Consider the following 55,934-nt stretch of genomic DNA (forward strand, 5'->3'; position numbering starts at 1 on the left):
GCAGATCGGCGTGCAATTGGTCCAGCGTCGTGGACAGCACCCTTTGGCCTGGGCGCGAAGCGTTTTCGACGATGGTGACAGGGGTTGCGCGGTCAGCACCGTGCATGATCAGACGGCCCTGAATGAAACGGGCGGATTTCTTGCCCATATAGATCGCAGCCACGGAACCGGGACGCGCCAGTGCATTCCAGTCGTGGTCGGCAAAACCCTTCATGTCGTGACCCGTCAGGTACCGCACCGAGGAATTGCGACCGCGGCGCGTCAGGCTTTGACCGATGCCAGCAACAGCCGCAGAGGCGGCAGTGATGCCGGGAATAATCTGCCAGGAAACACCCGCAGCCTCGACCGCTTCGATTTCTTCGTCCAGACGCCCGAATACAGTGGGGTCCCCCGACTTCAGACGGACCACACGCTGACCCTTCAGTGCGTGGTCCACCAACAATTCGTCGATGTCTTCCTGTTTCCATGAGGGTCCGAAGCCGGCCTTGCCAACATCAACCAGTTCAGCGGTCTTGCCGGCCAACGCCAGAATTTCGAGGCTGATCAGGCGGTCATGCAGAACGATATCCGCACGCTCAAACGCGTTCAGCGCCTTAAGCGTCAGCAATTCCGGATCACCCGGACCTGCGCCGACGAAATCGACGTGCCCTGTATCCGTATATGTGTGCGATTGCCGCATCTGAGGATCTCGACCTGTGTTTGACTTGACCCTCAATATAGGAAATATTCCCGGATTAATGCCATATAGGCGAGCAAATAAGAACATACGTTCCAATCAGGCTGAGCTTTGGGACGCGGGTTCCGGAAATGGAAGGAAATTGGAATGTCGGTGCGGATTGATGATACGGATCGGAAAATTCTGGTCGAGCTGCAACGCGACGCCAGCCAGTCACTGGATGAAATCGCTGCAAGGGTTGGCAGTTCCAAGACACCGGTCTGGAACCGAATCCGAAAACTCAAAAGCGCAGGGGTCATTGGTCAACAGACAGTGTTGCTGGATGCCGAGGCACTGGGGTTCGAAGCGACGTTCTTTGTTCTGATCCGGACTTCAGAACATGAGGCCGAGTGGCAGCGAAAGTTCTTAAAGGCGCTGCGGGACCGTCCAGAAGTGCAGGAGGCGCACCGCCTTGCGGGGGACATCGATTACATCCTCAAGGTGCGCGTCAGAAATGCCCGCGCCTATGACGATTTTTATCAGACCCTGATCTCGGAAGTGCGGGTGCACAACGTCACGGCTCTTTTGTCGATGGAAGAGATCAAATCGACGACGATGCTGCCGCTGGGTGCGCTGGTTGTTGGTTAACGAAGTGGGGGGGCGCTGCCCCCGCCGCGCTGGAACGCGTCTCCCCCGGGATATTTGGGGCCAGATGAATAAAGGATCCGATTTCATCTGGCTATAAATATTCCCGCCGGAGGCATAGCGCATTATGCGCTATTCAGTCGGCGTGTGCTGGAACTCAGACGTGAACAAGAAGCCTAGTAAGCCCATGAAAGTGATAGCTGTTCGAATATTCCGGCTGTGCCGACAGTCGTAGTTCTGGCGCCCGCTGAAACAACACCTGCAGTGCGATGCGCATCTCGAGACGGGCCAGCGGGGCGCCGACGCAAAAGTGCAGGCCGCCGCCGAAACTGGTGTTTGTGACAATGGGCCGGGTTGGATCGAAGGTGTTCGGTGCATTCCAGACCGCGGGGTCGCGGTTTGCGGCACCCAGCAACAGCGCAACCTCATCGCCACGGCTGAAGCGGTGATCAAAGATCTCCACATCCTCATAGGCATAACGCGTGAACATGTGCAGTGGGGGATCATATCGCAGAATTTCTTCAACGGCGGCATCGTTATCGTCGGGCGCAAGTGGACGGAATCCGGTTTGCAACAGGGTTTTCACCCCGTTCCCCAGGGAGTGAACCGTGGCCTCGTGCCCGGCGTTCAGCAACAGGATGCAAGTGGCAACCAGTTCGTCGCGGGACAGTTTTTCTCCGTCCTCTTCGGCCGCAATCAGGCGCGTGATCAGATCGTCGCGGGGATCGCTGCGGCGCTGTTCGATATAGCGGGTCAGAAAATCGGTAAATTCCTGTGCGGCCCTGGCCGCGTTGTCCTCGGTCTGGTGATTCCGGCTGGCCTGATACATCGCGACCATGTCATGCGACCATCGCAGCAACTGTGGTGACATGTCCTCGGAGACGCCCAGAAGTCGGCAGATCGTAATGACCGGTACCTGAGTGCAATAGGCGTACAGAAGGTCGAACTCTGTCGCGGGGAACCGGTCCATCAGGGTGTGGCAAAGCTGCTCGATCGAAGGCGCCAGGGACGCGATTGAACGTGTGGTGAAGGCGCGCATGACGAGGGCGCGCAGCCGCGTGTGCCGTGGAGGTTCAGCTTCAAGCAAGGAATGCGCTTCGACATTCAACCACGGCGCCAGATGGGCTGGCCCGGGTTCTTGCAATTCTGCCGGAACCTCTCGGCCAAACCTCCGATCCTTCAGCAGGGCCTGCACAGCGCGATAAGAAACAGCGGCCACTTTGTTGTAGTCGCCCCAATACACAAGGTCGCCGTACTGGCGCGCCTCGTCATAGAATGGGTAGGGGTTCTGCACGAAGCCGGGCTCGACCGGCGATTGAAAAATCGTCTTCATGCGGCGCAGACTTGCCATGAGGCGCGTCGAATGCAAGACCCTATGTCATGTATCGAGTCTGGGTGATCCTTGGATTTCTGTTTGTCGTCGGACTGTTGTCTGCCGGGGTCTGGTCCTACGCCTATCGTCAAGCCCTGTCGCAACTGAGCGAAAAGGCCGAGGCAGATCTTGAACTTGCAGCAGACCGGCTGAGCACGCAGATGCAGGTGTATCAGGAACTCGCGGTCCTGATGGCCGATCATCCAGCCCTGCACGAGTTAGAAACCCCGGCAGACAGGCAGGCGGCCCGGTCCCTGCTGCTGGATGTGTCCGACAAGACTGCTGCATTGAACATGATGTATTTGGATTCCAACGGGCAGGTTCTGGTCGCGGCCCAGCCGGTAAGGCAGCCCGACATGGCCGGATATCCTGCTTTTGAGCGCGCCATGCAGGGGGCCATGGGAAGTGCCCATGGGGCCCTGCCGGAAAGCGGTGATCGGATTTATTCCTATGCGGCTCCGACCTTTGGACCGTCGGGGCAGGTTGAGGGTGCTTTGATGGTTGTCGCGGACGTGCAGGATGTTGAGCAAACCTGGCGCGGCAGCACCGAAGCGGTATTCTTCGTGGATGCGGAAGGCGTTGTCTTCATCTCGAACAGGTCCGATCTTCTGTTCTGGCGGCGCGCAGAGGGACAACAAGGGCTTTCACCGCCGGATGGCGGCACGGTCGATTTCAGCTCGACCCGGGTCGCCGGGCATGAATTGTGGACGCTGAACTGGGGGCGTTATTTGCCCCGTCACGCGCTGCACCTGACGCTTGACCTGCCGGTTATCGATATGACGGCCGAGGTGCTGGTGGACGTAGCACCGGCCCGGCGCTTGGCGGGATTACAGGCCGCCGCAGTTGCCGCAATCTGTCTGGCCTTTGGGGCGTTACTTTTTCTGGCAACTGAGCGCAGGCGCACATTGGCCGAGGCAAACACTGTTCTGGAAAGCAAAGTCGCGCGGCGGACCCGTGATCTGACGGATGCAAACCTGGCCTTGCGGCGCGAAGTGTCCGAGCGGATGGAAGCGGAAGCCGCACTGAAGCGCGCGCAATCTGATCTGGTGCAGGCCGGAAAGCTGAGCGCGTTGGGGCAAATGTCAGCCGGTATCAGCCACGAGTTGAACCAGCCGCTTATGGCCATTCAGCAGTTTGCGGATAATGGCGCCGCGTTCATGGAGCGCGGTCGGAGTGAAAAGGCCCGCGAAAACCTGGGGCGTATTTCAGAAATGGCGGCGCGTATGGCCCGTATCATCAAGAACCTGCGCGCCTTCGCCAGAAATGAAAGCGAACCGATGGGAAAGGTGGATCTTGTTCAAGTCATCAATACAGCCGTCGAACTGACCTCGGCACGGTTGCACGCTGAAGGGGTCACAGTGGATTGGCAGCCCGATGTTGAACCGGTCTTCGCCTGGGGTGGTGAGGTTCGGCTTGTTCAGGTTTTCGTCAACCTCATCAACAACGCCGCAGATGCCATGATCGAACAGGACGATCGATATATTCGCATATGGATCGACACCGATGCGCGAGTATCCGTCACCGTGCGCGACAACGGTCCGGGAATCGAGGATCCCGAAAAGCTGTTTGAACCCTTCTATTCGACCAAGGCCGTTGGTTCGTCCGAGGGGATGGGGCTGGGCCTGTCGATTTCTTATGGGCTGGTTCAGAGTTTCGGCGGCGACATTCGGGGTTACAATTCGCAGAGTGGCGCGTGTTTTACTGTCGAGCTGGATTATTACGAGGATGACAAGGCCGCATGATGCACAAAGTCCTACTGGTTGACGACGATGCGGCGGTTCGGGACGCCCTGGCGCAGACGCTGGAACTGGCCGATTACGCTCCGATTCCAGCAGGGTCATTTGTGGCCGCGAAGGACCATATCCAGGCCGAATTTCCCGGTGTCATCATCTCGGACATCCGCATGCCGGGGCGAGACGGGTTTCATCTGCTGAATTACGCGCATGAAATCGACCCCGATCTGCCGGTCATACTTCTGACCGGAGAGGGCGACATTCCGATGGCGGTGCAGGCCATGGGGCAGGGTGCTTTCGATTTCCTTGAAAAACCCTGTGCCGCTACCGACCTTCTGGCGGTTCTTAAGAGGGCCATTGAAGCCCGTGCGCAGGTTCTGGAACAGCGCGCGCTAAAACGCGAATTGGAGCGGGGCGATCCCGCCGCCCGATTGTTGTTCGGACTGTCCCAGCAGGCCGAAGCTCTGCGCGAACGTGTCCGCACCGTAGCCCCGACCAACGCCGAGGTTCTGGTAACCGGGCCGGCTGGAAGTGGAATATCCAAGGTTGCCGAAGTGGTCCATATGATGTCGCCGCAGGCGCAGGGGCCCTTTGTCAAGCGGCCATCCTCGGGTCTGACCGCGGCGGAGCTGGTGCAGGTCTGTCATGACGCCGCTGGTGGCTCGCTGTTTCTGGATGAAGTGTCGGCCATGCCCGAGGCCACGCAGTACGCCGCGCTTGAGATTGTCGAGCAGGGCGCCGGGGTCCGCATTCTGGCGGGCACCACAGCGGACCTGTCGGCATTGTCTTCGCAGGGCAGCTTTCATGCGGATCTGTTCTATCGCCTTGACGTCATGCGGGTGCGCATCCCGTCGCTGGCAGAGCGTCCCGAGGATATTCCGGTGATCTTTCGCCACTATGTCGCGCAGGCCGCTGAGCAGGCGGGGATTGCCGCGCCCGAGATCACCTCGGAACATCTGGCGTCCTTGATGGCCAGCGACTGGCCGGGCAATGCGCGGTCGCTGATGTCCGCTGCGATGCGATTTGTTCTGGGAATGCCCGAAGATGTGGCGCAGGCTGCTGATCTGGGGCTGAGCGAGCAGATGGCGCGTGTCGAACGTTCGCTGCTGATAACCGCCTTGGGTCGGCATAACGGGAAGGCCACGGAAGCGGCGCGTGCACTGAAGCTGCCGCGAAAGACGTTTTACGACAAACTGGCACGCTACGGCATCCGCCCGGAAGACTATCGGCGGTGACGCGGCCGTGCGGCCCAGCTTCACCTAAAAATTCTACGGTTATGCGCGCTTGGCGGAGTATCCCCCCCCAAGGGAGCTGCTACCGGTGCGAATCTCCGGGTGTTTGATTCGGAACTCGTGAGTCGCCGTAGTGCGGAAATCCGCACAGTGCGCCAAACGTCTGTGCGGATTTCCGCACATGGCTTCTTGGAGAACCTGAAGTTTCAGGTATTCAGTTCATATAAGTATCTAATAAAAAACAATAAAATATCAAAAGAACAGCTATGAAACAAAAAGTTGTGAGAAGAGATTTGATTCGGTTCACTTCGCGTCATGGGGCGCTGGAAGAGTGCCCGATGAAGGGTTCTAGGAAGTCTGGGAGGACAATACAGATGAAAATCCTGACAACAGCTGCAACCGCACTTGCGCTGACTGTGACGGCTACTGCCGGGATGGCGGCGTGCGAAGATGGCGAAATTGTCGTTAAGTTTGCACACGTGACCAACACCGACAAGCATCCGAAAGGTATCGCTGCTTCGCTGCTGGAACAACGCGTCAACGACGAGATGCAGGGCGTCATGTGCGTGGAGGTCTATCCGAACTCAACGCTCTACAATGACGACAAGGTTCTTGAGGCGATGTTGCAGGGCGACGTTCAATTGGCCGCGCCGTCGCTATCGAAGTTCGAAAAGTTCACCAAACAGTTCCGCCTGTTCGACCTGCCGTTCATGTTCAAGAATATCGACGCCGTGGATGCCTTCCAGGCCTCGGCGGACGGTCAGGCGATGAAAGACAGTATGCAGCGCCGCGGCCTGCAGGGTCTGGCCTTCTGGCACAATGGCATGAAGCAGATGTCGGCGAACAAACCGCTGGTTGACCCATCTGATGCGGATGGCCTGAAGTTCCGGGTTCAGTCTTCGGACGTTCTGGTTGCGCAGATGGAAGCCATCGGTGGCAGCCCGCAGAAGATGGCATTCTCGGAAGTTTACGGCGCGCTGCAGCAGGGCGTTGTGGACGGACAGGAGAACACCTGGTCGAACATCTACGGCAAGAAGTTCTTCGAGGTGCAGGACGGCATCACCGAAACCAACCACGGTATCATCGATTATCTGGTGGTGACGTCGGTCGACTGGCTGGACAGCCTCGAGCCGGAAGTGCGTGATCAGTTCCTGACCATTCTGAGCGAAGTGACCGAGACCCGGAACAAGGAAGCCTTTGCCGTGAACGAAGCGGCCAAAGCCTCGATCACGGACGCCGGTGGAATTATTCGCGAACTGAACCCTGAACAACGTCAGGCCTGGGTCGATGCAATGAAGCCCGTTTGGGACAAGTTCGCTGATGACGTAGGTCAGGAAAAGATCGACGCCGCTCAGGCAATCAACGCCGGGTTCTGATCCCGGTCAAGGCCGCGCGTCAGGGGACTGGGGAGTTATCGACGCGCAGGCCGGGCGGGCCGAAAAGGCCCGCCCCAATCCTTCTCAACAATAAAAATGTGGGGACAGATAGATGTCTGGTGCGAAATCCGGCCATGGCGGGCTGGTCGACCATATCGAAGAAACCATGATTGCGTTGCTCCTGGGCCTGATGACGGCCGTTACATTTGCAAATGTGATCGCGCGTTTCTTCTTTAATTCGAACATATTGTGGGCGCTTGAACTGACAGTGTTCATGTTTGGCTGGCTGGTGTTGCTTGGCGCATCTTATGCGGTGAAGAAGCACGCGCATCTGGGGGTCGACGCCATCCTGAATATGCTGGCCCCGGCGCCGCGCCGCATACTGGCGCTGATCGCCGTAGCGTGCTGTCTGGTGTTTTCGCTGCTGCTGCTGAAAGGGTCGTATGACTATTGGGCGGTGTTTGCCGACCTGCCACCCACATCCGGACGCTGGTTCCCGACAGGGTTCGATACCGGAGCGCGCAGCCAGAGTTTCTACGAGGTTGACGATATTCCCATGGTCGCGCCGCTGCGCTTTCTTGAGGGCCTCATCAACTATGGCGAGGAATACGAGAAGCTTCCCAAGGTGGTGCCGTATCTGGTGTTGCCAGTTTCCATGCTGCTGCTGGTGATCCGCTTTTCGCAAGTCGCAGTGCAAATCTGGCGCGGTGAAACCGATCGTCTGGTCGCCAGCCACGAAGTCGAGGACGAGATCGAAGAAGTCCGGGCTCAGCAAGGAGAGCATGACTGATGGATGTAGTTCTTCTTTTCTCGATGGTCATTGGCCTGCTGCTGATCGGCGTTCCGATCGCGGTTGCACTTGGCCTCAGCTCTACTCTGTTCCTGCTGATCTATTCCGACAGTTCGCTCGCTTCGGTTGCTGGTACGCTGTTTGAGGCGTTCGAGGGGCACTTCACTCTGCTCGCGATCCCGTTCTTTATCCTGGCGTCGTCCTTCATGACGACAGGGGGCGTGGCACGCCGGATCATTCGCTTTTCGATTGCCTGTGTGGGCCATTTGCCCGGCGGGCTGGCGATTGCGGGCGTTTTTGCCTGTATGTTGTTTGCAGCCTTGTCGGGGTCATCCCCTGCAACGGTGGTCGCCATCGGTTCGATCGTTATCGCTGGAATGCGACAGGTTGGATATTCCAAAGAATTTGCGGCCGGTGTGATCTGCAACGCAGGAACCCTGGGTATCCTGATCCCGCCTTCTATCGTCATGGTGGTTTATGCAGCGGCAGTCGAGGTTTCGGTCGGCCGCATGTTCCTGGCAGGCGTCATTCCGGGCCTGTTGGCCGGTTTGATGCTGATGGTCGCAATCTATGTGATGGCGAAGGTCAAGAACCTGCCTAAGGGCGACTGGAAAGGCTGGGGCGAGATATTCGCATCAGCGCGTGAAGCTGGTTGGGGCCTGTTCCTGATCGTGATCATCCTGGGCGGCATTTACGGCGGCATCTTCACGCCGACCGAAGCTGCAGCGGTGGCCGCGGTTTATGCGTTCCTGATCGCCTGCTTCGTCTACAAGGACATGGGACCGCTAAGCAGCGAGGGTGACGCGCAGAATATCTCACTGTTGAAGAAACCCTATGCACTGGTCACGGCGCTCTTTCACCCGGATACTAAGCACACGCTGTTCGAGGCTGGAAAGCTGACCGTCACACTATTGTTCGTGATTGCCAACGCACTGATCCTGAAACATGTGTTGACCGACGAACAGGTGCCGCAGCATATCGCCAGCGCAATGCTGTCGGCAGGCCTGGGACCGGTTACGTTTTTGATTGTGGTCAACGTGATCCTACTGATCGGTGGTCAATTCATGGAACCCTCGGGCCTGCTCGTCATCGTTGCGCCGCTGGTGTTCCCGATTGCCATCGAACTGGGCATCGATCCGATCCACCTGGGCATCATCATGGTGGTGAACATGGAGATTGGAATGATCACGCCACCGGTCGGCCTGAACCTGTTCGTGACCTCGGGTGTTGCGGGGATGCCGATGATGGGCGTTGTGAAGGCCGCGCTGCCGTTCCTTGCGGTGCTGTTCGTCTTCCTCATCATGGTGACGTACATTCCGTGGTTGTCGACCTTCCTGCCCAATACCTTCATGGGGCCCGAAATCGTGACCAATTAGACAGCGTCTACATGACAACGCAAAAATCGGGCGGCGCGATCCGCCCGGTTTTGTCTTGAAGAACAGAATTGAGTGACTATCTGCCACTCAGAGGACGACCTCCCCAAAATGGGAAATTCTCCGGGACGGCCCGGGCAAAACGAGGTCTCTCATATGCCCTGGATCATTCTGTTAACTGCCGGACTGCTCGAAATCGTCTGGGCCTTTGCCATGAAGCAATCGGCCGGCTTTACCCGGTTTTGGCCCACCGCGATTATGGGCGTGTCGATGTTGGGATCGTTCGCCCTGCTTGCGCTGGCAATGCGCACGCTGCCATTGGGCACAGCTTATGTCGTCTGGACAGGGATTGGCGCCGTTGGCGCGTTTCTGGTCGGTATCCTGTTTCTGGGCGAAGCGGTAACCGCCACGCGCATTTGCGCGGCGGTTTTGATCGTGGCGGGGATGATCGCGATGAAGCTTGCCTGATCAGGCGTTTTCCAGCGCTTCGATGATCCCCGAGAAATCTGCGGCTTTCAGGCTTGCGCCGCCAACCAGCGCACCATCGACATTGGAGACGGCGAAAATATCTGCTGCGTTGCTGGGCTTTACCGAACCGCCATAAAGCAACCGGACCGAGCGCCCCACACCTTCGCCAAAGCGGCGCTCCAGACGCGCGCGGATAAAGTCGTGGACCTCTCCGATCTCGTTGAGCGTGGGAACTTTTCCGGTTCCGATGGCCCAGATCGGCTCGTATGCGACGATGAGGTTCTCACCGGTCGACTGATCCGGAATGGACCCCGACATCTGGCCGCCAATAATATCAAGCGTATTGGCGGCTTCGCGTTGTTCCAGACTTTCACCAACGCAGATAACGGTCTTAAGACCGGCGTCCATCGCGACGCGGGCTTTGGCACGAATGTCATCATTCTGTTCGGAATGATCCTCGCGTCGTTCCGAATGCCCCAGAATGACGGTCGTTGCGCCAGCGTCGACCAGCATGTCGGCGCTGATATCGCCGGTGTGGGCGCCGTTCGGGGCCGCGTGGCAATCTTGGCCGCCGATAGTAATGCCGGTTCCCTGCGTCGCCTGCGCGGCGCGGTGAACCAGTGTGGCCGGAGGGCAGATCAGAATATCGACAGTTGGGGCAGGGTGGGTGCTGGCCAGCACCTCAAGCTCGCCCAGCGCTTCGCTGGTTCCGTTCATTTTCCAGTTTCCAGCCGCCAACTTGCGCCGCATCCCTGCACCTCTTCATTTTGACATCATTTCATTTTCGGATAGCACCCTACGCCCCACCTGACAATTCCGCGCAAGGGGTGCTGGACGGTCAAACGCCGGAAATTCCGTCTGCGCCAATACATACGGCACACCTGTTCAATAGGTGGCCGGAAACCCGGGAACCTTGGGGAGAATGTTGATGCGACGCACAGACGCCTTATCGCTGTTCAGTCAGCGCCTCGTCGAACTTGATCGACTCGCCGCAGCCGCATGCATCAACAACATTTGGATTGCGGAACTTGAAGCCGGACTCCAACAGAGTGACCTCGTAGTCGATCTCGGTCCCGAACAGAAACATTTGCGCCATGGGTGCAATCATGACCCGTGCACCGTCCTGTTCGACAACTTCGTCGTTAGGGTCCGCCTGATCCACATAGTCCATGGTATATTCCATGCCGGCGCATCCGCCTTTTTTCACGCCAATGCGCAGCCCGGCATGTCCGGCCGAGGCCATCAGACGAGCAATCTGCTCGGCCGCCTTGGGCGTCATGGTTACAGCCTGTTTGCCAGGAATGCCAAACATCAGGGGATCTCCGTCGTCGCGTTGACACTAATTTAGGGCTTTCGATCACCGGGCTCAAGTGAGCGCGGCCTATGAATGCGAAGATTTACTTTGAAACAGCCGGTTTGCGGGCACCGGTCGCCTTGCACCAGCGCCGCTGGCCGGATTAGCCTGATCCGGAGGGGCAACAGATATCCGTCCTTTGGTGCAACAACAATCACGAGGTTTGCAAATATGGCAGTGCGGTCAAAATATCTGAAATCAAATGCGCCGCTGGCGCTGTTGGGGCTGAGTTTTGCCGTTTTGGCTGGCACTGCGTGGGCTGCGTCGGACGGGCCCAGACACCCTGTCAATTGCGCAACCGCTGAAGGCGATCTGCGCGCGATTGCCTCAGAAAAGAAGCATGCCGAAGACAAGCAGTTGGAAAGTGTGGCGGCAATTACGCCTGCGGGCGCATTGCTTGGACTGGTTACCGGCACCGAAGGCAAAAGACTGCAAATGCTGTCCGGAGATTACGTCAAGCAATTGGACGATAGGGCAGCAGAGATCAAATCGACCTGCGGCAATCAGTAAATTGCAGTTTACCCTGAACGTTCTGGACCGCCCTCGGGCAAGAGCGGTCCAATATTCGGGCCGGAGATTTCAAGGAGGGCAGGCGATCCAGCAGCCCGTGCGAGCGACAAATGGAATGCACTATTTCGTCGACACACCGATTTGTTGCGCAGGTGTATGAAAGTTTTGCTACAGCCGTGTAACAGTTGGATGACTTTTTGAGGACAACAGATTGTTTTTTGAAGATAATTCTCTGGTCACATAAATCCGAGTTCCAGTCGGGCTTCGTCAGACATCATTTCCATTCCCCAGGGTGGCTCCCAGGTCAGTTCAACGTCGACTTCCTTGATGCCGGCAACAGGCTCAACGGCTTCAACGATCCAGCCCGGCATGTCTCCGGCGACGGGGCAGCCCGGTGCGGTCAGGGTCATGATGACTTTGACTGCATTGTCCTCGGCAATCTCGATTGTGTAGATTAGCCCGAGATCATAGATATTCACTGGAATTTCAGGATCATAAACCGTTCGGCATGCCTCAACCACGGCCTCGTACAAGGGGTGTTCGATGGTCGAAGGGGCAATCAGCGGCGTGCCCTCAAACTGTTCACTGGGATGCGTCATTATTGCCTCGGGTTTGTTACCTGAGAAAATATATAGGGAAAGGCCGGACCAGCGTCCAGTGCGGCAATGGCGCCCGCCTTGGGCGCCACCCCCGTTCAGTCATTGATATCGTGGTTGAACGTTTTGACCTGACCATGAGGCAGCGCGAATATGCGCCGAAGAACCAGCCAGGACACCAGCGACAACACCGCGAAGATCAGCAACAGTATCGGCAGCGAGGGTGTAAGCCCCGGCAAAATCAGCAGGATACCCGTGATTGCGGCACCGATGGCAAAGCCAAGAAAGATGAAACCCGGCAGCACGATTTCAAGGATTCCCAAGGCCAATGCGGCGGCCATCCAGATCCACCAGGTCAGCCAGAAGGGATCTGCCATCATTTTGCTCCTTTCAGCATCTTGAACGCATCACCGAAAGCCTCAAGGGCGTTTGCCGGCACGACGATCGTCTGTTTTCCGGTCCCGTTGCCCAATGCGTTAAGCGATTCGACCTGTTTCAGAGCGACCTGATATTGAGCGGCCTCGATACCGTTGTCCTGAATTGCCTTGGCAACGACACCGGTCGCATAAGCCTCGGCTTCGGCTTGAATACGCCGGGCCTTGGCGGTTTGTTCCGCCGCATAAAGTTCGGCATCTGCCTGCAGTTCAACAGCGCGTTTCATGCCTTCGGCTTCGGTTACCTGAGCCCGGCGCGCGCGTTCGGCATTCAGCTGCTGCAGCATGGCGTCACGGGTCGCTTGGTCCAAATTAACGTCCAGAATTTCGGCGCGGGTCACTTCGATCCCCCAGTCATCGACGGCTGTTTCGACACTTTCCTGGATTTGGGAGATCAACTGGGCGCGGTTCGACTGTACTTCATCCAGATCCATTTTACCGATTTCAGCGCGCACGATACCTGCCACCGTGGTCGCAATCGCACCGTCGACATCACGGATTCGGTAGACTGTCTTTTCAGGCTCAAGAATGCGGTAGAACACCGATGTATCGATCTGGACCAGAACGTTATCCTTGGTGATCGCATCCTGCGTCGCGTTTGGAAGCTGACGTTCAAGAATGGATATCTTGTGGCGCGCAACATCCAGGAAAGGAACGATAAAATTGATTCCGGGCCCCAAAACCGAGTGCAGCCGACCGAAGCGTTCAATCACGAACTTTTCGGATTGCGGGACGATCTTAATGCCCTTCAGGATGACGATTACGATTAGGGCCGCCGCCAGCAGGTAAATGATGTTCGATGAAAGCAATCCGATGATTTGATCTTCGGTCATTTCTGTCCTCTTTATTGTGTACTATGGTATACACTTGGGGGTTGAGTCGCCCGATTTCAACTCTGGTATGGACAGATTGGACTCGGATGCAAACCAGTGAAGGCGTCGAAGTTCGAGGGAAAACAACAGATGTGTCCGCTTTGCATCCCGCCATGATTGCGGTATCGGGCGCATATGAAACTGATTATCGACACTGATCCGGGAATCGACGATGCGATGGCTATTGCCTACGCCGCCGCCGCGCCGGAAATTGACCTGATTGGTCTGACGACCATTTTCGGAAACACGCATGTGCATCAATCCAGCCGTAATGCGCGGTTTTTGCTGCACAAACTCGGCCTTGATGCTGCAGTCGCGGAAGGCGCAGCCTTTCCGCTTGAGACGGACGCACATGTGCCGTCCGAACATGTCCACGGGCCGGAAGGGTTCGGAGACCTGACGGAGATCCCGCAGATCGGTGAAAACCATCCCCTGCCAGCGGCAGAATTTCTGGTCGAAATGGCACGCGAACACAAAGGCGAACTGGTCGTTTGTGCGGTTGGTCCGTTGACCAACATCGCCGATGCGATGCGCTTGGACCCGGAGTTTTCCCAAAATCTGGGTCGGCTGGTGATCATGGGGGGCGCCGTGTATTGCCCCGGAAACATTACCGCCCACGCAGAAGCCAACATTTACCACGATGCCCGAGCAGCGGATTTCGTTTTTGCGGCCCCCCCGAATACGGTTCTGGTTGGATTGGACGTCACGCTGAAGACCTTGTACCGGGGCGCGGACTTCGATGCGCTGGCCGAAAAGTCAACAGATATGGGCGCTTTTTTGCGCGACATTTCAAAGTTCTACCTCAAGTTCTATAAGGAAGTCGGTGGGCTGGAAGGATGCGGGTTGCACGACTCGACCGCCGTAATTGCATGCTCTCACGAACCGATGTTCGACACGGTCCAGACAGGCCTGCGCGTGATCGTCGGTGGGGAGGAAAACGGTGCCACGCGGCCGGATCCCTCGCGTCCCGCAGTTCGCGTTTGCAGGAATGTCGACGGCGAAGGCGTTGTGGCGTTGTTCACGGAGCGCGTTGTCACTTTGCCCTGACGGGTTGCAAAGGGCAGGCGGATCAGGCAAATCCTGCCCGGTTCAGCGACCCCGAGGCGACACAATGACAGACCGTTTTTCCTTTGACCTAAAGGCCACCGACGGCAAGGCCAGAACCGGTGTGATCCATACCCCGAGGGGTGAGGTTCGCACGCCTGCTTTCATGCCGGTCGGGACAGCCGCGACCGTCAAGGCGATGATGCCGGAAAGCGTGCGCGCGACGGGGGCCGATATCCTGTTGGGCAATACATATCACCTGATGTTGCGCCCCACCGCTGAGCGGATCGATCGCCTGGGCGGATTGCATAAATTCATGAACTGGGAGCGGCCAATTCTGACGGACTCGGGTGGATTTCAGGTCATGTCGCTGGCCGGGCTGCGCAAGCTGACGGAAAAAGGCGTGACCTTCAAATCCCATGTCGACGGATCAAAACATGAACTGACGCCCGAGCGGTCAATGGAAATCCAGCGGCTCTTGGGATCGGACATCGTCATGTGTTTCGATGAGTGCCCAGCGTTGCCAGCCGATCGGGACCGCATCGCAGAATCCATGCGCCTGTCGATGCGATGGGCCGGCCGGTCGCGCGAGGCGTTCGGGGACCGTCCGGGCCATGCACTGTTCGGGATCATGCAAGGCGGGCTGGAACGCGACCTGCGCGAGGAAAGCGCCGAGGCATTGAAGAAAATCGGCTTCGAAGGCTATGCCGTCGGCGGTCTGGCCGTGGGCGAGGGGCAGGAAGCCATGTTCGACTGCCTTGAATACGCGCCGGACTATCTTCCCTCGGACAAGCCCCGTTACCTGATGGGTGTTGGCAAGCCTGACGACATCGTGGGTGCCGTCGCACGCGGGATCGACATGATGGATTGCGTGCTGCCGTCGCGGTCTGGGCGAACAGGGCAGGTTTTCACCCGTCGCGGTGTGGTCAACATCAAGAATGCCCGTCACGCGGACGACCCGCGCCCGCTGGATGAAGCCTGCAGTTGCCCGGCCTGTTCAAACTACTCGCGCGCTTACCTTCACCATGTTTTCCGTTCGAACGAGATGATTTCGGGGATGCTGCTGACATGGCACAATCTGCACTATTTTCAAGAGATTATGCAGGGAATGCGAGACGCTATTTACGAAGGTCGGTTTGCGGCTTGGCAAGGTGACTTTCACGCGCAGCGTGCGGAAGGGGATATTGAGCCTGTTTAGGCGGCAAATCCGGTTGGGTTTCAACAAAATTCGTGGATATGTCAGCGCGACGCCTTGCAGTCGGTAAATCATCCGGTCATTCTGATTGCCGACAAACGGCGATGAGGTTGAAAACAGGCGGTCAGCGCCCCACCTTTATCGTCCAAGACAGGAGATGGCCAAAGGTTGCCTTTCTAGGGACCAGTGCCGTCTTGCCAATGATAAGGATTGAGCATGCAAGAGCCTCTGAATTCCTCATACCCCGTACTGCCTTTGCGCGACATCGTGGTTTTTCCGCACATGATCGTGCCGCTGTTCGTGGGGCGGGAAAAATCCGTCCGTGCACTGGAAGAAGTGATGCAGGACGACAAGCAGATATTGCTGTCCAGCCAGATTGATCCGGGTGACGACGATCCCACCATCGAAGGGATTTACCAGTCCGGTGTTCTGGCGAACGTTCTGCAGCTGCTGAAACTGCCCGATGGCACCGTCAAGGTGCTGGTTGAAGGGCAGGCACGCGTGCAGATCACCGAATTCCTCGAAAACGACGATTTCTTCGAAGCTCGTGCGGAGTATCTGACCGAGATACCCGGCGATGTGACCACGACCGAGGCGCTGCTGCGCACCGTTGCGGACGAGTTCGAGCGCTATGCCAAAGTGCGCAAGAACATTCCCGAAGAAGCGCTTGCAGCAGTTGGCGAGACAACTGAGCCCGCCAAGCTGGCTGACCTCGTGTCGGGTCATCTGGGCATTGAAGTCGAGCAAAAGCAGGAGTTGCTGGAAACTCTGTCCGTCAGCGAACGGCTCGAGAAGGTCTACGGCCTGATGCAGGGCGAAATGTCGGTTCTGCAGGTCGAGAAAAAGATCAAGACCCGCGTCAAATCCCAGATGGAGAAGACGCAGCGCGAGTATTATCTGAACGAGCAGATGAAGGCCATTCAGAAGGAACTTGGCGATGGCGAAGACGGCAGCAATGAAGTTGCCGAACTGGAAGCCAAGATCGCCGAGACCAAGCTGTCGAAAGAGGCGCTGGAAAAGGCGGAAGGCGAGCTGAAGAAGCTCAAGAACATGTCGCCGATGTCTGCCGAAGCGACCGTTGTGCGCAACTATCTGGACTGGATCCTGTCGCTGCCATGGGGCACCAAGTCCCGTGTCAAAAAGGATCTGGGCCGGGCGCAGGATATTCTGGATGCCGATCACTATGGGCTTGAGAAGGTCAAGGAACGGATCGTCGAGTATCTCGCGGTGCAGCAGCGTTCGAAGAAGCTGAAAGGTCCGATCCTGTGCCTCGTTGGCCCTCCGGGTGTGGGTAAGACCTCGCTCGGTAAATCCGTTGCTAAAGCCACGGGGCGCGAGTTCATTCGAATCTCGCTGGGTGGCGTGCGCGACGAATCCGAGATCAGGGGCCACCGTCGAACCTATATCGGGTCGATGCCGGGTAAGATTATCCAGGCGCTGAAGAAGGCGAAGACCACGAACCCGCTTATCCTGCTCGATGAAATCGACAAGATGGGGCAGGACTTCCGTGGCGACCCGGCTTCGGCAATGCTGGAAGTGTTGGACCCGGAACAGAACAGCACGTTCATGGACCACTATCTTGAAGTGGAATATGACCTGTCGAACGTGATGTTCCTGACCACGTCGAACAGCTACAACATGCCCGGGCCTTTGCTGGACCGGATGGAGATCATCCCGCTGGCCGGCTACACAGAAGAGGAAAAGAGCGAGATCGCCAAACAGCACCTGATCGGCAAACAGGTCAAGAACCATGGTCTGAAAACCAAGGAGTTTGATCTGACTGACGAGGCGCTCCAGAAGATCATTCGCATCTACACCCGTGAAGCCGGGGTGCGGAACCTGGAACGTGAAATCGCCAAGGTGGCGCGGAAATCGCTGACCAAGATCATCAAGAAAGAGGCTGAATCCGTCACGGTGACGCCGGACAATCTTGATGAATTCCTGGGCGTGCCGAAGTTCCGCTATGGTCTTGCTGAGCAGGACGATCAGGTTGGTGTTGTTACCGGTCTGGCTTGGACCTCGGTAGGGGGTGATCTGCTGCATATCGAGGCGCTGAAACTGCCCGGCAAAGGGCGGATGAAGACCACCGGCAAGCTGGGCGACGTGATGAAGGAATCCATCGACGCGGCCTCGTCTTACGTGCGGTCGATTTCACCTCAGATCGGTGTGAAACCGCCCAAGTTCGACACGTTGGATATTCACGTGCACGTTCCGGATGGGGCAACCCCCAAGGACGGTCCTTCGGCCGGTTTGGCGATGGTAACGTCGATCGTATCGGTCCTGACCGGAATTCCGGTGCGCAAGGACATTGCCATGACGGGCGAGGTGTCGCTTCGCGGGAATGCAATGCCGATTGGCGGTTTGAAAGAAAAGCTGCTAGCTGCCCTGCGGGGAGGCATCAAGACGGTGCTGATCCCGGAAGAGAACGAGAAGGATCTGGCGGACATTCCGGATAACGTTAAGGAAGGCCTTAAGATCATTCCGGTCAAGCATGTCTCGGAAGTTCTGGAACAGGCACTTGTTCGCGCGCCAGATCCCATCGAATGGGACGAAGCGGCCGAGGAAGCAGCGGCAGCCGCCGCCAAGGCACCCGAAAGCACCGGACCGTCGGCGACTGCACATTAAGTTACCGGAAGTCAGGGCCGGGATACTGGCCACCTAAGAGAATATGGAGAAGCCTGCGGCAATTGCGGCGGGCTTTTTCATTTGGGTCACTCGGTTATTCAGAACCCGACAACGGGTTCCTTGGGATCCAGTATTTCTTCTTCGGCGATGTATTCCTGAAACTTTTCAGTGGATAGGGCTGAACGGACGGCAAGACTGAAGATCACGGCGGAAAACAGGATACACAGCAGAATATCCCAACCAAAGGGGATCTGCTTTTGCGCGCCTTCGCCGAATTGCCCAAGGAAAGAGATCAGCCCGATACCGGCAAAATAGGGCGCCAGCCACAAAGCTTCGGTCACGTCCATTTCGTCAAGACGGTTGCGGAACCGCAGCAGCAGAAGAACCATTCCAACGATCAATGCAATGCCAAGTCGCCAGACCGTGTCCCAACCGCTCCAGTAGACGACCAATGTGGCAACGGCAAAGGCCGTGACGGCGACCACCTTGACGGCCGGGATGCGGATCGAACGTGGGTGATCGGGCATGAGGTGGCGCAAGCAGACCACGGCGATTGGGCCGACGGCGAATGACAGGACGATGGCCGCTCCGTTCAACGCGATTACTGTGGCGAAAGGTACGGTCAGCAGGAAGAGCGTTCCGATCAGAAAATTCAGCGCCAGTGCCCAAAGCGGCACGCCGAACGAAGACAGCATTTGCAGGCGTTGCGGCAGGAAGCCGTTTTTGGACAACGCCATGGCAATACGCGCGTTCGAGCCAGTGGCCACCAATCCGTTGCCAAAAGGTCCGATTACCGAGCCGATGTTGAGCAGGCTGAGAAACCAGATGATCCCCACGGACATGATTATTCCGTCCAGCGGACCCTGACCGCCAAAGTTCAATTGTGCCCAACCGTTTTTCAGCATTTCGGGATCAAGCGCGCCGATGAATGCGATCTGAAGTCCCAGATACAGGGCCGCGCACAGAACGATGGATAGAACCAGGGCTGCGGGGATGGCGAATTTGGGGTTTCGAACTTCACCGGCCATGTCGACGACGTGGCGAAATCCGATGAAAGAGAATATCACGCCTCCGGTCGACACCGCTGCCATGATGCCCTGCAATCCATAGGGCGCAAAACCACCTGGCTGAGTGAAGTTTTCGGTGTTGAACCGTGTCGCGATCAGCAGGATCGACAGAACGATAGGGATAGCGATTTTGGCCCACGTCAGCGCAGCGTTGACCTGCGTGAAAAACTTCACCCCCAATGCGTTGACCGCGACGAACAGAAGCATGAAAACCAGCGCAACCGCGATGCCAGCCCCGGTCAGATCGCCGGTATCCGCAGCATGCAGCCAGGGCGCATAGGGCGCGAGGTATTTCAACATCGCCTCAACTTCGATTGGTGCGGTGGTGTTATATCCGATCCAGGCTGTCCACCCCATGGCCATCGAGACTATGTTGCCATGCGAAAACTGAGGCACCCGTGCAATTCCACCGGATATCGGCAGCATGGCCGAGATTTCGGCAAATGTTATGGCCAGAACAAACATGGCAACCGCGCCGATAATCCAGGACAGGATGGCCGCAGGACCAGCATGCTGCACGGCCAGCATAGGCCCGAACAGCCAGCCCGAGCCAATAATGCCACCAACCGAAATGAACGTCAGGCCAACAAGACCAATATCGCGCTTCAATTCAGCCATAAACAATCCTGAAAACAATGCCCGGAATTACCGATCAATTCCGGTCAGGATAGGCGGGGGGATCGCGCTGTGACAAGCTTGCTCTCGAGCAACCCTCAATCAGCTCAACTTGTTGGTATTGAGACAGTTCTGGCGGCACGCGTAAGCCAGCCTAGGTGTCACCGGGCTCCCAGCCAGACTCTAGTAGGCGGTTATTCTACGTCGCCTGATTCCAAACAGCCCAGCTATTGCGCCTATCAGTAGCAGTCCGCTGGCGGGCAGCGGAACGGCTGATACTTTTAGATTGTCCACCCGATAACTGGCACACCAATCGTTACACCAAACCGTGTTGGGTCCGAACGGGTCGTACAAGTCATTCCAATAGGGGCCACTGATCGGGTTGTTCACGGTAAGTATCAACTGATCGATATGAGAGAACCCGCTAGATAACCTAAGCTTCTTTAGTTTCGGTATGACACTGTCCGACGTAAGTTGTGTCTGCGTCGGGCCGATCGACTGCGTAGCCACCGTAGCCCCGTTTCGCACTCCAGTGAAAGTCAGAGTTGCCACCGGCGCAATTCCTGACGTTGCCCACTGGAAGTAGGCTTGGCTGTTATCGTCTGCCGGTCTAGGCCCCGATCCCGACATGAAAATCCGCAATGCGCCCCAAACATCAATAGATTTTGCCGTGAATGTTGTTCCGCTTATGGCTCTGATTGTTGACGTCAGAATGCCACTATCGGAATGCAGGTACAGGTAGTTCCCTCCCAGATAGGTCGTGCTGTAATCGTAGATGAACCCGTTGGACGTCGCAGGTCCACCACCCGCATTGGGATAAACCGGGTTGTGATCGAACGTAACCGTCAAAGCACTGGCTGCATTGGCCAAGCACACGGCTAACGCCGCAAATATATGTTTCATCGCAATACCCTCTATCAATGTCTGCAGATTAGATAGCGAAGTATCACTTTGCAACTGATCGTAGAGGCGGTTCTTTTAGAGAAATGAGGCTTGGACGCCTGGCCGCGTTTTGGCTTCTGGCACCCATTCCTGTCGCCAGATCCGACAAGTCATTGAAAAGATGGTGGGTGATAAGAGATTTGAACTCCTGACATCTTCGATGTGAACGAAGCGCTCTACCACTGAGCTAATCACCCGTGAGGCCGCCTCTTACAGTGTGTCAGTCCGGTTCGCAAGATCAGATGCAGGTGGCGCAGAAACTTTGCTTGCCCTCAGCGCATTTCACGCAGAACCCGGCGCCTGTTCAAAGGGTGGGTTCGGGAAAAAATCAGGATAAGGCAAAAAACTTGAAAACGCCGCTTGACGATGCCGGGGCGTGGCCATAATACACCCCAACGTTCAGAGCGAACGGGCAGCGGGCGGTTGTAGCTCAGTTGGTTAGAGTACCGGCCTGTCACGCCGGGGGTCGCGGGTTCGAGCCCCGTCAACCGCGCCATCGCTGCCAGCCTTTGATCCGGGTCAATGGATCAGACATAGACCCTAAATGCGCGGTTGTAGCTCAGTTGGTTAGAGTACCGGCCTGTCACGCCGGGGGTCGCGGGTTCGAGCCCCGTCAACCGCGCCATTTCCCTGATTTCGTTGAATGACCGAAAACAGTTGCCCATTGGGGCGATCGACATGGGGCTAATGTCAGGAGTTGTCGGCAATAATCCGACTGTTCATACTTTGTTCTAACTTTTGTGTTGGAGACTCAGCCTGGCTCGCCTATTTCTAGGACACTTGTCTGTTGGGGGCCGAAATGGCTGAGCTGAAGAATATCGAGGTGCGCGGAGCGCGCGAGCATAACCTCAAAAGTATTGATGTTGACATTCCACGGGATCAGCTTGTGGTGATTACAGGTCTGTCTGGTTCGGGCAAGTCGTCGCTGGCCTTTGATACCATCTATGCCGAAGGTCAAAGGCGCTATGTCGAAAGCCTGTCCGCTTATGCGCGCCAGTTTCTGGACATGATGGAAAAGCCCGACGTTGACCATATCAGCGGCCTGTCCCCGGCGATTTCCATCGAGCAGAAAACGACGTCGAAGAACCCACGCTCCACCGTTGGTACGGTCACCGAGATCTATGATTATTTGCGACTGTTGTTCGCGCGTGCAGGGACGCCCTACAGCCCTGCCACGGGTCTGCCCATTGAAGCGCAGCAGGTGCAGGACATGGTCGACCGCATCATGGCGATGGAGGAAGGGACGCGCGGATACCTTCTGGCACCCATCGTGCGGGACCGGAAAGGGGAGTACAAAAAAGAATTCCTCGAACTGCGTAAGCAGGGCTTCCAGCGCGTCAAGGTGGACGGGGAGTTCTATGAACTTGATGAGCCGCCCACTCTGGACAAGAAGTTTCGCCATGACATCGACGTCGTAGTCGACCGTCTGGTTGTACGCGAAGGGATGGAAACACGTCTGGCCGACAGCCTGCGGACCGCGCTGGATCTGGCCGATGGAATCGCGATTCTGGAAACCGCGCCACGCGAAGGAGACCCCGAACGTATCACTTTCAGCGAGAATTTTGCCTGTCCGGTCAGTGGCTTCACGATCCCCGAGATCGAGCCGCGCCTGTTCTCGTTCAACGCACCTTTTGGGGCATGCCCGGATTGTGACGGTCTGGGAGTGGAACTGTTCTTCGATGAGCGTCTCGTGGTGCCGGACCAGACACTGAAACTGTATGATGGTGCACTGGCGCCGTGGCGAAAGGGTAAATCGCCGTACTTCCTTCAAACCATCGAAGCCATCGCCCGCCACTTTGAGTTCGACAAGAACACCCCATGGAAAGACCTGCCGGAGAAGGTGCAGCAGGTGTTTCTTCGGGGGTCGGGCGACGAGGAAATACAGTTCCGTTACGACGAAGGTGGACGGGTTTATCAAGTGACTCGCAGTTTCGAGGGCGTAATTCCCAATATGGAACGCCGTTACCGCGAGACCGACAGCGCCTGGATCCGTGAAGAATTCGAGCGCTATCAGAATAACCGCCCCTGCGGGACATGTGATGGCTACCGTCTGCGTCCCGAAGCCCTGGCCGTCAAAATCGCGGGCCTGCATGTTGGGCAGGTGGTTCAGATGTCGATCAAGGAGGCTCTGGCCTGGATCGAGGATGCTCCGAACCATCTGAACACGCAGAAAAACGAGATAGCGCGCGCAATTCTGAAGGAAATCCGCGAACGACTTGGATTCCTGAATAATGTTGGTTTGGAATACCTTACGCTGTCACGTTCAAGTGGAACCCTGTCTGGTGGCGAAAGCCAGCGGATCCGGTTGGCCAGCCAGATCGGTTCGGGTCTGACAGGGGTTCTGTATGTGCTGGACGAGCCGTCAATCGGGTTGCACCAGCGCGACAATGACCGTCTGCTTGGAACGCTCAAGAACCTGCGCGATCAAGGGAATACCGTGATCGTTGTTGAGCATGACGAAGAAGCCATCCGTGAGGCTGATTACGTTTTTGATATTGGTCCCGGCGCCGGTGTGCATGGCGGGCAGGTCGTAAGCCACGGAACACCTGCGGAAATTACGGCGGATGCGGCCTCGATCACGGGGCAATATCTGGCCGGAACGCGCGAGATCGCAGTGCCCGCTGAACGGCGCAAGGGCAACAAGAAGAAGGTGTCGGTGGTCAATGCGACCGGGAACAACCTGAAGAATGTGACGGCTGAGTTTCCTTTGGCCAAGTTTGTCTGTGTGACCGGAGTTTCCGGCGGCGGGAAATCCACTTTGACCATTGAGACGCTGTTCAAAACGGCGTCGATGCGCCTGAATGGCGCGCGCCAGACACCTGCGCCGTGCGAGACGATCAAGGGACTGGAGCATCTGGATAAGGTCATCGACATCGACCAGCGGCCGATCGGGCGGACTCCGCGTTCAAATCCAGCAACTTACACGGGGGCGTTCACCCCGATCCGCGACTGGTTTGCCGGTCTGCCCGAGGCCAAGGCACGAGGGTACAAACCGGGACGGTTCAGCTTCAACGTCAAGGGAGGTCGGTGCGAGGCCTGTCAGGGTGACGGGGTCATCAAGATCGAGATGCACTTCCTTCCGGATGTCTACGTGACCTGTGAAACCTGCAAGGGTGCGCGGTACAACCGCGAGACACTGGAGATCAAATTCAAGGGCAAGTCCATCGCGGATGTTCTTGATATGACGGTGGAAGACGCGCAGGACTTCTTCAAAGCTGTGCCTTCCATTCGCGACAAGATGGACGCACTGGCGCGGGTTGGTCTGGGTTATATCAAGGTCGGACAGCAGGCCACCACGCTTTCGGGTGGTGAGGCGCAGCGGGTCAAGCTTTCAAAGGAACTGTCCAAACGTTCGACCGGGCGGACGCTGTATATTCTGGATGAACCGACCACCGGCCTGCACTTTGAAGATGTCCGTAAGCTTCTGGAAGTACTGCACGAACTGGTAGATCAGGGAAATACGGTCATTGTGATCGAACACAACCTGGATGTGATCAAAACCGCCGATTGGATCATCGATATTGGCCCGGAAGGTGGCGATGGCGGCGGACAGATTGTTGCCGAGGGCACACCCGAGCAAGTTGCGGAGTGTGAGGGCAGCCATACCGGGCACTACCTCAGGCCGATGTTGAATTTGGACCGGGTCGCTGCAGAATAGCGGCCCGTCAGTTTCCTAGTACAGGATATCCGCCACGGCGCCGATCAGGTTGAGAACTTTCCGCGTTTCAGGATCGATTCTGTAGACATAGTCGCCGGCGCGAACGTAATTGCCGCCTCGTTTCAGGCCGTATCGATAGGGATCGTCGATCCAGACATAGTCCCGTTCGATACGGTCGCCCGTCCGATATAGGTTTTTGACCTGTCCTGGTGGCACGCAGGGGACTGCCTTTTTGGCCAGACCGGGCGGGCAGTGCCCGGCCTTTCCCTTTCCGTTGCCAGCTTCGACCGCAGCCGTACTGATCACCAGCAAAGCGATGGATCCAAAAATTCTCAGAGTCTTCATCGGCGGCCCCTGCAATTATTCTGCACTGGTTTTAGCACGTACAGACCGGGACAAAGAAGTGACGACAAACAACTATTTTCGGGTCAGCAAAAAACTGCTTTACGCGCCTCAGCTCCGGCCTCTCTTTTCAAACCGGGGCAGCATGGCGGAAAAGTCTTTCCCCAACCCATCTTCAGCTTCGACAAATTGTTCATACAAGGCCGTTGCAGCCTGGCCCATGGGTGTGTCCGCATCCGACCCTTCCGCGGCCTGCTGGCTAAGGCGTAAATCCTTCAGCATCAGCTCTGCAGCAAAACCTGGTTTGTAGCCGTTGTCGGCGGGACTGGTGGGACCAACGCCGGGGGCAGGGCAATAGGCGTTCATTGTCCAGCTATATCCGGACGATGTACTGACGACATCAAACATCTTTTGGCGATCCAACCCCAACTTGTCGGCCAGTGCAAAAGCCTCACAGGTCGCGATCATGGTGACGCCGAGGATCATGTTGTTGCAGATCTTTGCCGCCTGACCTGCGCCGGAGTCGCCGCAATGAACGGCCTTCTGGCCCATGACGTCGAACAGCGGTTCGGCCGTTGAAAACGCTTCTTTCAAACCACCTGCCATGAAAGTCAGCGTACCAGCTGCGGCGCCCCCAATACCGCCTGAAACCGGAGCGTCAACGGCTCTTAGCCCGGCTGCCAGGGCCTGATCGGCCACAGCGCGCGCGCTGTCGACGTCGACGGTTGAGCAATCAATCCAGGTGGCGCCTTTCTGCATGGCCGGAACAATCTCGTCCGCGACAGATCGCAAGATCTGACCGTTTGGAAGCATCGTAATTGCCACGTCTGCTCCGGCGACGGCCTCGGCCCCGGAAGATGCCATGGTGACCCCTTCGACTGTGACGTCTGCCATGTCAAAGCCAACCACAACATGCCCGGCCTTCGCCAGATTGGCGGCCATCGGTGCGCCCATGTTGCCAAGGCCGATAAACCCGATTTTCATCCTTATTCCTCCTCGAATGTCAGTGCGTCCGCGCCCAGTGGTTGCAGCATTTTCGAAACAACGACTGCGGGTACGGATTGATCCGCAAAGCTCCACCTAGGATTGCGGTCCTTGTCTATGATCTGCGCGCGAATGCCTTCCAGAAAATCCCCGTGTTCCATGGCGCGGAACGTAAACCGGAATTCCAGTTCCAACGCTTTGCGTATTGTCAGCGATGGCCCACGCAATCGATGCAGCATTTCTACGTAACAGGCCATCGACAAAGGTGAATGCCGTCCGAGTGTGGCCAGAGTTTTGGTGGAGAAATCCGGATCAGCGTTACGCAGATTGGTCAGGATGTCGCCCAGCGCCTCGCCCGAGAATATGTCATCGATCACAGGTTGGTCCTGCTCCAATGTACTCTCCGGCGGAGTCTGCGCGTGTTTGGCCAGTATCTCGGCATCACCAGAGGCTTCGAGCAGCTCCATGAGATCGGACCATTGGGACTGCGGGATATAGTGATCGGCAAATCCGGCATAAATCGCATCACCTGGCCCCATGCGTCGTCCGGTTGTTCCCAGATATTCACCTAACCGGCCGGGTGCCAGGGCCAGCATCAGCGTGCTGCCGACGTCCGGAACCAGTCCGATGGAGCATTCAGGCAATGCGATCTGCGCGGTCTCGCCCACGATCCGGTGACTTCCGTGGCACCCGATGCCAACACCGCCGCCCATTGTGAAACCCTGCAGAAAGCTGATCACCGGTTTAGGGTACTCGAAGATCAGGGCATTCAAGCGGTATTCATCGCGCCAGAAGGTTTGACCATAGGCGAAATCGCCTTTCATGCCCGTTTCATAAAGCTCGGCGATGTCACCTCCGGCGCAAAAGGCCTTGTCGCCTTCGGCATCAATAATGATCAGGTCAACCGAGTCATCTTCGCGCCAGTTCCGCAGGGCGCTGTCTATGGCCATGCACATGTCATAACTAAGCGCGTTGAGCGCCTTGGGCCGAGCCAATGTGATGCGCCCGGCGCGGCCTGTCACACGGATGTTGATATCTGGCATTTGATCCTCAGCGTTGGGCAAGCATCTGGCGGGCGACGATCACGCGCATGATCTCGTTGGTGCCTTCCAATATCTGATGCACGCGCAGATCACGCACAAGCTTTTCGATCCCGTAATCGGCCAGATAGCCGTACCCGCCATGCAACTGCAGACATTGATCGACGACTTTTGATCCCGTTTCGGTAACGAACTTTTTGGCCATCGCGCAGAACTTGCTGGCATCGGGCGTGCCTTGATCCAGCTTCCACGCGGCCTGCCGCAAGAAGACGCGCGCGGCCTGCAGTTCAATCTCCATATCGGCCAGGCGGAACTGCAGGGCCTGAAACTGGTCGATGGATTGACCGAATGCTTTACGCTCGGACATGTATTGCAAGGTCATATCCAAGCCGGTTTGCGCCGCACCCAGAGAGCAGGAGGCGATATTCAAACGCCCGCCGTCCAGTCCCATCATGGCGTATTTGAATCCGTCACCTTCGGTGCCGACCAGGTTCCCCGATGGTATCTTGCAGTCATCGAACTGCACCTGCGCCGTCGGCTGGCTTTTCCAACCCATTTTCTGCTCAAGCGCCCCGAAGCTGAGACCGGGTGTACCGTCTTCGACATAAACGGTCGAAATCCCCTTGGGACCATCCTGACCCGTGCGCACCATGCAGACATAAGCATCTGAGTAGCCACCGCCCGAGATAAACGCCTTGGTGCCGTTCAGCGTGTAACCTTCGTTTGTACGCTCGGCGCGGGTTTTGAGCGCTGCAGCGTCCGAGCCCGAGCCCGGTTCGGTCAGGCAGTAGCTGAGGACCGTATCAAGACTGAGAACCTGTGGCATGATACGTGATTTCAGCTCGTCACTGGCGAAACTGTCCAGCATCTTTGCGCACATGTTGTGGATCGACAGGAAGGCTGCAACCGACGGGCAAGCCATGGACAAAGCTTCAAAAACCAGCGTTGCATCCAGCCTGCTCAGACCCGATCCTCCAGCGTCCTCAGAGACATACAAGCCACCGAAGCCCAGTTCGCCGATCCGGGGCCAAAGGTCTTTGGGAATGGTTCCATCCGCCTCCCATTGCCGCGCAAACGGAGCGATGTTTTCCTGCCCAAATGCATAGGCCATGTCGAAGATAGCTGTCTGTTCCTCGGTCAGCGCGAAATCCATGCCAATCCTTCCCGTCGATGCTGAATTGAACGATTGTTTATTTCCCAATCGTTACAGAAATTTTGCACGATCAGCAATCACGGGAAGTAAGGTTATGGTATTGATCGGCCCGGGTGCGCGATATCAGAGATCTTCGTGGAATTCCTCGATCAGGTGCTTCACGACCGCCTGACCGGGATCGTCCCCTTTTGCCACGGCCTCGGCGTGTACACGGCGCTGGCGTGTGGCGGACGTTCCGTTTTCCGCAATTTGCCGCAGGCGGGCCAATTCGGTCATCGTGCCCAACGCCTCGGTATCTTCCGCCAGCATTCCCATCAGTTCACCAATCAGTTCAGGCATTGGCTTGATTGAACGGTCACCAAAATCGATCAGCCCCTCGCCAACGCCGTACCGTTGCGCGCGCCAGCGGTTTTCGCCGATGAGGAACCGGTCATAGTGACGCCAGCGCAGGTTGCGGTCTTTCAAACGACACAGCATCCGGGTCAGCGCCTGGATCATCGCAGCCAGCGAAAGGGCGTGTTCCAGCCGGGGCTGCACATCCATGATACGGGTTTCCAACGTCGGAAACCGATGCGATGGGCGCAGGTCCCACCAGATCTTTGAGGTGTCTTCGATGACGCCGAGTTCCACAAGGATTCCCGTTGTACGCTCGTATTCAGCCCAGCTGGCCGGTACCGGAGGCAATCCGGTTCGGGGCAGGTTGTCGAACACGGTCAGCCGATAGGAGGACAATCCGGTGTCTTCACCGCTCCAGAACGGAGAGGACGTGGAAAGAGCCAACAGGTGCGGCAAAAAGTAGGACAGTTGTGGCATCAGGTCGGCACGCAGCGCCTTGTCTTCGACGCCGACGTGAACATGCATGCCGCAGATCAGCATGCGTCGCGCAACACCGCCAAGGGCATGTTGCAAGGCGTCATAGCGATCCTTGCGTGTATGATGCTGGTCTTTCCACTTTGCAAAGGGATGGCAGGATGCGGCAATCGGAGCCAGATTGTATTCAGCGGCGCGCGTGGCAACGCAAGACCGCAACCGCTTGAGGTCCTCACGGGCCGCGCCAATCGTGGCATGAGGGCGGGTTCCCACCTCGATCTGGCATTGCAGGAATTCAGGGCTGACCTGACCTTCAAAATCGGCCTGGCAAGCATCCATCAAAGCGGCAGGTGCTTCGGACAATTGCAGGCTGTCGCGGTCCACAAGCAGGTATTCCTCTTCAATACCCAGCGTGAATTCCTGCTGCATGGCGGCCCTCCGGTCTTTATGTTCACGCCAGTGAATACGGAATTTGCCCTTTTGCCAAGTGTTTGCCGCGCAGGTGCTTGCGAAGCCTTGGTCGGCACAGGTAAGGAGCGGGGAGTGTTCAACCACGGATCGGAGACGGCGGCGTGAAACCCAGGAAATTCCCGCGGACCAATGCAATTCTGGATCGCTTCGGCGTCAAGCTGATCGACAAAGTCACTGAACGGGATGAGCGCGCCCGGCTGGAAAGCTTTGAACGGGCTGGCGGATTGGAACGCCCTGCATATGCCCTTTCTCCGGGAATGGATGGGTTCGATGTCGGCCCGCTGGTCGAGGAATATCACGAACATGCCGATGCGCTTGCGGCATTGAAGGACCCGTCGCGCAACAAGACCGGCTATCGCATCGGGAACGGATACTATGACAGCCCGGATGCGGACGCGCTTTATCTGATGATCCGTAGATTCAAGCCGAAACATGTGATCGAAGTCGGGTGTGGCAATTCAACCCGCGTCACGCGACAGGCGATCATTGATGGCGGGCTGAACACCCGCATTACGGCAATCGATCCGTATCCGAGGGCGGATATTGCGCATGTCGTGGATGATTTTGAACAAAAACGACTGGAAGAGGTCGATCCGACGCTGTTTGAAAACCTGCAAGAAGGCGACGTTCTTTTCATCGATTCCAGCCATGTGGTCCGCATGAGCAACGACGTCGCGCATCTGTTCTGTCGCATCATTCCGGCCCTGAAACCAGGTGTCGTCATCCACGTGCACGATGTTTTTTTGCCCTACGAATACCCCACTCGTTTCTTCTATGATTGCCCCGGATGGGGCGAACAGTACATGCTGCACGCATTGCTGCAATCGAGTTTATATTCAATGCTTTGGCCGGGATATTACCTTCAGCGGGAACGCCCGGACGCGGTCGAGGCCTTGCCATTCCTGAAGGATGGTCGGGCGCAGAGTATTTGGGTTCAGCTCAGAAAATCTTGACTTCAAAGTGATCCGCCACGCCGGGGCTGCCGTAACCCTTTCCATAACAAGCTGGAGAGGAGATGACAGCCATGTTTCGCCGCACATTCCTGGGCGCCGCCGCCGCGATTGCATTGACTTTGCCAATGCAGGCTCGTGCCGGGTCCGATATTGTTGATACCGCCGTCTCGGCCGGATCATTCACCACTCTTGTCGCCGCAGTTCAGGCTGCAGGGCTGGTTGACACTTTGAAAGGCGACGGACCTTTCACTGTTTTTGCCCCGACCGACGAGGCGTTTGCGGCTTTGCCCGAGGGTACCGTTGAATCGCTTCTGCTGCCTGAAAACAAAGATCAGTTGGTTTCCATCCTGACCTATCACGTGGTTCCGGCCAAAGTTATGTCAGGGGACATCGCAGGTAAGCGCGCGAAGGTGCTTACCGTTCAGGGCGACCGCCTTAGTGTGAACGCCAAGAACGGCGTCAAGGTTAACGGTGCCAAGGTGGTTCAGGCTGATATCGAAGCCAGCAACGGCGTGATCCACGTTGTCGACGCGGTAATCCTGCCTGAATAAGTTTCCCAACAAAAAATGAAAAACCCCGGCTTTGAGGCCGGGGTTTTTTTGTCAGATCAGTCTGACTTGTGTGCCGATCTGCACCAGCGGGTACAATTGTTCGACATGCTGATTGTACAAACCAATGCAGCCGGACGAGCTTTGACGACCGATTTTGCGCGTATCATGCGTTCCATGCACCAGATAGGCAGGCCAGCCCAGATACATTGCGCGGGTTCCCAGCGGATTGCCCGGGTCGCCACCTTCCATTCGCACAGGCAGGTTCGGATCACGCTCGCGCATAGATGCAGTCGGGGTCCAGCTGGGGTTTTCCCGCTTGCGCACAACTTCGGTATACCCGCGTTTGGTCAATTCCTCGCTCATCGGAACCGAGCTGGGATAGAGTTTATAGGTCCCATCCGGGGCCCAGTAGTGAACGGCGCGGCTGGTAATATCGGCCAGCAGGCATCCGACGCCCAATTCATTGAAGTGATCCTGCCAGTTCTGCTGCGAAAACGAGGACACATTGCGGCGCACCGGCAACTGCGTGCTGATGGCTTCTTCTTCCTGCGGAAACGCATCAGAGCTTTGCGCGCGTACCAGGGCAGGCGTCGCCAGAAAGGTCGCTGCGCCCAGCAATGCAGAGCGGCGGGTCATGCGGGGATTTGACAAGTTGGCCTCCGGTTCAGGAACTGCTCGGGTATTTATTTGGCGCTAAAATATTGTCCGCCGGTTCGGTTTTCCAGAGCTTTGCGTCTGAATTTTTCGTGAAATGGTCCCCGTTGGCGACGCTTCGCCGAAAAAAGCCCGGCCTGTGGCAGGCCGGGCATATCGTTTTTCAGGTCCGATGTGCAGATCAGTCCATCGCTTTGAAGTTGAACTCGCCACCTTCCTTGATGCCGGACGGCCAGCGCGACGTTACGGTTTTGGTCCGGGTGTAGAACTTGAAGCTGTCCGGACCGTGCTGGTTCAGGTCGCCGAACATGGATTTCTTCCAGCCGCCAAAAGTGTGGTAGGCCAGCGGAACCGGGATCGGAACGTTGATGCCCACCATGCCGATGTTCACGCGGCTGGCAAAGTCACGCGCGGTGTCACCGTCACGGGTGAAGATCGCGGTCCCGTTTCCGTACTCGTGGTCCATCGCCAGCTTCAGCGCTTCTTCATAGGAGCCGGCACGGACAGTCGAAAGAACCGGGCCAAAGATTTCCTGCTTGTAGATGTCCATCTCTGGCGTCACGTGGTCGAACAGGTGTGGGCCGACAAAGAAGCCGTCCTCATAGCCCTGCAGGCTGAAGTCGCGGTTGTCGACGACAAGTTTCGCGCCTTGCTCCACGCCGGAATTGATCAGGCCGAGAATACGCTCTTTCGCGGCGCCGGTGACAACCGGGCCCATGTCGACATCGTCGCCCGCGGTGTAGGGGCCGACCTTCAGCTTTTCGACACGGGGGATCAGTTTCTCGATCAGCGCGTCGGCTGTTTCCTCACCTACCGGAACGGCGACGGAAATGGCCATGCAGCGTTCGCCCGCCGCGCCAAAGCCTGCGCCAACCAGCGCATCGGCCGCCTGATCCAGATCCGCGTCAGGCATGACGATCATGTGGTTCTTTGCGCCGCCAAAGCACTGCGCGCGCTTGCCGTTCGCGGTGGCACGCGAATAGATGTATTGCGCGATCGGGGTCGATCCAACAAAGGACACGCCCTGAATGACTTCGCTGTCCAGCAGCGTATCCACAGCTTCTTTGTCGCCATTGACGACCTGGAACACGCCTTTCGGCAGACCGGCCTCGACGAACAGTTCGGCCAGCATCAGCGGCACGGACGGGTCACGCTCGGACGGCTTCAGCACCACGGCGTTGCCGCAGGCCAGGGCAGGGCCGACATGCCACAGGGGCATCATTGCCGGGAAGTTGAACGGCATGATCGAGGCGACAACGCCCAGCGGCTGGCGCATGGAGTACATGTCGATGCCGGGACCGGCGCTGTCGGTGAATTCACCCTTCAGCATCTGAGGCGCACCGATGCAGTATTCGATGACTTCCAGACCACGCTGCAGGTCACCCTTGGCGTCGGGAATGGTTTTGCCATGCTCGCGGCTCAGCGCCTCGGCCAGTTTATCCATATCGCGGTTCATCAGGCCGACCATGGCCATCATCACCCGCGCACGCTTCTGCGGGTTGGTCGCGCCCCAGGCCGGTTGTGCGGCGGCGGCGCTGGCAATTGCAGCAGTGGTTTCAGCGGCACTTGCCATCGGGCATTTGTACTGCACTTCGCCCGTTGCAGGGTTGAAGACGTCGTCAAAGCGGCCGGACGATCCCGCCACGTTTTCGCCGTTAATGAAATGGGTCAGTTCAGTCATAGCGAATTCCTCCGAAGTAAGTTGCGCGCACAATAGGCTTGCATAAATCACTTGAACAGAGGCAATGTCTCAAAGAAGTTTTGCAAAAATGCAAAGGCCTTGGATGAACCGGAACTGGGATGATATGCGGGTGTTTCTGGCGGTGGCCCGTGAACAAAGCCTGTCTGCCGCCGGCCGCCTGTTGAAGATCGACGCTGCAACCGTTGGGCGTAGAATCGCCCGGCTGGAAACCGCGCTGGAAACACCGCTATTCTCAAAATCTCAGCAGGGATACATTCTGACCACTGCCGGCGAACGGTTGGTCGAGCATGGATTACAAGCCGAAGAGGCGATGCGGGCAGCAGCCGGAACAGTTACGGGATCCTCCAAAACGCTGAGCGGTCAGATACGGATCGGTGCACCTGATGGCAGCGCCAATTACCTGCTGCCCCAGGTCTGCGCAAAGATCTGTGATGCAAACCCGGATCTGGACATCCAGATTCTGGCCCTGCCGCGGGTCATCAATCTGTCCCGGCGCGAGGCTGACATGGCGGTTACCGTCAGCGCCCCGACGGCAGGGAAATTGCTTGTCCAGAAGATCAGTGATTACCGACTGCATCTGGTTGCCACGCAGGAATACCTGGCACAGCATGACGCCATTCATTCTGTGGACGACCTGCGAGGGCACCGGATGATTGGTTACATTCCTGATATGATCTTTGATCGTGAACTGGATTATCTCGTCGATCTTGGCGTTGACCGTGTCGCGCTTGCATCGAATTCCGTCTCAGTTCAGCTGCGCCAGGTCACGCTTGGCAGCGGCATCTGCGTCGCGCATGATTTCACGCTTCCGTTCCATCCGAACCTGCGGAAAATATTGACGGATCAGGTCAGTCTGACACGCAGTTTCCATCTGGTCCGGCACCTCGGAGATCAGCGCAATGAGCGACTGAATCGCTTTGCCGACGCGTTGACGCAGGGCATCCGCGAAGAGGTCGCGCGGCTTGAGGCTCAAGCTGCACCTTGACAGGTGCAAACATTCGGGCAAGGCTTTGAAAAAACAGTACGTTAGTCCGGAGGTTTTTTGCAAATGCTTGTACAGGCCATTCTCAAATCCAAGGCGACCAGCGGGGTAGTGACCGTTCAACCTTCGGCTACCGTGTCCGAGGCGGCCCAGATCCTTGCGGATAAACGGATCGGTACGGTGGTTGTGTCAGATGATGGCGGAGAAACAGCGGCCGGTATCTTGTCGGAACGCGACATTGTGCGCGAACTTGCCGCAAGCGGCAGCGGATGCCTGACCCAGCCGGTCAGCACGTACATGACCCGCGAGCTTGTGACCGCATCGCGGCAGGATTCCGTGCAGGACATCATGTCGCGCATGACCGAAGGGCGCTTTCGACACATGCCGGTGATAGAAGATGGCAAGCTGGTCGGCATCGTCACTTTGGGCGACGTTGTCAAAGCGCAGCTGTCCGAACTGGCGATGGAGAAAGATGCGCTGGAAGGCATGATCATGGGGCATTGATGCCCTTTGCATGTAACGGGGCCTCTTGCACCTGCGGCAGAGTTGTGTTTGCTTGCGCAGAAATTTTATTGCGCAGGAGGTCTCGATGAGGGTTGGATTATATCCGGGAACCTTTGACCCAATCACCCTGGGACATATCGACATTATCCGCCGCGCCTCGGCCCTGGTTGATAAACTGGTCATCGGCGTTGCAATCAACCGCGACAAGGGGCCGTTGTTTTCGCTGGAAGAACGCGTGGCCATGATCGAGGCCGAATGTGCCCATCTGAGCGATCAGACCGGGACCGAGATCGTCGCCCATCCATTCGAAAATCTGCTGATCGACTGCGCGCGCGATGTTGGCGCCCAGATCATTGTGCGCGGATTGCGCGCTGTGGCGGATTTTGAATATGAATTCCAGATGGTCGGAATGAACCGGGCGCTGGATGATACGGTTGAGACCGTTTTCCTGATGGCCGAGGCTCGACACCAGGCCATTGCCTCGAAACTTGTGAAAGAGATTGCCCGGCTGGACGGGGACGTATCGAAATTCGTTACGCCCCTCGTCAATGACGCCTTGCGCAAGAGGTTAGGCTAGGGCACCCATCGCGGCGGCAGTATCCAGCATCCGGTTCGAAAAGCCCCATTCATTGTCATACCACGCCAGAACCCTGACCAGTGTTCCGTCAGTGACTTTTGTTTCCGGCAGGGACACGGTCGAGCTGTGGGCATCGTGGTTGAAATCCACTGAAATCAGCGGACGGGTCTCGGCAGCCAGAACACCCGGGATCCTGGAAGCAGCACCCGTAAACAGCGCATTTACTTCGGCCTCCGTGGTTGGTCGCGACACCTCGGCGACCAGGTCAACGACCGACACATTCGGTGTGGGAACGCGAATGGCCTGGCCCGTCAGTTTGCCGGCCAGTTGGGGCAGCACGAGGCCGACAGCAGATGCTGCGCCCGTCGTAGTGGGAATCATCGACAACGCGGCGGCCCGTGACAGGTAAGGGTCCTTGCCTGCGGTATCGTGGACCGGCTGACTGGCCGTATAGGCATGCACCGTCGTCATGTTGCCATGCACAATGCCCAGCCCGGAATCCAGTGCCGCGGCAACAGGGGCCAGGCAGTTCGTTGTGCACGACGCGTTTGATACAACAGTGTCAGCGGCCGTCAGGTCTTTGTCGTTCACCCCAAATACGATTGTCTTGACCGCGCCATCACCGCGCGCAGGGGCCGAAATCAGGACCTTCTTTGAACCGTTTTCGAAGTGACGCGATGCAGCTTCGCGCGTGCGAAATACTCCAGTGCATTCAAGAACCACGTCCACATCGGACCAGTTCAGGTTTTCGGGGTCGCGTTCACTGGAAAGTCTGATCGGTCCGGATCCGACATCCAATCCGGCATCTGTCAACCGAACAGGCCGTGTGTAACGCCCATGGACGCTGTCGAATTCGAAAAGATGGGCGTTTATTTCCGGTTTTGCCAGATCGTTGATTGCCACGATCTCGACGTCTGTACGGCCTGTTTCCATGACCGCGCGCAACACACCACGTCCGATCCGCCCAAATCCGTTGATTGCCAGCTTTAGTGTCATTTTCTGCTCCGTCGATTGTGGGCCTGAATAAGGTTAGCGCTAACAAAGCCAGATAACAGGAAATGTCAAGTAAAACCTCTGTCAGCGCCAGAAAGCGAGCCAGTCGAGAAAGCTGTAGAGTTTTTTGGCAAGGAACAACAAATGTTCGGTTCCGAACAATGCAAAGTCGAGGAAGAAACCGCCGAGGATGAACAGGCCGAGCCAGATGGCGATTTGATTGGTCATTTGCGCACCGCAGGAAAAAGCCCGCCCAGATAACCTGAGCGGGCCAAAATGTTCAATAACAGTCGGCTGGTTTAGTTAAGACGACCCATTGCAACAGCGACATCCGCCATGCGGACAGAGAAGCCCCATTCATTGTCGTACCATGCCAGAACGCGGACCATACGTCCGTCGACCACGCGGGTTTGGTCCGGCGCGAAGATCGAGCTTTCCTCGGTGTGGTTGAAGTCGGTCGAGACCAGCGGCGCGGGTTCGTAGCCCAGAACGCGCTGCATCGGGCCTTGCGCCGCTTCCTGCACGATCGCGTTAACCTCTTCGACCGTGACATCGCGCGACGCACGGAAGCTGAGGTCCACGGCGGAAACGTTCGGTGTTGGAACGCGGATGGCTGACCCATCCAGACGCCCTTTCAGGTTGGGCAGAACCTCACCCAGCGCCTTGGCGGCACCGGTGCTGGTCGGGATCATCGACATGGCGGCTGCGCGGGCGCGGTATAGGTCGCTGTGGCGGCGGTCCAGGGTCGGCTGGTCACCGGTATAGGCGTGGATCGTGGTCATGATGCCGTGTTCGATGCCGATGCCTTCGTCCAGTACCTTGGCAAGCGGAGCAAGGCAGTTGGTGGTGCAGGAGCCATTGGAAACCATTTTATCCGCAGCAGTCAGACCGTTGTGGTTCACGCCAAACACGATTGTCTTGTCGACGTTTTTGCCCGGTGCCGACAACAGAACTTTCTGCGCGCCACGGTCCAGGTGGGTCTTTGCTTTAAGACCGTCATTGAACTTGCCGGTGCATTCCAGAACGACGTCACAGCCTTCCCAGTCCAGTTCGCTCATGTCGTAGGTCGAGAACATCTGCATCGGGCCGCGGCCCAGATCCATGGTGTTGCCGTTGATGGAAACGTCACGCGGGAAACGTCCGTGAATGCTGTCATATTTCAGCAGGTGTGCCGAGGTTTCCAGCGGTCCGGTGGCGTTGACCTTGATCACCTCGATGTCGTTACGGCCGGATGCCGCGATATGTGACAGGGTACAGCGGCCAATGCGGCCAAAACCATTGATACCGACCTTGATGGTCATATGACGTCTCCAAATGCGCTTGCTTTGGGGGCCATATAACGGTGAAAGCGAATTCTCAAAAGGGCAAAAATGGCATATTTTTAAGGTGTTAGCGCAAACCTCGCGCGATTGCGCTAACGCTTGCGCTAGCCGTGAGATCGGGTAGGGTCTCGATTGCGGCAGGTGACAGGAAAGGAAGCGCGATGAGTGGTCTGTTGGCCCTGTTGGACGATGTGGCAGGGATTGCCAAGGTAGCAGCAGCTTCGGTGGACGATGTGGTGGCTGCCGCCGGCAAGGCCGGGGCAAAGACCGCAGGGGTCATCATTGATGACGCGGCTGTTACTCCCAAATACGTGCAGGGCTTTGCGCCAGCACGGGAGTTGCCGATCATCTGGCGTATCGCGCGCGGCTCGATTTTCAACAAGATCATTCTGTTGCTGCCGGTGGCTTTGCTGCTGGCCAATTTCGCACCCTGGCTGATCACACCACTTTTGATGCTTGGCGGGTCATACTTGTGTTTCGAAGGGGCCGAAAAGATCTTTCATGTTCTGTTCCCGCACGGAAGCCACGCGATTGAACAGGATATGAGCGTGCGCGATCCGGGCCATCTTGAGGAACAGAAGGTCAGGGGTGCCATCAAAACCGATTTTATCCTGTCTGCTGAAATCATGACCATCGCGCTGGCGGCGATCGAGGCCCCGAACTTATGGATGCAGGCCGCAACACTGGCCGTTGTCGGGATCGGGGTGACGGTAGCGGTCTACGGCTCGGTCGCGTTGATTGTGAAAATGGACGACGTGGGACTTTATCTGGCGAAAAACGCCCCGACACCTATTGGCCGGGGGCTGGGCAGGGGACTTGTGCGGGCCATGCCTGCTGTGATGAAAACCTTGTCGATTGTGGGAACTGCCGCGATGCTGTGGGTCGGAGGTTCAATTGTAATCCACGGGATGGAAGTTCTTGGGTTTGGCTGGCTGGGCCACCACATCCATGATTGGGCCTATGCCATCGGTCATTCCGTGTCCGATCAGTGGGTTGGAGCGGTGGAGTGGATATCCAAGGCCACTATGGACGGCGTGTTCGGTTTGGTCTGGGGTCTGATCCTTATCCCGCTTGCAACCAAAGTGATAATGCCGATCTTTGGAAAGTCCGGATCTCACTGAAACCAAATGGAAAAGGGCGGCCAGAGCCGCCCTTCGCTTGTTTGTTCTGGTTGCGCTTAAAGGCCCAGAAGTTCCTTGACCTTGGCAACAGTAGCCTCGGCAGTAATACCGAAATGCTTGTAAAGCTCACCAGCCGGGGCCGAAGCGCCGAAGCTCGACATGCCGATGAAACCGACCTTGGCCTCGCGACCACGCTCGCCCAGCAGCCAGCGATCCCAGCCACCGGCGCGGACGGCGGCCTCTATGCCAACACGAACGGCACCTGCGGGCAGAACGCGTTTGCGATAGGCTTCGTCCTGTTCGGCGAACAGTTCCATGCAGGGCATTGACACGACACGGGTGCCGATGCCTTCGGCCTCGAGCATCGCCTTGGCTTCCATCGCCAGCGAGACTTCCGAACCGGTGGCGATCAGGATGGCCTGACGCTTGGCTTCCGCGTCGGCCAGAACATATGCGCCTTGTGCGGTCAGGTTTCTGGCCTTGTGGTCCTTGCGTACGGTGGGCACGCCCTGACGGGTCAGGGACAGGACCGAGGGGCTTTCTTTGAACGTCAGTGCCAGTTCCCAGGCTTCGGCTGTCTCAACCGTATCCGCGGGGCGGAACACGTAGGTGTTCGGTGTCGCGCGGGAGATCGCCAGATGCTCGACCGGCTGGTGGGTCGGGCCGTCTTCACCCAGACCGATCGAGTCGTGGGTCATGACGAAGACCGAAGGCACCTTCATCAGTGCGGCTAGGCGCATGGACGGGCGGGCATAGTCGGTGAAGGCCATGAATGTGCCGCCATAAGGGCGGATGCCGCCGTGCAGCGCCATACCATTCATCGCAGCGGCCATACCATGTTCGCGAATGCCGTAGTGAATGTAACGGCCCTTGCGGTTTTCCGGCAGGAACACGGCCATATCGGCGGATTTGGTGTTGTTCGAACCGGTCAGGTCCGCCGAGCCGCCCACGGTCTCGGTCATGATCGGGTTCACGACATTCAAAACCTTCTCGGACGAGGCCCGAGTTGCCAGTTTCGGCTGGTCTTCCGACATCTGTTTCTTGAACGAGCGGATAGCACCGGCCAGTTTTTTGGGTGCTTCAAACGCGTAGGCGCGGTTGAACTCGGCCTGCTTGCGTTCGGACAGTTGTGCAAAACGCTCTTGCCACGCGGCGCGCTCGGTCGCGCCACGGGCGCCGATGACTTCCCAGGCAGACTTCACGTTGGCGGGGATTTCGAATGCGTCATGAGGCCAGCCGTAGCCGTCTTTTGCCGCCTTCAGCTGATCCTGATCGGTTAGTGCGCCGTGCCCCTTGGACGTATCCTGCGCCGCATGACCCAGTGCGATATGGCTTTCACAGGCGATCATGGTCGGTTTGTTGGATTTCTTCGCCTGTACGATGGCGGCGTCGATAGCTTTGGGATCATGGCCATCGATTTCGATCACCTGCCAGCCCGAAGCCGTGAAACGGCGCACCTGGTCGGTGCGGTCGGCCATATCGACGGTGCCGTCGATGGTGATGTTGTTGTTGTCCCAGAACACGATCAGCTTGCTCAGCTCATGACGGCCGGCCAGAGTGATAGCTTCCTGGCTGACGCCTTCCATCAGGCAACCGTCGCCCGCTATCACATAGGTGTAGTGGTCGACGACCTTCTTGCCGTAATGCGCGCGCTGAATTTCCTCGGCCATGGCAAAGCCGACGGCGTTCGAGATGCCCTGACCCAGTGGGCCGGTGGTTGTCTCAACACCTTCGATCAGGAAGTTTTCCGGGTGGCCCGCCGTTTTTGCGCCCAACTGGCGGAAGTTCTTGATCTCATCCAGCGTCACATCTGCATGGCCGGTGAGATACAGCAGCGAATAAACCAGCATCGAGCCGTGACCCGCCGACAGAATGAACCGGTCGCGGTCGGGCCAGTTCGGGGCTGACGCATCAAACTTCAGGTGCTTTTCGAACAGTACGGTCGCAACATCGGCCATGCCCATCGGCATGCCGGAATGGCCGGAATTGGCGGCGGCGACGGCGTCGAGGGTCAGGGTGCGGATGGCCGCAGCTTTGTCCCAGTGTTCGGGGTTGGCATTGCGCAGCGCAGTCAGGTCCACGGGCGTTGTTCCTTTGGGTTACAGGCAGGTTGCGCGCTCAATAACACTCAGCCCCCAAAGTTCAAGTGGAACCGGGCATTTCATGAGGTGGCCGCTTCAAGAAGACGGTCCAAGTCGTTGAAAGCAAACAGTGGGTATTTTCCGGAACAATCCGTTAGACTAGGCACAGAAGTGGTTTGCATTGATTCGGACAAACCCGAGAGATAACGAACCTTGATAATGAGGTGACAGGGGCATGAGCCAGATCGAAGAACTACAGCGCCGCCTGACCGCCGCGATGGAGCGGATTGGCGCGGGTGTAGCGGCCATTCAGGACACAGCACCAGCCAAAGAAGGCGCAGATGACGAATTGCGCGTCGCGCTTGAAGACGAGCGTGTGGCGAATGCGCAGTTGGAAGAGCGGCTGAAATCCCTGAAAGAACGTCACGAACAGGAAGTCGACGCGATGCGCGCCGATATGGAGGCTTTGCGCAACGTTCCTGTTGATGACGCCGAGAAAACGGCACTGCGCCAACAACTTGCCGATTCCAATGACAGGCTGGCCTCGGTTGAAGCTGCGCGGGCAGAGCTTGCCGACGCCAAGGCCGCGCTGGACAACCGTGAGGAACTGGAGGCGCTGAAGGCCGAAAACACTCGGTTAAGCGCATTGAGTGGAAAGCTGCAGGAGATTGAGGCCGAAAATGCCCGGCTGCTGTCAGAGATCGCCGACACCGAGCGTCTGGAAGAACTTAACGCCGAACTGGAAATGCTGAGGGCGGAACGGTCAAGCCATGGGGCCGCGATGTCGCGGTTGGATGACGACCTGCAGCGCATGCGCAAAGCCAACGAACAGTTGCGGCGTTCGGTTGATGAGTTGCGCGCCGCCGTGCAGGACGGTCTGCCGGATGCGGAGATGCTGAACCGCGCCACAGTTGCCGAGTTGGAAGCAACGCGTGCCGCTCAGGCGACGGATGCAGCCGAGGCGCATGCGGTTCTGGCACGGCTGGAACCTTTGTTGTCACAGGCAAAGCTGGCAGAAGGTGAGGTGGAGTGATGCCCGAAGTAACCATTCATATCGGTGGTCGTGGTTTTGACGTCTCGTGCCAGGAGGGTGAAGAGCAATTTCTGCAGGCAGCGGCCCAAATGCTGGACGACGAGGCTCAGGTTCTGTCGGACCAGATCGGGCGCATGCCGGAATCACGAATGCTGCTGATGGCTGGCCTGATGCTGGCGGACAAAACCGCCGGAACCGAAGAAAAGGTCAAATCCCTTGAGGCAAAGCTCGCCGAGTTCCAAGCGGAGCTAGAGACGCTGCGAAATGCACCACCGCCGGAACCCGAGCGTGTTGAAGTGGCAGTCGTGCCGCCATCGGTGACCGACACCTTGGGAGAACTGGCTGCGCGGGCCGAAGCGCTGGCGTCAATGTTGGAAGAGAAGTCCGCGGGATGAGAATGCTGCGCAATCTGGCATGCTTTGGACTGCTGATGTCAGGATCGGCCGCTTTGGCTGAGATCGACATATTATCAGTGACTTTCACCTGCGAAAACGAAGTGCCGCTGCATGTGAGCTACTTTAATTCGACCGATGGATCAGGTGCTGCGGCGGTCATGGTCGACAACACTCTGGTCGCCATGCGCCAAGTCGAAAGCGGATCTGGGATTCGCTACGAGTCTTTGGGCACAGAGGGAACGTATATTCTGCGTTCCAAGGGCTGGAACGCTTCGATCAGCTATCTGGCGGCAGGAAGCGCCGCCAGTGAGCAGGTCATTTATCAGGAATGCAGCAGCCGGTAAGCGCCGATCAGGCGTTTGCTTCGCGGATTTTGTCGGCTGCTTCCTTGTTGTAGCCGACGCCGTTTTCGTCAAACAGCGTGTCCAGTTCACCCGACAGGGTCATTTCTGTAACGATGTCACAGCCGCCTACGAACTCGCCTTTGACGAAAAGCTGCGGCACGGTCGGCCAGTCGGAATAGTCCTTGATGCCCTGACGCACTTCTTCGTCGGCCAGAACGTTCACGTCGGTGTAGTCAACACCCATATAGTTCAGAACACCGGCCACACGAGACGAGAAACCACATTGCGGCATTTCCTTGGTGCCCTTCATGTACAGCACCACATCATTGGCTTTGACGGTTTCGTCGATCTGGGTCTTAACGTCGCTCATCTTGCTTGTCCTCTTCACCCGCATCCGGGGCGGTTGTTTCGTTTTGTGGGGCCTCTGGACCCCATCCTTCCGCTTCGAGCCGCCGATGCTCGGCCTGCGCCAAAGACAACGGATCCAGCCCGTATCTCTCTATTCCGCCCACCTGGCTGATTTCGTCCGGATCAGGACGGATATCGGCCAGCGAGCGTTTCTTGTTGCGCTTCAAATAGGCTTCAATAAGCGCTGCGGCAACAATCAATCCAACTACAATGCAAACGCCAAGCATCAGATCACTCATGTTCAGGCCTCCACTGGGGTTTGCGAGTGATGACGCCGGGTCTGATCATTCCGGAATTTTTGTAGTCAACGCCAGCGCGTGCAGCTCACCATCCGGGCCATCCATTTTGCCTTTCAACGCGGCGTAAACTGCGCGCTGTTGCTGCACTCTGTTCTTTCCGCGAAAGCTTTCGTCAACGACCATGGCAGACATATGAACACCATCATGCCCGCCAACCTGAATCTCCGCATCCGGAAAGGCTTCGCGCAGCAGGTGTTCGATTTCGTGGGCGCTCATTGGCATAAAGGTTACTCCTGAAGGTCTTTCCCAAGATGTAGAGCGATGCGCAGGGGCGTGCAAGGTGCCTCGGGGGTACCCCGTTTACAAATCCCGCGCCCGGTCGCGCGCGCAGGATTTCTGAATTTAGGATGTATGCAGGGTGGGCTTCAGGCCACCGCAGCGGCAAAGCTGCCACGGAAGATATCCGCCAGTTCCGACAGCGGCGCTTCCGAACTTCCGATCCTGACAGCATCGCCCGTGAACCTGCCAACCGAGACCAGAGGGACTCCGGCTTGACCGGCGGCGATCATCAGCGCCTCGGCCTGATCGAAGTTGCAGGCGACCAGATAACGGGCCTGATCTTCACCGAACAGGAACTCGGTCGACGCCTCGTCCAACTGAACGCCGACGCCAGACGCTTCGGCCAGTTCGAAAGCGGCCAGAGCAAGGCCGCCGTCGGCCAGATCGGTACACGCCTTGATCATGTTGCGGTTGGCGCGGATGAAATCACCGTTGCGGGCCTCAGCCGCCAGATCGACATGGGGCGCATCACCGTCTTCACGGTTGAACACCTCGGCCAGCAGGGCGGACTGACCCAGATGGCCTTTGGTTTCGCCGATGATCAGTGCCACATGCCCTTCGCGGACTTCGTTGCCGATGATCTCGTCAGAATTCAGCAGCAGACCCACGGCGCCAATTGTCGGGGTCGGCAGGATCGCTTGACCGTCGGTTTCATTGTAAAGCGACACGTTGCCGGACACGATGGGCATGTCCAGCGCGCCAACGGCTTCGCCGATGCCCTGAATGGCGCCGACAAACTGGCCCATGATCTCGGGCTTTTCCGGGTTGCCGAAATTCAGGTTGTCGGTCGTGGCCAGCGGCTTGGCCCCAACGGCTGTCAGGTTGCGATAGGCTTCGGCCACGGCCTGCTTGCCGCCTTCAACCGGGTTGGCGCGCACATAGCGCGGGGTAACGTCCGAGGTGAAGGCCAATACCTTGTCAGTGCCATGAACGCGAACCATGCCAGCGCCCAATCCCGGTGTGCGGGTGGAATCCGCCATCACCATGGTGTCGTACTGTTCATAAACCCATTGCTTGCCCGCGTAGTTGGGAGAGGACAGCAGGGCCTTCAATCCGTCGATCGGATCGATCTGTGGCACGTCGGCCAGTTCCTCGGCCTCCGGCGTCGGCTCCCACGGGCGGTCATATTCCGGTGCGGTCGAGGACAGTTTCGACAGGACAAGGTCAGCTTTGACTTCGCCATTGTGCATAATCAGGAAGCGGTCTTCGGCAATCGTTTCACCAACGATCGCGAAATCCAGATCCCATTTTTCGAATACTGCACGGGCTTGGGCCTCAAGTTCCGGCTTGAGGACCATCAGCATCCGTTCCTGGGATTCCGACAGCATCATTTCATACGCGGTCATGTCTTCTTCGCGCTGAGGCACGTTTTCCAGATCCAGACGCACACCAAGGCCGCCCTTGTCGCCCATTTCAACAGCCGAACAGGTCAGACCGGCCGCGCCCATGTCCTGGATCGAAATCACCGCGCCGGTCTGCATCAATTCCAGCGTTGCTTCCATCAGACGCTTTTCGGTGAAAGGGTCACCAACCTGCACGGTGGGGCGTTTTTCTTCGATGGTGTCATCGAATTCAGCCGAAGCCATTGTCGCACCGCCAACGCCATCGCGGCCGGTTTTGGCTCCCAGATAAACGACAGGCATACCGATGCCCGATGCGGCAGAATAGAAGATCTTGTCGCTGTCAGCGAGGCCGGCGGCGAACGCGTTCACAAGGCAGTTGCCGTTATAGGCAGGGTGAAAACGGACTTCGCCGCCCACACAGGGCACACCGAAACAGTTGCCGTAGCCGCCGATCCCTTCAACCACGCCGTTGACCAGTTGGCGTGTCTTGTGGTGGCCCGGCTCTCCAAAGGACAGTGCGTTCATCGACGCAATGGGACGCGCACCCATGGTGAATACATCGCGCAGAATGCCACCCACGCCGGTCGCCGCCCCTTGGTAGGGCTCGATATACGAGGGGTGGTTGTGGCTTTCCATTTTGAAGACGACGGCCTGACCGTCGCCGATATCCACCACGCCCGCATTCTCACCAGGGCCGCAAATGACCTGAGGCCCCGAGGTGGGCAGCGTGCGCAGCCATTTCTTCGAGGACTTGTAGGAACAGTGTTCGTTCCACATGGCCGAAAAGATGCCAAGCTCGGTAAATGTCGGCTCGCGCCCGATGATCTCCAGGATCATGTCATATTCTTCGGGTTTCAACCCGTGTGCTGCAATCAGATCCGGGGTGATGGCGGGCTCTTGCATGGTTTGTCCTGTGTCCGAGATGGCCGAGATTGCGCGCCTTTTAGGCCATGGGCGCGCCCGTGGGAAGGGTCAAGACCGCGCAGGGCGCAAGAACCGGGCCGAAAGCTAGGAGGAGAGCAATTACCCGGGCAAAAAAGAACCGGCGCGGTGCGCCGGTTCTTCAAGAATTTGGTCCAAAACCCGACAGCTAGGGCAGCTACCGCGCGCAGAGCTTATCAAGCACCACCTTGCTGCTTGTTCAACGAGTCAGCAGCGGCGGCGCCAACTGCGGCCTTTTGCTCTTCGGTCAGGGTTTCCGCCTCTTCCAGGCCGGGGATCGCAACACGGACTTCGCGGCGGGCAAAGTCGATTCCGTTTTCGTTGAAGGCAGCCTTGACCCGGTTGAAGATTTCCTTGCGCAGCGTGAACTGCTTGCCCGGTTTGGCCATGAACTTGCCTCGGATGATCATCCCGACATCGTCAAAGTCGAACACACCCTGAGATTTGAAGGGCTGCAAGAAACCTTCCTTGTGAGTTTCGTCCGCCATCATATCGGCCCCGATCTTCTTGAAGATCTTCTTGACCTTGTTGGGGTCAGTGTCGAATGGCACCGTGAACTTCAGTTTCATGATGACCCAGTCACGGCTGAAATTCGTCAGCTTCTGAATTTCACCATAAGGGATCGTGTGAACCGGCCCGCGATGGTGGCGCAATTGCATCGAACGGATCGAGATCTTTTCGACGGTTCCCATAGTGCCGCCCACATCCACGTATTCACCAACGCGGAAGGCGTCATCGATCAGGAAGAAGATGCCGCCGACAATGTCGGCAACCAGCTTCTGCGCACCAAAGCCGATGGCCAGGCCGAGAACACCGGCACCGGCGAGGAGCGGCGTGATGTTGACGCCCAGTGCCCCGAGCGCCAGCAGGCCGAAGATGACGGCAATCGTCACCTGCGCGGTGATGCGCAGCAATGGCAGAACGGTCGCCAGACGCGAGCCGCCCGCACCGCCGCCTTCGCCACCGGCTTCTTCGTCCAAAGCTTCGGCGGCTGTCTGTTCTTTGGCCAGACGACGGTTGATCCAAAGCGAGACGACCTCGTTCATGATATAACCGACGGCAATAATCAGCAGAAACTCGATCACGGCCCCACCAACTTCGGCGCCGATGCCAGCGGAAGCGACATGCCGCAAATCCAACTGCCATGCCTGCGCAATCATCATCACGACAAACAGGCCTGCCAGAACACGGCCGATGCGGATATAGCTGCGCTTGGTCGACCGATAAGCGCGTTCGGCAAGCGGGCCTTCGCCGGACATCGGCGGTTGCAGATGGCGCACCAATCCACGGATCAGAGTGTCGAGGGCGGGTGCAATCAGCAACCAGAACATAGTCGTGAAATGCGGGCCTTTGACCAACAGCGCCAGGATTGCCGGGTCGCGCTGTGCGGCAAGGTACTCGACCAGCAGCCAGGTCACCGCCGAAACGCCGATTGCGAAGTACGGATAATATTGCGCGACTTCTTCATCGAATTTTGTGTGATCCGGATCGGTGCCCAGCATCATCTGCGACAGGCCCTCGCGCGCGGTCCAGGCGATCACGCCAATGTAGATATGAATAGCGCTATTTAGCCAGAAACCGATGCGGGTATCGCCGGGAGTGATACCGTTCAAACCATTAAAGCGGACAACGAACAGCGTAACCCCAATCAGGATCAGCAAACCAATCAGATTCCGATGCAGGTATTTTGCCCAGTGATCGTCAATGTTGACCAGTCTGAATTTTGGGTTGTTTGGTGCCATAATGAACCGCGACGCCGCCGCGCCCAATCGCGGGATCCAGATAAGATAGAATACGAAAGGGCCCGCAAATTTGAGCTGCTCGGGTGTCAAAAGGATCCGGCCCAGAGTCCGGATGACGATATAAAAAACAATCAACCCGGCGATCTCGCGGCAAAACCGGCGGAACAAAAAGCTCACGGCACCCCAAAGGTCGGCCTCATCCCCGACTTCGGTGTGTTTGTGCCATCTTCTGGTTAAAAGATCGAACAACTTTTCAGCTATGAATCCCACAACCAGAACGCTTGCGACCAGCCCGATCAAAGTAAGCACACCGGTCGATCCGAGAGTTTCGGAAAAGTTGCTAAATGCTTTAACCTGCGCGCTGAAAATGTTTGGAAGTGTCGTCAGAACATTAGTCCATGAGGCAACCATCGCCGCCCATATTTCGTTGATTTCGGTCAGCGGGTCTTCCTGTCCTTCTGCCTCCTTGGCCCTCTTCTCGGCTACGGCATCCAACCGCTCTAACAAAAGGGCGCGCACCTGATCGTCAGACATGCGCGCAACCAAATCGTCCACCTGCTCGGGGCTCAGGTCATCAGGAACGACCGGGGCCGCCACCGTAGAGGATGAGCCTGTGTCAGACTCCTGAGCCAGCGCCGTACCCACAATAAACACGGATACGATCATCGCCAGCATTAGGCGAAGCAGATTGAACATGAGATTTCCCTCGAAAGTAGAAAATTTTTGTTTTCCGGCAGCATAGAGGGAGTGTGGAACGATTCCCAGAAAAATTGGCTTGTTTTCAGAGGGCTTGGCTTTCGGGCCAAAAAAAAGGCCGAGCAATAAGCTCGGCCGTAGTCCAACAGGGAGGTATGAAGATGATGAGCGTTTCAGCATCACCGCCTTCGAGTGCTCATTTAGTGTGCGGTTTTCTTTCGTTCAAGATTTACTAGGCTGTTTGCTGCTCATGCCCGCTATGCCAAATGTGCATAGCTACAGTTTTCCCAGCCTCTTCAACTGTTTCCGCTGTTCGATGATCTCATCCTGAACGAAATCCCGGAAGGCAGCGACACGTTTCGAGTGACGCAATTCCTCGGGGTATGCGAGATAGACCGGAACTTCGGCGCTTTCGATATCTGCCAGGATAGAAATCAGATGCGGAAAGTTCTGCGTGACATAGTCGGGCAAAACACCGATGCCAAGGTTATGCAGTACACCTTGTAAAACCCCGAAGTAGTTGTTGACCGTCAGCAGGGAGCTGGGGTTGTGCGTCATTAAATGCCTGACCATTGCTGCGCTGGCGCCGACCTGCGGCGCGGCGGGGGTCTGGCAAATTAGCCGGTGATTGGAGATTTCCTCAATCGTTGCAGGTGAGGGATGTGTGTCCAGGTATTCCTTGGTTGCATAAAGCTGCATTTGGACGGTCATAAGGCGTTTTCGTACAAGATCCGCCTGGCTGGGTTCTTTCATACGGATGGCAACATCGGCCTCGCGCATGGGAAGGTCCAGAACCCGTTCTTCCAACATCAGGTCGATGTTCAGGTCGGGATATTGTTCATATAATTTCGGCAGCCTAGGGGCCAGCCAAAGGGTTCCGAAACCGAAAGTGGTTGTTACTCGAAGAACCCCAAACACTTCTTCTTCACTATCGCGGATGCGCGCGGCGGCAGCGTCCAGACGTTTGGACATGGCCGAGGTCGCATCGAACAGCAATTCGCCCTGTTCGGTCAGAATCAGACCTCGGGCATGGCGATGAAACAAGGTGGCATCGAGTGATTCTTCCAGAGCGCGGATTTGGCGGCTGACGGCCGATTGGGACAGGTTAAGCTTGTCTCCGGCGTGCGTCAGGCTGCCCGCGTCTGCAACCGCGTGAAATATCCTAAGCTTGTCCCAGTCCATCGCCGCAACTTTCGTTATCCTAAGGAAGCCCTATATGAAATAGGTAACAAGTTCTACATTCAAACTGTGAAATCGTTACAATTCAGAGGATAGCGTCTATACAGGTCAGAAATTATGACCTAAAATATGTGTTAAGTTAGCAACCTGATCTGACGAGGGGAGGCGTCCGATGAGCGAGCCTAAGATTACGCTGAATGACCGCTTTGATCTGACCAGAAATCCCGTTCTTCTGAACGGAACGCAGGCGCTTGTTCGGCTGATGCTGATGCAAAAAGCGCGCGACCAGAAGGCGGGTTTGAACACCGCCGGACTGGTGACGGGCTATCGTGGTTCGCCGCTTGGCGCGGTCGATCAGCAGATGATGCGAGCGCAAAAAGAGCTTTCGGAAAGCGATGTCACCTTTCAGTTCGGTCTGAACGAGGATCTGGCGGCAACAGCCCTGTGGGGCAGCCAGCAGGCCGGGTTGCGAGGAGACGGCCGGTACGACGGCGTGTTCGGGTTGTGGTACGGCAAGGGTCCGGGCGTGGACAGGTCCGGTGACGTGATGCGGCATGCGAATATGGCCGGAACCGCGCGCCATGGCGGTGTGCTGATGGCAATGGGCGACGATCACACCGGTGAGAGCTCGACCGTGTTGCACCAGTCGGAATGGTCTCTGGTCGACATGTACATGCCTGTGGTCAGCCCGGCAGGTGTTCAGGAGATCCTGGATTACGGTATCTACGGCTTTGCGCTCAGCCGTTTTGCCGGCGTTTGGGTTGGCTTGAAGACGATGAAAGACACGATCGAGGTGACTTCCGTCGTGGACGGCAGCCCGGATCGCATGGGGCTGGTGATGCCCGAGTTCGACATGCCCGAGGGCGGGTTGAACATCCGTTTGGGCGACACGCCTCACCTGCAGGAAGGGCGCATTATCGACTTCAAGCGTTTTGCGGCGGAAACCTTCTCTCATGCCAACAAACTGGACAAGCGTATCTGGGGTAAGCCGGGCGCGAAAATCGGGTTTGTTGCGGCGGGAAAAAACTGGCTGGACCTGACCCATGCCATGTCCCTGCTGAACATCGACGCAAACGAGGCCGAGCGGCTGGGCATTACCACCTATAAGGTGGGGCAGACCTTCCCGCTGGACATGGTTGGGTTCCACGACTGGGCTGAAGGCCTGGATCTGATCGTGATTGTCGAGGAAAAGCGCAAGCTGATCGAGGTTCAGGTCAAAGAGGCCATTTTCGACGATCGCCGCGGCCGCCGTGTCTATGGCTGGTACAAGGGCGGTGCCGGCACCTTGCACCGTGAAGAACTGTTCCCGACACGCGGCGCGCTGGATCCGATCATGATCGCCGAGAAAATTGGTGAGATCCTGATCGAGGAGGGGCACGACACGGACGGTGTTCGCGCCGGGCTGGCAAAACTGTCCGAAGCCCGCAGGGCCGATAACGCCCAGGAAATCGCGACGCGCCTGCCATATTTCTGTTCGGGTTGCCCGCACAACAGTTCGACCCGCGTGCCGAAGGGAAGCCGCGCTTATGCCGGTATCGGCTGCCACTACATGGTTCAGTGGATGGATCGTGAGACGACAGGATTCACTCAGATGGGCGGTGAAGGCGCAAACTGGATTGGGGAAGCGCCGTTTTCGACCACCAAACATGTGTTCCAGAACCTTGGGGACGGAACCTACAACCACTCGGGCGTTCAGGCGATCCGGGCGGCATTGTCGGCGGGGACAAACATCACCTTCAAGATCCTGTTCAACGATGCAGTTGCCATGACCGGCGGGCAGGACAATGAAGGCGGTCTGACGGCCGAACGTATTGTGGCCGAGGTCAAGGCAATGGGCGTTCAGACGGTGGCTGTTGTCTATGACGAAAAGGAAGACGTGAATTTCAAGGCGCTGCCTGCGAATGTCGAAACTTTCGAGCGCGCCGAACTTATGCAGGTGCAGGAACGTTTCCGCGAGATCGAGGGCGTGTCGGTTATTGTCTACGTGCAGACCTGCGCCGCCGAAAAACGCCGCCGCCGCAAGCGCGGAACATTTCCCGACCCGGACAAGCGGGTGTTCATAAACACTCACATTTGCGAAGGCTGCGGGGATTGTGGTGTTCAGTCGAACTGTGTCTCGATCGTTCCGAAGAATACGGAACTTGGTCGCAAGCGCGCCATTGATCAGTCCAGCTGCAACAAGGATTTTTCCTGTTTCAACGGGTTTTGCCCTTCATTCGTGACGTTGGAAGGCGCTCAGATCCGAAAGGAAGCGAAGACCGAGATCGACTTGCCCGATCTGCCTATGCCGGAACTTCCGCGTATTGATGGAACTCATAACGTTGTCATCACTGGCGTCGGTGGCACCGGGGTTGTGACACTGGGTGCCATTCTGGCGCAGGCGGCCCAGATCGACGGCAAGGGTGCTGGCATGATGGAAATGGCGGGTTTGGCGCAAAAAGGCGGTGCGGTGCACATCCATTGCCGGTTGGCCAACCGTCCCGAAGACATCAGCGCCATCCGTGTCGCGACCGGAGAAGCACATGCGCTGATCGGCGGCGATCTGGTCGTGTCTGCCGGGGCCAAAACACTGGGTCTGACCCGAACCGGCCAAACCGGCGCGGTGGTCAATAGCCATGAAACGATCACCGGCGACTTCACCCGGGACACCGATTTCCAGATCCCCAGCGACCGGCTGGAACTGGCGCTGCAGGCGCGGTTGAAGGACGGCGTGTCGATGTTCGATGCAACTGAGCTGGCGCGCGCTGTCATGGGAGATTCGATCTATTCAAACATGATGGTCCTTGGTGCTGCCTGGCAAAAGGGCCTGCTGCCGGTTTCACATCAGGCCGTACTGCAAGCCATCGAACTGAACGGCACTGCGGTCGAACGCAACAAACGCGCCTTTGATATTGGCCGGTGGGCAGTTCTGCATTCCCAGGAAGTCGATGCGATACTGTCGCCTTCCGTTGCAGAGTTGCCCAAATCGCTGGAGCAGATGATCGACTTCAGGACCGATCATCTGAAGAAATATCAGGGCAATCGTCTGGCAAAACGTTACCGCAAGGTGGTTGACGCTTTCGAGGACGCCTCGGTTCGCGAGGCTGTGGCCAAAGGTTATCACAAACTGCTGTCCTACAAGGACGAATATGAGGTTGCTCGCCTTCTCCTGGATAGCCGGGAACAGGCAAAGTCCGAGTTCGATGGCGACTTCAAGATGACCTTTCATCTGGCACCGCCAATAATGGGAGGGACCGGACCGAACGGGCGACCGCGCAAGCGTGCTTTTGGGGAATGGATGCTTGGACCGATGAAGCTTCTGTCCAAACTGAAATTCCTGCGCGGTACACCCTTCGACATTTTTGGTTACAGTGCCGAACGCAAGATGGAACGTGCATTGATCCGTCAGTACGAATCCGACCTGCGAGAGATCACGCCATTGATCACGGCCGACACACGTGACGCATTTGCGGCCCTCGCGCGGCTTCCGCTGGAGATTCGCGGATTTGGACCTGTTCTGAGGGAGAACGAAGCCAAAGCAGCCAAAAAGCGCGAGGAATTGCTGGCGATCATCCGCGACGGCGGTCCCGAGATGCGTGCCGCGGCCGAATGACATGTCATAATCCTGTAACGGCATCTGTGCAAAAGGCTCACCTGCACCTAGATTGCGTGAAACAGACCGGAGTATCGCATGCCTTCGCGCCGTCATGTCGCCCGTGACATTTCCTATGCCTATTCCGCCGAGACCAGAGGCGGGAAGATGGTCATCAAGCTTATGGAGAATACGACCGGGCGTTTGCGTCTGATCAAACGGGCGGATGGGTACGAGCGCGAAGTCGCCAACGGCCGGGATTTCTGGGCGGTTATGGTCGAGCGGTACGGATTGTCACTGGATATCGTCGGCGGATCTTTGTCGAACATACCCGCTGAAGGGCCGCTGATCCTGATTGCAAATCATCCGTACGGAATTCTGGATGGTCTGATGATGGGTCACATCCTGTCTCGGACGCGCGGAGATTTTCGGATATTGGCCAATCATGTATTCACAAAGGCCGAGGATCTGAATCGTATCATCCTGCCAATTTCGTTCGATAATACGAAGGAGGCGATGAGGCTAAACCTCGAAACGCGGAAGACGACCTTGGATTATCTGGGTAGTGACGGTGCCATCGGGATCTTCCCGGGCGGAACGGTCAGCACCGGAGCCAAACCGTTCTCGCACCCAATGGATCCAGGCTGGCGCGGCTTTACGGCCCGAATGGTCGCGAAATCGAATGCGACGGTTGTGCCGGTTTTTTTTGACGGGCACACCTCACGCCTGTTTCAGATTGCCAGTCATTTGCACAATACGCTGCGCATGGGGTTGCTGATCAAAGAGTTCAAGAAGCGGGTCGACACGCCGGTTAAGGTGGTCATCGGTGAGCCCATTGGCCGGGATGTTCTGGACCCTTTGGGCAAGGACACGCGCAAGATGATGGATTTCTTGCGCAAAGCGACGTATGAGCTGTCTCCGAAACCGTTAAAGTCCTATGACTACGGGTATGAATTCGAGGAACGGCATCGCGCCTGAAGGGCAAATGGCAGTAGGTATATTTGATTCTGGTCTCGGCGGGCTGACCGTTCTGGACGCCGCACGGAAACGTCTGCCGGACGTGGATTTCCTGTATTTCGCGGACAGTTCGCACGCACCGTACGGTGTGCGCGATGCTGAGGATATCTATCAACTGACCCGCAAGGCAGTTCATGACCTGTGGGCAAAGGGCTGTGATCTTGTGATTCTCGCCTGCAACACCGCCAGCGCGGCTGCGTTGCGGCGGATGCAGGAAGAGGGCGTGCCCGACGGCAAGCGGGTTCTCGGCGTCTTTGTGCCGCTGATCGAGGCCCTGACGGAACGCCAATGGGGCGACAACTCGCCCCCGCGAGAGGTCGCCGTGAAGCATGTTGCTCTGTTTGCGACCCCGGCCACCGTTTCAAGTCGTGCGTTTCAGCGGGAACTGGCCTTTCGGGCCATCGGTGTAGATGTCGAGGCGCAGGCATGTGGCGGTGTTGTTGACGCGATCGAAGATGGCGACATGATTCTGGCCGAAGCGCTGGTGCGCAGCCACGTGGATGCCCTGAAGCGGAAGATGCCCGAACCACAGGCCGCCATTCTGGGTTGCACGCATTACCCTTTGATGGCCGAAACGTTTCAGCAGGCGCTTGGTCCGGATGTTCAAGTGTTCAGTCAGGGAGATCTGGTGGCGGAAAGCCTTGCGGATTACCTGCAACGCCATCCGAACATGCTTGGCTCGGGCGGGGGCGGGGGCGGGTTTCTGACGACCGGCAAACCGGGCATTGTCAGCGATCGGGCCACTCAGTTTCTCCGACGACAAATCACATTTGAGGCGGCCTGACTTAGGTCAAGGACGCCCGGACCCCCATTCCTTAATCCGATGACCGTCACATCGGCGGTCGTGATATGTGACACACTCATGCAAGAGGTCTGACATGACCCACAAAATCGCAATTCTTGGCGCTTCCGGCTATACCGGTGCGGAACTGGTGCGGCTGATCGCCGAGCACCCGAATATGGAAATCACCGCTCTGGCCGCTGAACGTAAGGCTGGGCAGCCTATGGCACAGGTTTTCCCACATCTGCGGCATATGAACCTGCCGGATCTGTGCAAGATTTCGGAAATTGATTTCTCGCAGATTGACCTGTGTTTCTGCGCATTGCCGCACAAAACCAGCCAGGAAATAATCCGTGATCTGCCGAAAAACCTGAAGATTATCGACCTGTCCGCTGATTTCCGCCTGCGCGATCCGGCGGAGTACGAGAAGTGGTACGGCAACCCGCACGCTGCATTGGAACAGCAGGAAGAGGCTGTTTATGGCTTGACCGAATTCTACCGCGATGAAATCCGGGCTGCGCGACTGGTTGCTGGCACAGGTTGCAACGCGGCGACCGGGCAATACGCATTGCGGCCGCTGATAACAGCGGGTGTGGTTGATCTCGATGACATCATTCTCGACCTGAAATGCGCCGTTTCAGGGGCGGGTCGGTCGTTGAAAGAAAACCTTTTGCACGCAGAGCTCAGTGAAGGGTACAACGCCTATGCCGTAGGCGGGACGCACCGTCACCTGGGAGAGTTCGATCAGGAGTTCTCGAAACTGGCGGGGCGGACCGTGCATGTGCAGTTCACACCGCATCTGATCCCCGCCAATCGGGGGATTTTGGCAACGACCTATGTAAAGGGCGACCCACACAGCATTTATGAAACACTGAGCAAGGCCTATGAAGCAGAGCCGTTTCTGCAGGTGCTTCCCTTTGGTGAAACGCCTTCGACCCACCATGTCAGGGGGTCAAACTTCTGCCATATCGGCGTGGTTGCAGATCGGATTGAACGTCGCGCGATTGTGGTCGCGGCACTTGATAACCTGACAAAAGGTAGCAGTGGCCAAGCCTTGCAGAACGCCAACCTGATGTTAGGTGAAAATGAAACCGCCGGGCTGATGATGG

At 57.4% G+C, this 55,934-nt stretch carries 51 protein-coding genes and 3 tRNA genes (2 of these 54 only partly in view); 27 read left to right on the plus strand and 27 right to left on the minus strand.

The window, feature by feature from the left end; genetic code table 11:
* On the minus strand, positions 1-679 hold the 5' portion of the coding sequence (cobA, locus tag ACR3EQ_RS03840; protein WP_480489766.1) for a uroporphyrinogen-III C-methyltransferase. The gene continues 98 nt to the left of window position 1, outside the view; 679 of the gene's 777 nt are visible here — the first part of the coding sequence; it begins with the start codon at positions 677-679; its stop codon lies beyond the left edge, outside the window.
* Positions 680-823: 144 nt separating this feature from the next.
* Here cobA and ACR3EQ_RS03845 point away from each other — a divergent pair, with 144 nt between their 5' ends.
* Positions 824-1,303, plus strand: a complete 480-nt coding sequence (locus ACR3EQ_RS03845) for an Lrp/AsnC family transcriptional regulator (protein WP_170616790.1) — start codon at positions 824-826, stop codon at positions 1,301-1,303.
* A gap of 154 nt (positions 1,304-1,457) precedes the next feature.
* On the opposite strand, the gene ACR3EQ_RS03850 is transcribed toward ACR3EQ_RS03845, so the two are convergent.
* Complete coding sequence (locus ACR3EQ_RS03850; protein WP_480491739.1) at positions 1,458-2,633, minus strand: cytochrome P450; 1,176 nt, start codon at positions 2,631-2,633, stop codon at positions 1,458-1,460.
* Between the two features lie 47 nt (positions 2,634-2,680).
* Between ACR3EQ_RS03850 and ACR3EQ_RS03855 the strand changes: the two genes are divergently transcribed.
* From ACR3EQ_RS03855 to ACR3EQ_RS03880, 6 genes are all read left to right on the plus strand, one after another.
* Complete coding sequence (locus ACR3EQ_RS03855; protein ID WP_480489768.1) at positions 2,681-4,414, plus strand: sensor histidine kinase; 1,734 nt, start codon at positions 2,681-2,683, stop codon at positions 4,412-4,414.
* Positions 4,411-5,640, plus strand: a complete 1,230-nt coding sequence (locus tag ACR3EQ_RS03860) for a sigma-54-dependent transcriptional regulator (RefSeq protein ID WP_480489770.1) — start codon at positions 4,411-4,413, stop codon at positions 5,638-5,640. Before ACR3EQ_RS03855 ends, ACR3EQ_RS03860 begins: the two co-directional genes overlap by 4 nt.
* 371 nt (positions 5,641-6,011) lie before the next feature.
* Complete coding sequence (locus ACR3EQ_RS03865) at positions 6,012-7,013, plus strand: DctP family TRAP transporter solute-binding subunit (protein ID WP_170616796.1); 1,002 nt, start codon at positions 6,012-6,014, stop codon at positions 7,011-7,013.
* Positions 7,014-7,125: 112 nt separating this feature from the next.
* Entirely contained in the window at positions 7,126-7,803 is a 678-nt protein-coding gene (locus ACR3EQ_RS03870; protein WP_170616799.1) for a TRAP transporter small permease, read from the plus strand.
* Entirely contained in the window at positions 7,803-9,179 is a 1,377-nt protein-coding gene (locus tag ACR3EQ_RS03875; RefSeq protein WP_170616801.1) for a TRAP transporter large permease, read from the plus strand. The genes ACR3EQ_RS03870 and ACR3EQ_RS03875 overlap by 1 nt, the downstream gene beginning before the upstream one ends.
* A 153-nt stretch (positions 9,180-9,332) precedes the next feature.
* The gene (locus ACR3EQ_RS03880; RefSeq protein WP_480489772.1) at positions 9,333-9,644 is read left to right on the plus strand and encodes a DMT family transporter; all 312 of its coding nucleotides are present in this window, start codon (positions 9,333-9,335) and stop codon (positions 9,642-9,644) included.
* Here the strand turns inward: ACR3EQ_RS03880 and tpiA are convergent, their stop codons facing one another.
* The gene (tpiA, locus tag ACR3EQ_RS03885; protein ID WP_480489774.1) at positions 9,645-10,394 is read right to left on the minus strand and encodes a triose-phosphate isomerase; all 750 of its coding nucleotides are present in this window, start codon (positions 10,392-10,394) and stop codon (positions 9,645-9,647) included. It abuts the gene before it with no gap.
* A gap of 196 nt (positions 10,395-10,590) precedes the next feature.
* A complete protein-coding gene (locus ACR3EQ_RS03890) occupies positions 10,591-10,956 on the minus strand; it encodes a HesB/IscA family protein (RefSeq protein WP_170616808.1) in 366 nt (121 codons plus the stop codon).
* A gap of 213 nt (positions 10,957-11,169) precedes the next feature.
* Here ACR3EQ_RS03890 and ACR3EQ_RS03895 point away from each other — a divergent pair, with 213 nt between their 5' ends.
* Entirely contained in the window at positions 11,170-11,508 is a 339-nt protein-coding gene (locus tag ACR3EQ_RS03895) for a hypothetical protein (protein ID WP_170806265.1), read from the plus strand.
* A gap of 236 nt (positions 11,509-11,744) precedes the next feature.
* On the opposite strand, the gene ACR3EQ_RS03900 is transcribed toward ACR3EQ_RS03895, so the two are convergent.
* The 3 genes from ACR3EQ_RS03900 to ACR3EQ_RS03910 form a co-directional block, all read right to left on the minus strand.
* Positions 11,745-12,107 (minus strand): SUF system Fe-S cluster assembly protein, encoded by a 363-nt coding sequence (locus ACR3EQ_RS03900; RefSeq protein WP_170616812.1) that lies wholly within the window; start codon positions 12,105-12,107, stop codon positions 11,745-11,747.
* Between the two features lie 95 nt (positions 12,108-12,202).
* Positions 12,203-12,481, minus strand: a complete 279-nt coding sequence (locus ACR3EQ_RS03905; RefSeq protein WP_170616814.1) for an NfeD family protein — start codon at positions 12,479-12,481, stop codon at positions 12,203-12,205.
* Positions 12,481-13,371, minus strand: a complete 891-nt coding sequence (locus ACR3EQ_RS03910; protein ID WP_170616816.1) for an SPFH domain-containing protein — start codon at positions 13,369-13,371, stop codon at positions 12,481-12,483. Before ACR3EQ_RS03910 ends, ACR3EQ_RS03905 begins: the two co-directional genes overlap by 1 nt.
* Positions 13,372-13,545: 174 nt before the next feature.
* Between ACR3EQ_RS03910 and ACR3EQ_RS03915 the strand changes: the two genes are divergently transcribed.
* From ACR3EQ_RS03915 to lon, 3 genes are all read left to right on the plus strand, one after another.
* Complete coding sequence (locus tag ACR3EQ_RS03915) at positions 13,546-14,457, plus strand: nucleoside hydrolase (RefSeq protein ID WP_480489776.1); 912 nt, start codon at positions 13,546-13,548, stop codon at positions 14,455-14,457.
* 64 nt (positions 14,458-14,521) lie between these two features.
* Entirely contained in the window at positions 14,522-15,652 is a 1,131-nt protein-coding gene (tgt, locus tag ACR3EQ_RS03920; RefSeq protein WP_170616820.1) for a tRNA guanosine(34) transglycosylase Tgt, read from the plus strand.
* Positions 15,653-15,865: 213 nt separating this feature from the next.
* Positions 15,866-18,274 carry an endopeptidase La gene (gene lon / locus ACR3EQ_RS03925; RefSeq protein ID WP_170616822.1) on the plus strand — a complete coding sequence of 803 codons (2,409 nt, stop codon included), beginning with the start codon at positions 15,866-15,868 and terminating at the stop codon, positions 18,272-18,274.
* A gap of 98 nt (positions 18,275-18,372) precedes the next feature.
* Here the strand turns inward: lon and ACR3EQ_RS03930 are convergent, their stop codons facing one another.
* The 3 genes from ACR3EQ_RS03930 to ACR3EQ_RS03940 all read right to left on the minus strand — a co-directional run bounded on the left by ACR3EQ_RS03930 (position 18,373) and on the right by ACR3EQ_RS03940 (position 21,095).
* Complete coding sequence (locus ACR3EQ_RS03930) at positions 18,373-19,959, minus strand: APC family permease (RefSeq protein WP_170616824.1); 1,587 nt, start codon at positions 19,957-19,959, stop codon at positions 18,373-18,375.
* A gap of 180 nt (positions 19,960-20,139) precedes the next feature.
* Positions 20,140-20,859, minus strand: coding sequence for a VPLPA-CTERM sorting domain-containing protein (locus tag ACR3EQ_RS03935; protein ID WP_170616826.1), 720 nt, complete (start codon positions 20,857-20,859; stop codon positions 20,140-20,142).
* A 161-nt stretch (positions 20,860-21,020) separates the two neighbouring features.
* Positions 21,021-21,095, minus strand: a tRNA-Val gene (locus tag ACR3EQ_RS03940).
* Positions 21,096-21,317: 222 nt separating this feature from the next.
* On the opposite strand from ACR3EQ_RS03940, the gene ACR3EQ_RS03945 reads away from it, so the two are divergent.
* From ACR3EQ_RS03945 to uvrA, 3 genes are all read left to right on the plus strand, one after another.
* Positions 21,318-21,394: transfer RNA gene (locus tag ACR3EQ_RS03945), tRNA-Asp, on the plus strand.
* 52 nt (positions 21,395-21,446) lie between these two features.
* A tRNA-Asp gene (locus tag ACR3EQ_RS03950) sits at positions 21,447-21,523 on the plus strand.
* A gap of 174 nt (positions 21,524-21,697) precedes the next feature.
* Positions 21,698-24,556: an excinuclease ABC subunit UvrA gene (uvrA, locus tag ACR3EQ_RS03955; protein ID WP_170616828.1), complete on the plus strand. Its 2,859-nt coding sequence runs from the start codon at positions 21,698-21,700 to the stop codon at positions 24,554-24,556.
* A gap of 15 nt (positions 24,557-24,571) precedes the next feature.
* Here uvrA and ACR3EQ_RS03960 read toward each other — a convergent pair whose 3' ends face one another.
* The 5 genes from ACR3EQ_RS03960 to ACR3EQ_RS03980 form a co-directional block, all read right to left on the minus strand.
* Positions 24,572-24,901, minus strand: coding sequence for a hypothetical protein (locus tag ACR3EQ_RS03960; protein ID WP_480489779.1), 330 nt, complete (start codon positions 24,899-24,901; stop codon positions 24,572-24,574).
* A gap of 108 nt (positions 24,902-25,009) precedes the next feature.
* Positions 25,010-25,882: a 3-hydroxyisobutyrate dehydrogenase gene (gene mmsB, locus ACR3EQ_RS03965; RefSeq protein WP_480489781.1), complete on the minus strand. Its 873-nt coding sequence runs from the start codon at positions 25,880-25,882 to the stop codon at positions 25,010-25,012.
* A 2-nt stretch (positions 25,883-25,884) separates the two neighbouring features.
* Positions 25,885-26,925 carry an enoyl-CoA hydratase/isomerase family protein gene (locus tag ACR3EQ_RS03970; RefSeq protein ID WP_480489783.1) on the minus strand — a complete coding sequence of 347 codons (1,041 nt, stop codon included), beginning with the start codon at positions 26,923-26,925 and terminating at the stop codon, positions 25,885-25,887.
* Positions 26,926-26,932: 7 nt separating this feature from the next.
* Complete coding sequence (locus ACR3EQ_RS03975; RefSeq protein WP_170616835.1) at positions 26,933-28,075, minus strand: acyl-CoA dehydrogenase family protein; 1,143 nt, start codon at positions 28,073-28,075, stop codon at positions 26,933-26,935.
* Positions 28,076-28,198: 123 nt separating this feature from the next.
* A complete protein-coding gene (locus ACR3EQ_RS03980) occupies positions 28,199-29,314 on the minus strand; it encodes a carboxylate-amine ligase (RefSeq protein WP_170616837.1) in 1,116 nt (371 codons plus the stop codon).
* 143 nt (positions 29,315-29,457) lie between these two features.
* Here ACR3EQ_RS03980 and ACR3EQ_RS03985 point away from each other — a divergent pair, with 143 nt between their 5' ends.
* A complete protein-coding gene (locus ACR3EQ_RS03985; protein ID WP_170616839.1) occupies positions 29,458-30,309 on the plus strand; it encodes a class I SAM-dependent methyltransferase in 852 nt (283 codons plus the stop codon).
* Between the two features lie 71 nt (positions 30,310-30,380).
* A complete protein-coding gene (locus ACR3EQ_RS03990) occupies positions 30,381-30,860 on the plus strand; it encodes a fasciclin domain-containing protein (RefSeq protein ID WP_170616841.1) in 480 nt (159 codons plus the stop codon).
* Positions 30,861-30,911: 51 nt separating this feature from the next.
* Here the strand turns inward: ACR3EQ_RS03990 and ACR3EQ_RS03995 are convergent, their stop codons facing one another.
* Together ACR3EQ_RS03995 and ACR3EQ_RS04000 are read right to left on the minus strand one after the other, a co-directional pair.
* On the minus strand, positions 30,912-31,496 hold the full coding sequence (locus tag ACR3EQ_RS03995) for a L,D-transpeptidase (RefSeq protein WP_170616925.1): 585 nt from the start codon (positions 31,494-31,496) through the stop codon (positions 30,912-30,914).
* A 199-nt stretch (positions 31,497-31,695) separates the two neighbouring features.
* Positions 31,696-33,195, minus strand: coding sequence for a CoA-acylating methylmalonate-semialdehyde dehydrogenase (locus ACR3EQ_RS04000; protein ID WP_170616843.1), 1,500 nt, complete (start codon positions 33,193-33,195; stop codon positions 31,696-31,698).
* A gap of 103 nt (positions 33,196-33,298) precedes the next feature.
* Here ACR3EQ_RS04000 and ACR3EQ_RS04005 point away from each other — a divergent pair, with 103 nt between their 5' ends.
* The 3 genes from ACR3EQ_RS04005 (at position 33,299) to coaD (ending at position 35,279) form a co-directional block, all read left to right on the plus strand.
* Entirely contained in the window at positions 33,299-34,201 is a 903-nt protein-coding gene (locus ACR3EQ_RS04005) for a LysR family transcriptional regulator (RefSeq protein WP_170616845.1), read from the plus strand.
* 63 nt (positions 34,202-34,264) lie between these two features.
* Positions 34,265-34,702, plus strand: a complete 438-nt coding sequence (locus tag ACR3EQ_RS04010; protein ID WP_170619007.1) for a CBS domain-containing protein — start codon at positions 34,265-34,267, stop codon at positions 34,700-34,702.
* Between the two features lie 85 nt (positions 34,703-34,787).
* Positions 34,788-35,279: a pantetheine-phosphate adenylyltransferase gene (gene coaD / locus ACR3EQ_RS04015; RefSeq protein WP_170616849.1), complete on the plus strand. Its 492-nt coding sequence runs from the start codon at positions 34,788-34,790 to the stop codon at positions 35,277-35,279.
* Here coaD and gap (ACR3EQ_RS04020) read toward each other — a convergent pair.
* The 3 genes from gap (ACR3EQ_RS04020) to gap (ACR3EQ_RS04030) form a co-directional block, all read right to left on the minus strand.
* Entirely contained in the window at positions 35,271-36,275 is a 1,005-nt protein-coding gene (gene gap / locus ACR3EQ_RS04020; protein WP_170616851.1) for a type I glyceraldehyde-3-phosphate dehydrogenase, read from the minus strand. The two genes, coaD and gap (ACR3EQ_RS04020), sit on opposite strands and share 9 nt — an antisense overlap.
* 81 nt (positions 36,276-36,356) lie before the next feature.
* Positions 36,357-36,500, minus strand: coding sequence for a hypothetical protein (locus tag ACR3EQ_RS04025; protein ID WP_170616853.1), 144 nt, complete (start codon positions 36,498-36,500; stop codon positions 36,357-36,359).
* Positions 36,501-36,571: 71 nt separating this feature from the next.
* The gene (gap, locus tag ACR3EQ_RS04030) at positions 36,572-37,573 is read right to left on the minus strand and encodes a type I glyceraldehyde-3-phosphate dehydrogenase (protein WP_170816535.1); all 1,002 of its coding nucleotides are present in this window, start codon (positions 37,571-37,573) and stop codon (positions 36,572-36,574) included.
* Between the two features lie 182 nt (positions 37,574-37,755).
* On the opposite strand from gap (ACR3EQ_RS04030), the gene ACR3EQ_RS04035 reads away from it, so the two are divergent.
* On the plus strand, positions 37,756-38,715 hold the full coding sequence (locus tag ACR3EQ_RS04035; RefSeq protein WP_170616857.1) for a DUF808 domain-containing protein: 960 nt from the start codon (positions 37,756-37,758) through the stop codon (positions 38,713-38,715).
* A 56-nt stretch (positions 38,716-38,771) separates the two neighbouring features.
* Here ACR3EQ_RS04035 and tkt read toward each other — a convergent pair whose 3' ends face one another.
* Positions 38,772-40,796, minus strand: a complete 2,025-nt coding sequence (tkt, locus tag ACR3EQ_RS04040) for a transketolase (RefSeq protein ID WP_480489787.1) — start codon at positions 40,794-40,796, stop codon at positions 38,772-38,774.
* A gap of 235 nt (positions 40,797-41,031) precedes the next feature.
* Between tkt and ACR3EQ_RS04045 the strand changes: the two genes are divergently transcribed.
* From ACR3EQ_RS04045 to ACR3EQ_RS04055, 3 genes are read left to right on the plus strand one after another with little or no spacing between them, the layout of a single operon-like run.
* Entirely contained in the window at positions 41,032-41,829 is a 798-nt protein-coding gene (locus ACR3EQ_RS04045; protein ID WP_480489789.1) for a hypothetical protein, read from the plus strand.
* Complete coding sequence (locus ACR3EQ_RS04050; protein WP_170616863.1) at positions 41,829-42,224, plus strand: cell division protein ZapA; 396 nt, start codon at positions 41,829-41,831, stop codon at positions 42,222-42,224. Before ACR3EQ_RS04045 ends, ACR3EQ_RS04050 begins: the two co-directional genes overlap by 1 nt.
* Positions 42,225-42,226: 2 nt before the next feature.
* Positions 42,227-42,568, plus strand: a complete 342-nt coding sequence (locus tag ACR3EQ_RS04055) for an MliC family protein (RefSeq protein ID WP_480489791.1) — start codon at positions 42,227-42,229, stop codon at positions 42,566-42,568.
* A gap of 7 nt (positions 42,569-42,575) precedes the next feature.
* On the opposite strand, the gene grxD is transcribed toward ACR3EQ_RS04055, so the two are convergent.
* The 6 genes from grxD to ACR3EQ_RS04085 form a co-directional block, all read right to left on the minus strand.
* Positions 42,576-42,938, minus strand: coding sequence for a Grx4 family monothiol glutaredoxin (grxD, locus tag ACR3EQ_RS04060; protein WP_170616867.1), 363 nt, complete (start codon positions 42,936-42,938; stop codon positions 42,576-42,578).
* Complete coding sequence (locus tag ACR3EQ_RS04065; RefSeq protein ID WP_170616869.1) at positions 42,925-43,215, minus strand: hypothetical protein; 291 nt, start codon at positions 43,213-43,215, stop codon at positions 42,925-42,927. The genes grxD and ACR3EQ_RS04065 overlap by 14 nt, the downstream gene beginning before the upstream one ends.
* A 45-nt stretch (positions 43,216-43,260) precedes the next feature.
* Positions 43,261-43,497, minus strand: coding sequence for a BolA/IbaG family iron-sulfur metabolism protein (locus ACR3EQ_RS04070; RefSeq protein WP_170619006.1), 237 nt, complete (start codon positions 43,495-43,497; stop codon positions 43,261-43,263).
* A 143-nt stretch (positions 43,498-43,640) separates the two neighbouring features.
* On the minus strand, positions 43,641-45,800 hold the full coding sequence (gene purL / locus ACR3EQ_RS04075; RefSeq protein WP_480489793.1) for a phosphoribosylformylglycinamidine synthase subunit PurL: 2,160 nt from the start codon (positions 45,798-45,800) through the stop codon (positions 43,641-43,643).
* A gap of 215 nt (positions 45,801-46,015) precedes the next feature.
* Positions 46,016-48,277 (minus strand): mechanosensitive ion channel family protein, encoded by a 2,262-nt coding sequence (locus tag ACR3EQ_RS04080; RefSeq protein ID WP_170619005.1) that lies wholly within the window; start codon positions 48,275-48,277, stop codon positions 46,016-46,018.
* A 276-nt stretch (positions 48,278-48,553) separates the two neighbouring features.
* Positions 48,554-49,459 (minus strand): LysR family transcriptional regulator, encoded by a 906-nt coding sequence (locus tag ACR3EQ_RS04085; protein WP_170616877.1) that lies wholly within the window; start codon positions 49,457-49,459, stop codon positions 48,554-48,556.
* Positions 49,460-49,628: 169 nt separating this feature from the next.
* On the opposite strand from ACR3EQ_RS04085, the gene ACR3EQ_RS04090 reads away from it, so the two are divergent.
* From ACR3EQ_RS04090 to argC, 4 genes are all read left to right on the plus strand, one after another.
* Entirely contained in the window at positions 49,629-53,048 is a 3,420-nt protein-coding gene (locus ACR3EQ_RS04090; protein WP_480489796.1) for an indolepyruvate ferredoxin oxidoreductase family protein, read from the plus strand.
* A gap of 78 nt (positions 53,049-53,126) precedes the next feature.
* Positions 53,127-54,005 carry a lysophospholipid acyltransferase family protein gene (locus ACR3EQ_RS04095; RefSeq protein ID WP_480489797.1) on the plus strand — a complete coding sequence of 293 codons (879 nt, stop codon included), beginning with the start codon at positions 53,127-53,129 and terminating at the stop codon, positions 54,003-54,005.
* A gap of 7 nt (positions 54,006-54,012) precedes the next feature.
* Complete coding sequence (locus tag ACR3EQ_RS04100; RefSeq protein ID WP_170616883.1) at positions 54,013-54,828, plus strand: aspartate/glutamate racemase family protein; 816 nt, start codon at positions 54,013-54,015, stop codon at positions 54,826-54,828.
* Positions 54,829-54,922: 94 nt separating this feature from the next.
* A protein-coding gene (gene argC / locus ACR3EQ_RS04105) for an N-acetyl-gamma-glutamyl-phosphate reductase (protein ID WP_170616885.1) crosses the window boundary here: on the plus strand, positions 54,923-55,934 show its 5' portion. The gene runs 17 nt beyond the window's last position; 1,012 of the gene's 1,029 nt are visible here — the first part of the coding sequence; it begins with the start codon at positions 54,923-54,925; its stop codon lies beyond the right edge, outside the window.

This window comes from Ruegeria sp. AN11 (assembly GCF_056536005.1).

Excerpts from the sequence above, each read along its gene's own strand:
- ACR3EQ_RS03970 (WP_480489783.1), bottom strand. The coding sequence starts at position 26,925 with ATGCCAGATATCAACATCCGTGTGACAGGCCGCGCCGGGCGCATCACA.
- ACR3EQ_RS04070 (WP_170619006.1), bottom strand. The coding sequence starts at position 43,497 with ATGCCAATGAGCGCCCACGAAATCGAACACCTGCTGCGCGAAGCCTTT.
- ACR3EQ_RS03880 (WP_480489772.1), top strand. The coding sequence starts at position 9,333 with ATGCCCTGGATCATTCTGTTAACTGCCGGACTGCTCGAAATCGTCTGG.
- ACR3EQ_RS04010 (WP_170619007.1), top strand. The coding sequence starts at position 34,265 with ATGCTTGTACAGGCCATTCTCAAATCCAAGGCGACCAGCGGGGTAGTG.
- ACR3EQ_RS03895 (WP_170806265.1), top strand. The coding sequence starts at position 11,170 with ATGGCAGTGCGGTCAAAATATCTGAAATCAAATGCGCCGCTGGCGCTG.
- purL (WP_480489793.1), bottom strand. The coding sequence starts at position 45,800 with ATGCAAGAGCCCGCCATCACCCCGGATCTGATTGCAGCACACGGGTTG.
- ACR3EQ_RS03990 (WP_170616841.1), top strand. The coding sequence starts at position 30,381 with ATGTTTCGCCGCACATTCCTGGGCGCCGCCGCCGCGATTGCATTGACT.
- tgt (WP_170616820.1), top strand. The coding sequence starts at position 14,522 with ATGACAGACCGTTTTTCCTTTGACCTAAAGGCCACCGACGGCAAGGCC.
- ACR3EQ_RS03875 (WP_170616801.1), top strand. The coding sequence starts at position 7,803 with ATGGATGTAGTTCTTCTTTTCTCGATGGTCATTGGCCTGCTGCTGATC.
- gap (WP_170816535.1), bottom strand. The coding sequence starts at position 37,573 with ATGACCATCAAGGTCGGTATCAATGGTTTTGGCCGCATTGGCCGCTGT.
- ACR3EQ_RS03980 (WP_170616837.1), bottom strand. The coding sequence starts at position 29,314 with ATGCAGCAGGAATTCACGCTGGGTATTGAAGAGGAATACCTGCTTGTG.
- ACR3EQ_RS03860 (WP_480489770.1), top strand. The coding sequence starts at position 4,411 with ATGATGCACAAAGTCCTACTGGTTGACGACGATGCGGCGGTTCGGGAC.
- ACR3EQ_RS03960 (WP_480489779.1), bottom strand. The coding sequence starts at position 24,901 with ATGAAGACTCTGAGAATTTTTGGATCCATCGCTTTGCTGGTGATCAGT.
- grxD (WP_170616867.1), bottom strand. The coding sequence starts at position 42,938 with ATGAGCGACGTTAAGACCCAGATCGACGAAACCGTCAAAGCCAATGAT.
- mmsB (WP_480489781.1), bottom strand. The coding sequence starts at position 25,882 with ATGAAAATCGGGTTTATCGGCCTTGGCAACATGGGCGCACCGATGGCC.
- ACR3EQ_RS03935 (WP_170616826.1), bottom strand. The coding sequence starts at position 20,859 with ATGAAACATATATTTGCGGCGTTAGCCGTGTGCTTGGCCAATGCAGCC.
- ACR3EQ_RS04100 (WP_170616883.1), top strand. The coding sequence starts at position 54,013 with ATGGCAGTAGGTATATTTGATTCTGGTCTCGGCGGGCTGACCGTTCTG.
- ACR3EQ_RS03850 (WP_480491739.1), bottom strand. The coding sequence starts at position 2,633 with ATGAAGACGATTTTTCAATCGCCGGTCGAGCCCGGCTTCGTGCAGAAC.
- ACR3EQ_RS04005 (WP_170616845.1), top strand. The coding sequence starts at position 33,299 with ATGAACCGGAACTGGGATGATATGCGGGTGTTTCTGGCGGTGGCCCGT.
- lon (WP_170616822.1), top strand. The coding sequence starts at position 15,866 with ATGCAAGAGCCTCTGAATTCCTCATACCCCGTACTGCCTTTGCGCGAC.
- ACR3EQ_RS04050 (WP_170616863.1), top strand. The coding sequence starts at position 41,829 with ATGCCCGAAGTAACCATTCATATCGGTGGTCGTGGTTTTGACGTCTCG.
- gap (WP_170616851.1), bottom strand. The coding sequence starts at position 36,275 with ATGACACTAAAGCTGGCAATCAACGGATTTGGGCGGATCGGACGTGGT.
- ACR3EQ_RS03855 (WP_480489768.1), top strand. The coding sequence starts at position 2,681 with ATGTATCGAGTCTGGGTGATCCTTGGATTTCTGTTTGTCGTCGGACTG.
- ACR3EQ_RS04095 (WP_480489797.1), top strand. The coding sequence starts at position 53,127 with ATGCCTTCGCGCCGTCATGTCGCCCGTGACATTTCCTATGCCTATTCC.
- ACR3EQ_RS04090 (WP_480489796.1), top strand. The coding sequence starts at position 49,629 with ATGAGCGAGCCTAAGATTACGCTGAATGACCGCTTTGATCTGACCAGA.
- ACR3EQ_RS03870 (WP_170616799.1), top strand. The coding sequence starts at position 7,126 with ATGTCTGGTGCGAAATCCGGCCATGGCGGGCTGGTCGACCATATCGAA.
- ACR3EQ_RS04000 (WP_170616843.1), bottom strand. The coding sequence starts at position 33,195 with ATGACTGAACTGACCCATTTCATTAACGGCGAAAACGTGGCGGGATCG.
- ACR3EQ_RS04055 (WP_480489791.1), top strand. The coding sequence starts at position 42,227 with ATGCTGCGCAATCTGGCATGCTTTGGACTGCTGATGTCAGGATCGGCC.
- ACR3EQ_RS03865 (WP_170616796.1), top strand. The coding sequence starts at position 6,012 with ATGAAAATCCTGACAACAGCTGCAACCGCACTTGCGCTGACTGTGACG.
- ACR3EQ_RS03995 (WP_170616925.1), bottom strand. The coding sequence starts at position 31,496 with ATGACCCGCCGCTCTGCATTGCTGGGCGCAGCGACCTTTCTGGCGACG.
- ACR3EQ_RS04080 (WP_170619005.1), bottom strand. The coding sequence starts at position 48,277 with ATGTTCAATCTGCTTCGCCTAATGCTGGCGATGATCGTATCCGTGTTT.
- tpiA (WP_480489774.1), bottom strand. The coding sequence starts at position 10,394 with ATGCGGCGCAAGTTGGCGGCTGGAAACTGGAAAATGAACGGAACCAGC.
- ACR3EQ_RS03890 (WP_170616808.1), bottom strand. The coding sequence starts at position 10,956 with ATGTTTGGCATTCCTGGCAAACAGGCTGTAACCATGACGCCCAAGGCG.
- ACR3EQ_RS03900 (WP_170616812.1), bottom strand. The coding sequence starts at position 12,107 with ATGACGCATCCCAGTGAACAGTTTGAGGGCACGCCGCTGATTGCCCCT.
- ACR3EQ_RS03975 (WP_170616835.1), bottom strand. The coding sequence starts at position 28,075 with ATGGATTTCGCGCTGACCGAGGAACAGACAGCTATCTTCGACATGGCC.
- ACR3EQ_RS04045 (WP_480489789.1), top strand. The coding sequence starts at position 41,032 with ATGAGCCAGATCGAAGAACTACAGCGCCGCCTGACCGCCGCGATGGAG.
- ACR3EQ_RS03915 (WP_480489776.1), top strand. The coding sequence starts at position 13,546 with ATGAAACTGATTATCGACACTGATCCGGGAATCGACGATGCGATGGCT.
- ACR3EQ_RS03930 (WP_170616824.1), bottom strand. The coding sequence starts at position 19,959 with ATGGCTGAATTGAAGCGCGATATTGGTCTTGTTGGCCTGACGTTCATT.
- ACR3EQ_RS03910 (WP_170616816.1), bottom strand. The coding sequence starts at position 13,371 with ATGACCGAAGATCAAATCATCGGATTGCTTTCATCGAACATCATTTAC.
- ACR3EQ_RS03845 (WP_170616790.1), top strand. The coding sequence starts at position 824 with ATGTCGGTGCGGATTGATGATACGGATCGGAAAATTCTGGTCGAGCTG.
- ACR3EQ_RS04065 (WP_170616869.1), bottom strand. The coding sequence starts at position 43,215 with ATGAGTGATCTGATGCTTGGCGTTTGCATTGTAGTTGGATTGATTGTT.
- coaD (WP_170616849.1), top strand. The coding sequence starts at position 34,788 with ATGAGGGTTGGATTATATCCGGGAACCTTTGACCCAATCACCCTGGGA.
- ACR3EQ_RS03905 (WP_170616814.1), bottom strand. The coding sequence starts at position 12,481 with ATGGCAGATCCCTTCTGGCTGACCTGGTGGATCTGGATGGCCGCCGCA.
- ACR3EQ_RS04025 (WP_170616853.1), bottom strand. The coding sequence starts at position 36,500 with ATGACCAATCAAATCGCCATCTGGCTCGGCCTGTTCATCCTCGGCGGT.
- uvrA (WP_170616828.1), top strand. The coding sequence starts at position 21,698 with ATGGCTGAGCTGAAGAATATCGAGGTGCGCGGAGCGCGCGAGCATAAC.
- ACR3EQ_RS04035 (WP_170616857.1), top strand. The coding sequence starts at position 37,756 with ATGAGTGGTCTGTTGGCCCTGTTGGACGATGTGGCAGGGATTGCCAAG.
- ACR3EQ_RS04085 (WP_170616877.1), bottom strand. The coding sequence starts at position 49,459 with ATGGACTGGGACAAGCTTAGGATATTTCACGCGGTTGCAGACGCGGGC.